Here is a 57,671-nt window from a genome sequence, read left to right as displayed (position 1 = left end):
ACCGCGCGCCGGCTCGCCGTCGCGCTGGCCCTGTCGCTGTCCGCGCTGGCCATGAGCCCCCCGGCCCACGCCGCCCAAGCAACGGCCACCCAAGCCCCGGCGACCCCGGCAACAGCAGCCCACGCAACGGCAACCCACGCGCCGCAGGCCGTCGCCCCTCAGGCCCCGCGCCGAGCGGATCTTCCCGCCGGCACGCAGTTCTACGTCAACCCCGACTCCCAGGTCGCGCAGTGGGTCGGCGCCAATCCCGGTGACTCCCGGGAGCCGGCGATCGCCTCCCGGATCGCCTCGCAGCCGCAGGCCACCTGGTTCGCCGACTACGACCCCGACACGATCACCTCGCAGGTCGGCGCGGTCACCTCGGCCGCGGCGGCGAACGGGACCACGCCGGTACTCGTGGCGTACGAGATCCCGGACCGCGACTGCGGCGGCCTGTCCTCCGGCGGGGCACCGGACGTCGCGAGCTACGACAGCTGGATGCAGGGGTTCGCGGCCGGGCTCGGCGGCGGACCGGTGGTGGTGATCCTGGAGCCGGACTCCCTGTCGTCGACCGACTGCCTGGACGCGCAGGGGCTGGCTGACCGGGACGCCGCGCTCTCCCAGGCCGGCGCCACCCTGCACTCCGCCGACCCCGACGCCCGGGTCTACTACGACGCCGGCCACTCCGACTGGCACGACCCGGCCGACCAGGCGAACCGGCTGCGCGCGGCGGGCGTGACGACGAACGGCGACGGGATCTTCTCCAACGTCTCCAACTTCGAGACCACCTCCGACGAGGTCACCTACGACACCTCCGTGCTCGCCGACCTCGGTGACGCCGCGCTGCACGCCGTCGTCGACACCAGCCGCAACGGCGCCGGGCCCTCCCCCGACCAGAACTGGTGCGACCCGCAGGGCCGTTCGCTGGGCACCGCGCCGACCACCGGCACCGGCGACCCGCTGATCGACGCCTACCTGTGGGTCAAGGCGCCCGGCGAGTCCGACGGGTGCGCCGACGGCGCCGGGGTCTTCGACCCGGATCTGGCCTACGCGCTGGCCACCGACTGAGCTCCTCCGGCGGCGCGGCCCCCCACCCGCGCCGCCGGAGGCCACGGCACCGCACCTCCCAGGGAGACGTCATGGGACTCATGAGATCCACCCACGCCAGGAGATGGCTGAGCGTCCTGGGCGCCATCTGCCTGTTCGCACTGCTGCCACCGACCGCCTCGGCCACCCCGACGGCAGCGGCCACCACCGCGACCCCGACCGCTCAAGCCGCGGCCACCCCCGCCCCCACCCCGGCCGACGACACCCCGGCCGACGACACCACCACCACCGGCAACGCCACGCACTTCGACGGGCTCGGCACCCCGTACGGCGGGTGCGGCATCCCGCAGGCCGACCTCGACTCGCAGGACTTCGTCGCGCTCAACGTGTTCAACACGCCCGACGACCCGGACTACAACACCCGTCCCGTCCCGGCCCAGGACGCCGCCAAGATGGGCAGCTGGCAGAACGGCCTCAACTGCGGGCGCTGGGTGCGGGTGAACATCGGCGACTACTGCGACGGCACCAACGACGGCGCGTGGAACGAGCCGTTCTGCCGCGACGGCGGCGGCTGGACGGCGGACGCGTACAACGGCGCGACGCTGACCATGCTGGTCGCCGACAGTTGCGCCGACCCGAACGCCTGGTGCCGCCAGGACCCCGGCCACCTCGACCTGGCGACCGGCAGCCTGAACCGGTTCACGCTGAACGGCTCGCCGGTCGGCGACCTGTACCCCGACCACTGGAACAACCGGCAGATCTCCTGGTCGTTCGTGCCGGCGCCGGACTACTCGGGGGACATCTCCGTCGCGTTCATGCAGAACGCCTCCGCCGACTGGCCGGCCGTCTCCGTCAACCACCTCCCCAACGGCATCCACGGGGTGGACTACTTCGACGGCGGCTCCTGGCACAGCGCGAGCATGAACTCCGACATGGGCCAGTCCTACGTCCTGCAACCGGACTCACCGGGCGGTACGCAGTACACGATCCGGGTGTACGACGCGGACGGCGACCTCGTGCAGGGCGGCCGGACCTACACCTTCGACCTGCCCTCCGACTGCGGTGGCGGCTGCGCCAACGCCTACAACCCGGTCAGCTACACCACGGGCTGACCGCTCCCCGGCCGGCCGGGCTCCCCGGCGTCCCCCACGCCGCCGGGTGGTCCGGCCGGCCCACCCCGTGTCCCGAGCCATCCCTCGCTGACGTGGTCGAGGGCCAGCCGTACCGCGCCGAGCACCACCCCCTCGTCGCCCAGCGTGGAGACCCGCACCTGCGGGGTGCGCACGCACCAGCGGTCGAGTTCGGCCACCAGCGGCTCGACGATCAGGTCCGCGGAACGGGAGAACCCGCCGCCGACCACGACCAGTTGGGGATCGAGCATGAGCACCAGCGCGGCCACCCCGACGCCCAGGTCACGCACGTACCTGCGCACCGCCGCCACCGCGGACCGGTCGCCGTCGCGGGCCGCCGCGAACACCGCGCCCAGGCCGGGGTCGGCGTCCGGATCGGCACCCGGACCGGCGTCCGGGTCACCGGCCACCGCCCCGGTGCCGTGTGCGGCCAGCCAGGCGTGCAGGTGCTCGGGGGCGCGGATCCAGCCGGCCTCCGGCAGGGTGCGGATCTCACCGGCCGCGTTGCCGAACCCCCGCAGCAGCCGGCCGCCGACGATCAGGCCGCTTCCGGTGCGCAGCCCGGCCAGCAGGTAGACCACGTCGTCGGCGAACCGGGCCGCGCCGCGCCAGCGCTCGGCGTAGGCCGCGAGCTTGCTGTCGTTCTCCACCAGCACCCGCCCGGGGACCAGCCGGCCCACGTGCGCGGCCAGGTCGACGCCGGTCCACTCGGGCAGCGAGTCGGAGAACATCACCCGGCCGGTGCCGTCGACCAGGCCGGTGGTCGCCACCCCGCAGGCCCACAGGTCCTCGGCGGCCACCCCGGCCCGTTCCAGGCACTCGCCGATCACCCGGTCCACCGCGGCGAGCCGCTGCCTGCGGCCCATCCCGGGCGTCACCGCCGTTCGGGCGCCGGCCTGCACCTCACCGTCCAGATCGGCCAGCACCGCCAGCACCTTGTGGCCGCCGACGTCCACCCCGAGCACCCGGCCCGCGTCCACCCGGAAGCGGAAGCGCCGCGCCGGGCGGCCGACCGTGCCGGTGGTGCGCTCCGCCTCGGCGAGCCAGCCCTGGCCGACCAGTTCGCGCACCACGTCCTCGGTGGAGGCGCGGGACAGGCCGGTGCGGCCGGCGATCTCGGTCAGGGTGAGCGGCGCCTCACCGCGCAGTACGCCGATGACCGCCCTGGCGTTGAGCTGACGCAGCCGCGACAGGTCTCCGCCTTCGGGTTCCTCGTTCACTGGAAACGCTCTCCCGCACATCGCGCCGCTGTCTTGACCAATTTCACTGGTCTCCAGGATTATAAGTCGGGTACTCGGCTCCCGCAGCACCCAGGCCGTCTCCGCGGATCGGGGTGATCAGGGAGCGACGTCCGGTGCGGCGCACTGCCGTGCCGTGCCGTCCGGCGCGCCGCACTGACGTGCCGCGCAAGGCGCCGGAGCGTTCCGACCGTCGGTCGCACCGGGACGTTACGGCAACGCCGCGATGCTCCGTAACGGGCGTCGCGAGTCCGCCGGTATCCGCAAGACCTGCCTCAGCAGTCCGTTCGTCGTCGCACTTCCCCCCTCCGACACCGAAGGACCTCTCATGAGAAGACCGATACGCACCGCTTTCGCCGGTGCGGCGCTCGCCATCGCGCTCGTCGCCGGCTTCGGCGGCTCGCCCGCCAGCGCCCTCCCCTCCGCCGGCGCCCCCTCCGCCGGCGCCGCCCCGGCCGCCGCCGGCTCCCAGCAGATCGCCGTTCCCGCGTACTTCGACCCGGGGCAGAAGTGGGACACGCTCACCCAGGGCGCCGGGACCGTCGGGCTGGCGGTCGCCAATCCCGACTCCGGGCCGGGCCAGGACTTCGACAGCGGTTACGCCGACGCCATCCGGTCGGCCCACGACGCCGGGGTCAAGGTACTCGGATACGTCGACACCGGATACTTTGGAACCAGCGGCCGCGAGACCCGGTCCGGCCAGACCTCGGTCAGCGCGTGGCAGACCCAGGTCGAGCAGGACGTCGACACCTGGTACAGCCTCTACGGAGGTGACGGCCTCGACGGGATCTTCTTCGACGACGCGCTGGCCGACTGCGGCAGCGGCAACGCCCACGTGCAGCTGTACATAGACGTCAAGGACTACGTCAAGCAGCACAGCGGTGCCTACGTCGTCGACAACCCGGGCACCGGCGCCGAGCAGTGCTACACCCAGGCCGCCGACACCCTGGTGACCTTCGAGGGCAGCTACTCCGACTACACCGCCTGGACCCCGCCGTCCTGGGAGGCGTCGGCCGCCCCGAGCCAGATCTGGCACCTGGTCTACGACGCCTCCGGCCAGTCGCAGCTGGACCAGGCGATGTCGCTGTCGAAGTCGCGCAACGCCGGCTACGTCTACGTGACCGACGACGTGCTGGACAACCCCTGGGACACCCTCGCCTCGTACTGGACCGGCGAACTGTCCGACGCCGGCTGACCGGGACGGGACACCAGGCACGTGAGAGCGGTGACAAGCCCATGAGCGACGAGAATCCGGTGAGCGACGACAGGCCCGTGAACCACGGGAAGCCCGCGAACCGCGTCAAGCCCGTGAACCGCGTCAAGCCGGTGCGACCGAGGATCGCGGGCGTCCGCCGGGCACTGCGCGGCCGCACCCTGGTCGTCATCATGGTGGCGGCGCTCGCCGTCCCCCTCGGACTGACCGCGTCGGCCGCCGCCTCGGCGGCCGGCCCGGTGTCCGTCGTCTACGACCCCGGACCCACCAACCGCTGCTGGGAACTGGTCCAGGAGGACGACCCGAACCCGCTGCCCGCCCTCTCCCCGCTCCAGGACTCCAGCGGCTGCGCCGCCGACGCCGACCCGACCCGGGACGACACCAGTTGCGCCGACTTCGCGTACCCGGACTGCCCGGCGTGGCGGCTGCACACCTACGACTGGGACTACACCGACGACTTCGGCAGAACCCCCGGGTACGACTTCCAGGTGACCGGCGGCGCACCGCTGACCATCGCGATGGACAACGACAACGCGGAGACGGCCGACCCGTGCACGCTGCGCGAGACCGCCTTCTCGTACGAGTACCCGTCCAGTTCGATCCGCCGCAAGCCGGACTGGAGCGCCTACCAGCTCACCGACGGCGACCTGACCGTCTCCTACGACGCCGACATCCAGCAGAACGGAGGCTTCACCTGCGCCAGCGAGAAGCGCGCCATCCTGACCACCGACCTGATCTACTCGGTCGGCTCGCAGACCTACGTGCTGTCGGTGGTGCACTTCGACCCGGGCCACTTCACGCCGATCCAGCAGGGCGGCTACTACTGGTGGAACAACTGCGACGGAGGCTGCCGCCTCACCGTGCCGGGACAGCAGCTCACGGCGGGCGCCGACGGCACGGTCACCGTGGACTTCACCGCCCTGCTCAAGCAGTACGCGCCCTACCTGGGCAACGCCGACGGCACCTTGCCGGCGAACGCCCAGCTCACCGCGATCCAGATCGTGGCGAGCAACAAGGGGAGTGATACCAGCACCCGGTTGACGAACGTCGCCGTCAACCTCACGCCGACGGGCTGAAGGTCACGCCCGGCGGCTGACGTCAGCCATTCCCACGGCTGACGTCAGCCGCAGCCCCGCCGGTTGACGTCAGCCCCCGGGGCCGGCGTCACCCTCACCCCCAACGGGTGACGTCAGCCGCCCGGTTGACGTCAACCTCACGCCCACAGGCTGACCGGGCGGTCCATCAGGGTCAGGCGGATCGCGGCGGCGATGTCGGCGGCGCCGACCAGGCGACGGGCGTCGGGGACCGGTGCGTAGGCCACCGGCAGGTCCTCCCAGGCCACGTGCTGCGGCGGCGCTTTGAGCGCGGGATGCACGACCTGCGCCGCCGCCATCACCACCGCGGCGAACGAGCCCGTCCGGTGGGCGTTGTCGCACACGACCAGCCGGCCGGTGCGGGCGGCCGACTCCAGCACGGTCTCCAGGTCCAGCGGGGCGACCGTCCGCGCGTCGATCACCTCCACCGAGATCCCGTCCCCCGCCAGCCGCCGGGCGACCCGCAGCGCCTCGGGCACCAGGGAGCCGACCGCCACCACCGTGACGTCGTCGCCCGGCCGGACGACCCCGGCCACTCCCAGCGCGACGGCGTACGTCCGGTCCGGCACCGGCGCCGGACCGTCAGCGGTGCCCGCGCCACCGGCGCCGTTCGCGCCCGTGACGCGGCCCGCGCCGTCCTCGTCGACCACCAGCACCGCCGGGTTCGGGTCGCGCACCGCGGACAGCAGCAGCCCCCGGGCGTCGTCCGGGGTCGACGGCACCGCGATCTTCAGCCCCGGGATGCCCAGCAGCACGGCGTGCGCGGCCCGCGACGGGGCCGGCGCCCGGTCCGCCGCCGCCACCAGGCAGACCAGCGGCACATCGACGGCGCCGCCCGACATCGAACGCAGCCGTCCGGCGTGCTCCAGCGGACCGGCGAGTTCGGCGACCGCGTCGCCGTCGAGCAGGTCGGCCACCGGACGCAGGCCCAGCGCCGCCGCTCCGGCGCAGACGCCGAGCAGCACGGCACCGGACATCCGCGCCTCACGCACCCGGTCCCCGCCGAACTCCGCCTCCAGGGCCCGGAACGCGCCGTCGGCCCGCGCTCCCCGCCCGCCCCGCGTTTCGCCGTACCGCCCGCCCTGCCGGACCACGACCACGCAGTCGTCCTCGGCCATGGCGTCCCCCAGCCCGTCCCACACCGCGGCGGTCACGGCGGCGGCGGTCCGCGCCGGGTCGTGCGGCCCGGTGGCGGCAACGGCCCGCGGCCGGTCGCGTGCCGGTGACGGGCGGGTGCGCGGCCGCGGTTCGGCGAACAGGCGGTGGAACGCCTGGTCGGGGTCGGCGGACCGGCTCGCCTCGGCGAACCGGATCGCGGCCCGCGCGGCGGCGGACTCCTCCCGCTCGATCGCCCGCAGGCTCCCGGCGTCCAGTACCCCGCGGGCCGTCAACCGCTCGGCGTACGCGGCGACGGCACCGGCCGGCGACTCACCGGCCAACCGTTCGGCGCCCGCCGTGCCCACCGCCAGCAGGCACGGTCCGCCGCCGTCCCGGGCGGTGCGCGCCGCCCGGTCCACGGCGCGGCGCACCGCCTCCACGTCGTGGCCGTCGACGAATCCGCCGTCCCCGGCAGGGGCCGCCGCGCGGACCTGGTGGAGGAGGACGACCGGCAGGCCCAGGTCGCGGGCGAACCGCAGCGACTCGTGCAGTTCCGCGGCGGCGTCCTCCCGCTCCCCGCAGAGGACCAGGGTCACGTGGCCGCGGCCGAGCCGCAGGTCGGCCCAGGCGGCACCGACGGCGGCCGGCAACGCCCGCTCCCCCGGTCCGTTGGCCCCGATGAACCCGAGTCCGGCGTCGAAGGCGAACGCCGGGCCGCCGGCGCCCCGGCAGTACCCGTCCGTCCCGCCGAGCAGTTCCGCCAGGAGCCGGTCCGGCCGCGCGCCCCGGGCGATCAGCGGCCCGTGGCCGAAGTCCACCGCCGCGATCCGGTCGCCCGGCCGCAGCGCGGCGCACGAGCCGACGGCCAGCGCCTCGCCCCCGTACGGCAACGGGCGGACCGCCGGCGCCAGGCCCCGGTCGGCCAGCAGGGCGGCGGCCTTCTCGAAGTGCCGGACGCGGATCATCGACCGCAGCATGCGCCACGTCTCCCGCGGCGGCCATGGTCCAGGTGGGGTCTCGTCCATGTCGTCCACCACTTCCTGGTCTGCGGCTCGTCCCGCGATGAGCGCGCTTGCGGAATTCGGGGCTCCGAGCGTGCCAGTCGCCGGGGAGCGGGACACCGGTGGAAGTCCCTAGGTGTGGTTGGAACGAACAGGACCGATGGGGCGAAGACCTGCCGGATCGGTCCCGCGGCCGGCGGGCGGCCGGGTCCCCGGCGGCCGGCCGGCGCTCGATTATCATCGGCGGCACCAGGACGACCGTGGGGGAACCGATGGCTGACGACGTTCGCGGCGGCGGCCTGCCCCGGCTCCGTCAGCTCAACTCCCGTTCCGTCCTGCGGGTCCTGCGCGGTGAGCCGGGCCTCACCCTGACCGAGATCTCCCGCCGCACCGGGCTGTCGCGTGCCTCGACCGAGGACGTCGTGGCCGAGTTGTGCGCCCGCGGCTGGGTCACCGAGGCGGTCCCGACCTCGGGGAAGGTGGGCCGCCCGGCCCGCCGCTACCGCTTCCGCGCCGAGGCGGGCCGCGTCCTGGGCGTCGAGGCGGGCGCCCGCCGCGTGGTGGCGGTCGTCTGCGACCTGGACGGCGTCGTGCTGGAGTCCGCGCGGGTGGCGGCCACCCCGGCGCAGGACCACGGCGCCCGGCTCGCGGCGGTCGACGAGGCCGTGGCCCTGGCGCTGGCCGGGGCCGGGCTGCGCGGCGGCGACATCTGGGCCACCGGGGTCGGCACCCCGGCCCGGGCGGAGATCCCGGACCGGGGAGAGATCCCGGGCCAGGGAGAGATCCCGGGCCAGGGGGAGGCTCCGGACCGGGAGCAGATCGCGGACCGGGCGGCCGGGGCGGTGGCGGGGCGGGCCCGCGGTGACCTGCGCGCGCACCTCGGACGCACCGTTCCCGGCACGGTCCTGGTCGAGGAGGACAGCAGGCTCGCGGTGCTCGCCGAGTGCTGGCACGGCGCCGCCCGCTACGCCGACAACGTGGTCGGCCTGTACGCCGGGGAGACGGTCGGCCTGGGCCTGATGGTGGAAGGCCGCCTGCACCACGGTTTCGGCAACGCCGCCGGCCGGCTCGGCGTCCTGCCGGCCTTCGGCTGGTCCAGGGCCGGGGAACGGCTGGCGTCGTGGCGGCCGAAAACGGTCGGCGGTCCCGGCGGGCCCGGTCCGGACGTCTTCGGCGCGGCCGGGTCCGGCGACAGCTCCGCGAAGGCGGCCGTACGGCGCTACGCCGGCGACCTCGGGGTGGGCGCCGCGGCCCTGGTCCTCACCCTCGACCCTCAACTGGTCCTGCTCGCCGGGCGGTTCGCCGAGGCCGGGGAGGTCGCCGTGGAGCCCTTCCGGCGGCAGCTCGAACGCCGGTGCCTGCGCATCCCCGAGATCCGGCTGTCCACGCTGGGGGACCGCGCGGTCGCGCTGGGAGCGGCACGGCTGGCCCTCGACCACGTGGCCGACCTCGGCGTCGGCGGCCAACTCGCCTCGCCGCCGCCGGTGTCCTCGTAACGGTGTCCTCGTAACGATGTCTTCGTAACGGATGGCGTGGGGACCGTTGGCGTGGGGGCCGACGACCTCGCGGTATGACGTGGCGACCGACGGCCTCGCGCCGGCGACCTCGCCCCGATGACGTGGTGCCCGTCGGCGCCCACCGCCGCCGCCCGCACCTCCCGCGCAATCCCACCCCGCCCCTCCCGTCCCTCCCGCACCATTGCCCCCATGGCACCACCTCGTGACCGGAGACCCCGTGACCAGGGGCGCCGTCCCGTGGTATTCGTTTTCTGTGGTCGTTTTCCGGCCAGCCGACGGTGGTGGAACAGACCCGGTGGGTCATCCGATCAGGAGGTGACCGAAGTCCAGCAGCCCGGCCCGCGTGCCCCCTCTCCCTCGCCGCAGACCGCCCAGGGCCCCGGTACACCGCCGGGTTTCTTCGGCCGGCGGGAGCAGTTGCTGCGGCTGCACGCCGCGGCCGACGGTGCCCGGCGCGGCGTGCCGTCCCTGGTGGTGCTGCACGGGCTGCCCGGGGTCGGCAAGACCGCCCTGGTCAGGCGGTTCACCGACGAGATCCCCGACTTCACCGTGCTGGCCGGCCGGGCGACGCAGGACGTGTGCGAGACGCCGTACGCGAGCGTGGAGCGGCTGACCGCCCGGTTGCCGGCGCCGGAGCGCGCCGGGTTCCCGACACTGTCCGGTGCCGGGGGCGACGCCGCCGCGCCGGCCGTTGGCGCGGAACTGCTGCGCCTGGTCGACCGGCTCCAGCGCGCCGCTCCGGTGGCCCTGGTGCTGGACAACGCGCAGTGGGCGGACGCCGCCTCGCTGGACGTGCTGGCGTTCACGCTGCAACGCCTGTGGCAGGAACGGGTGTTGGCGATCCTGACCCTGCCGCACTGGCCCCCGCCCTGGGAGGAGCGCGTCCGGCAGGCCCTGGAGGGCGTGGAGCACACCAGCCGGATCCACCTGGCCGGTCTGACGGCCGCCGAGGTGGAGGCGATGGCCGTGGCCGTACGGGGTGCGGCCGTCGGCCGGGCGACCGCGGGGCCGCTCCACGCGCGCACCGGCGGCCACCCGCTCTACCTGAGCACCCTGCTGGCCGACCGGTCCGGCGCGGCCGAGGCGGGTCCCGGCGGCGGCGCGCGCATGCCGCCCGACCTCGCCGCGGCGATCCTGCGCCAGGTCACCGGGCTGCCGCGGGAGCACGCCGAGGTGCTCGCCGTACTCGACGTGCTCGCCGTGCTCGACGGCACGGTGCCGCTGCCGCTGCTCACCTCGGTGCACGGCCGCGAACCGTGTGCCGCCGCGCTGGAGGCGGCGGTGGACACCGGGCTGATCGAGTGGGCCGCCGGCGGCGACGGGCCGCCCGCGGTCTCCTTCCACCACGCGTTGCAGCGCGAGGCGGTCTACCGCGCGATGTCACCGGCCCGCCGCCGCTCGCTGCATCTCGCGGCGGCCGACGTGCTGGACCGGCCGTCGGCGCTGGCCCACCGGGTGGCCGCCGCACAGGCCGGCGACCCGCGACTCGCCGCCGAGCTGTGCGACCTGGCCGCGCAGGAGACCGCCGAGGGACTGCTCGCGCAGGCCGCGACCCACCTGCTGTGGGCGTCGCGCCTGCTCGGCCCGGCGCCCGGCGAAGGCGGCGATCCGGCGGGCGGCAGGCTGCTGTGCGGCGCGATACGGCTGCAGTTCTGGGCCGGACTGGACGCCGAGAACCTCCGGCTGCTCGACGAGGCCGCCGCCCTGCCCCCGTCACCGCTGCGGGACGAGGCGATGGGCCTGCTGGAGATCGCCGTCGGCCGCCTCACCAGCGCGCAGACCCTGCTCGGCCGGGCCAGGGACGGCTTGCGGGCGCAGCCCCGGCAGCCCCCGGAGGCGGTGGCGGTGGCGATCGAACTGGCCGCCGTCTGCCTGGTCCTGGGCGCGATCGAGGACACGGAACGCATCGCCGGGGAAGCGATGGACCTCGCGGGGCGGGACGGGACGGCGGAGGGGGCCGCCGGCGGGACGGCGGAGGGCACCGCCAGCGGGACGGCGGAAGGCGCCGCCGGCGGGACGGCGGAAGGCGCCGCCGGTGGGACGGCGGAGGGGGCACCGGACGGGTCGGTGGATGCCGGGGCGGACACGGCGGCAGACGGAGCGGCGGGCGCGGCGGTGGAAGGGACCGCGGACGCTGCGGTGGAAGAGACCAGGGCAGGAGCCGCGGACGGGACCACCGACGGAGCACCGGACGCGGCGGCGAGCCAGGCAGCGGAGGGAGCCACAGCCCCGGCCACGGACACCGCGGAGGACGCGAAGACTGCCCCGGACGCCGCGGCGCACGCGACAACCGCCCAGAACGGCACCGCGGCGAGCACTCGCAACCGCACCACGACAACCGCCCGCAACCGCACCGCGGCGACCGCTCCGAACCCCACTGCGGCCGGCGGCGACCCGTTCGGGAGGGCCTGGGTGCCGCCCGGCATGCTGGGGTCGGCCCGCGCGTTCCATGCCTACGGGCGCGCGCTCCAGGGGGACGGGACGCGGGGGCTCGACGCCCTGGACTACCTTCCGCTGCGGCCGGACAGCGTCGCGGACGAGGACCTGCCCGGCCTGGTCTGCCGGGGCCAACTGCGGGTCGGCGCGGGCCGGTTCGCCGAGGCCGAGGCGGACCTGACCGCGGCCACCGCGCGGACCCGGCCGGGCGGGGCGCGGGTGCTGGGGCTCAGCAGCAGGATCCACCTGGGGACCTGCCGTTTCCTGTCCGGCGACTGGAACCGTGCGGCGCGCGACGCGGAGATCGGCCTGACCATGGCCGGGTCGCGCGGCCGCAGCTTCGACCGCGCCGTGCTCTACTCGCTGCTCTCCACGGTCGAGGCGGCGCGCGGCGACCACGAGGACGCCGAACGGCACATCGGCGACGCGACCGACGAAGCCAGGTCGCTCGACTACGTCGGCCCGTACTTCCACATCGCGCTGGCCCGCGCGATGGGCGCACGGGCGCGCGGCGACCACCACGGCGTGCTCGACGCGCTGAGCGGCGTCGCGGGGAACTCCGCATTTCCGGAACGCTCCCGGCTCTTCGCCGCCTGGTGGCTGCCGTTCCTCATCGAATCGCTGATCGGCTGCGAGCGGCTGCCGGAGGCCCGGATGGCGATGGCCTTCCTGGCCCCGGCGGCGGAGCAGGTCGGGCATCTCGCGGCGGCGTACGGCTGGTTGACCGGCCGGCTCGCCGAGGCGGAGGGCGACCTGCGGGCGGCGGACGAGGCGTACCGGGCGGCCGGCGCGGCCTGGCGCGGCGGCCAGGACGTGCCGCTCTACCGCGGGCTGCTCGAACACCACTCCGGGCGCTGCCTGGTCCTGCTGGGCCGGCGGGAGGAGGGTCGGCGCCAACTCGGCCTCGCCGGGGCGACGTTCACCGCTCTGGGGGCGCTGCCCTTCCTGCGGCGGTGCCAGGACGACGTCGTGGACCTCGGCCTCCCCGGCGGCGGCACCGGTTTCGGGGACTCCCCGCTGTCCGCCAGGGAACGCGAGGTCGCCTCCCTCGTCGGCCGCGGCCGCACCAACCGGGAGATCGCCGAGGCGCTCTTCCTCAGCGTGAAGACCGTCGAGTACCACCTGCGCGGCATCTTCACCAAGCTCGGCGTCCGCAACCGGAGGGAACTTCGCGACCACGTGCAGAACGGCGGCTGACCCCGCCGTGGGGGCCGCGACCGGCGAGGTCACGCCCCCACCGGTGCGGACCGCCGGCGCGGCCCCCACCGGGTAAGGCCCCCACCGGGTAAGGCCCCGACCGGGTGCGACCCCCACCGGCGCGGCCTCGCCGGTGGGGGTCGGCGGTCGGCGTCAGCTCGCGGAGCCGTTGCCCAGGGTGACGGTCCAGGTGCTGGGCGATCCCTCCTGGATGTGGCCGTCGACCGGGACGGCACCGGTCGGGCCGACGTCGTCGTAGGGGAAGGCGTAGCCGACGGTGGCCCGGTCGTGGACGATCCGGGAGTAGTGGTTGGTGACGCCGTTGCCGTAGTACGCCGAGGTGGGCACCCCGTCGGGCTGGCTGGCGCCGCCGGACGCCAGCAGGGTGCTGCGGTTGATCGCCGCTCCGAGCCGGGCGGCGACCGCGCCCCTGGCGTCGGAGCCGGTGTTGAGGAACGGCCCGGTGTTGCAGCCGAAGATGTCCGTCGCGCCGGGCTTGGTGAACGGCGTGCCGTCGTCGTCGAGACCGGCGAAGACGAGGGTGTCGCCCGAGACCTGGCCGGTGAACGAGCCGAATCCCGCACTGTCGGTGTCCACGGTCAGCGGCGTGCTCGCGTAGTGGCTCCACACCTGGTCGACGTAGGAGGTCCAGTAGTCGTCGAAGCCGCTGGCCGCGTGCTGGGGGGAGACGATCCGCAGGATGTTGCCGCCGCTGTCGGTGGCGACCAGCGTGTCCCACGGGAACCCGTCGGAGGCCGCCTGTGCCGTGAGGTCGGCGGCGATCGCGGCCAGCGCGCCGTCGGGCAGCGGGCTGACGGTCTGCGTGGTGCCGCCGGTGGACAGCGTCCGCATGGAGATCGGCGAGACCACCAGGTCGACGTAGCTGATGTTGGCGTAGATACCGGCGCTGTTGTAGGTGAACTCGCAGAAGGACCAGTCCGTCAGCCAGTTGCCCGTCGGGTCGTCCTTGTCGAAGGACGGCTGCACCAGCGCCGGCCCCGGGTTGACGTAGAACGCGATGGGCCCGTTGGTCGAGAACCACAGGCGTCCGGAAATGATGTCGCCCGAAACGGGGACGGTCGTCGCCCTGCCCGTGGCGTCCAGCGGGATGGAGTAGTCGGCCACCCGGGTCATCGGTGCCGACGGGTCCGGCATCTTCTGCGTCGTCCCGTCGGCCAGCACGAAGAACGGCGTGCCGGAGTCGTCCTGCCCGGTGATGTAGGCGACCGCGTCGGCACTGCCGGAGCTGTTGACCAGGTCTATCGAGAAGGCCGTCGAGGCTGACGCGGCGAAAGCCTTCGACACCGTTCCTTTCCGGAGTGGCGCACCAAGAGCCGCAGCGGAGGCGGCGGCCATGAACGAGCGTCTGGAGATCATCGGATCCTCCTGTCGCGTGGGGGGTTGATCACGTCGGCGTCGCCAATGATCGCGGTCGGGCCGGGTGACGACGACGATGAAAGTCCCTAGTGACCCGAGTCCCCCGTGAGCTGAGCCGCTGAGCCGCTGAGCCTGCGGGGCCCCTGAGCCTCCGGGGCCCTGAGCCTCCGGGGCCCCGCCCCCCTGAGCCCTTGCGCCCCGACCGGCCGGCTCCGTTCAGCCACCCGGCACCGTCCCCCACCGGCGAGCGTGATCGCGGGAGTTTTCCCCCTCGACAGCAGAACCCTGGAACGCCTGCCGACACAGGCCACCCCGAACGGCCGGTAAATCCACTCCACGCCGCCGAGGTCTTGACGAATTTACGCTGGAGTCCTTCATAATTCGGGGAACGTCCTGCCCTCCCCCGCCGAGTGCGGCCGGAGCCGTTCCCGCGCCCGTGCACGAGTCCGTCCCCCATGCGCGAGTCCGTCCCCGTCCGCGAACCACCCTCCGCGAGCCGTCCCCTCCCCGAATCCGAATCCGAAACCGACCCCTTCCCCCTCCGCGTCCTGTCCGGGCGCCCGTCACCCCCACGGAGTCCCCCCATGAACGAAAGATCCTCAGGCGCCGCCCGCAGGCGTTCGCTGACCCCGAACCGGATGCGTCTGCTGACGGCGGGCGCCGCCGTGGTGGCCTTCCTCGCGCAGAGCGGCCAGGCCAATGCCGCGGGGCCGGCGTTGCCGCCGGTGCACGCGGACTTCGACTACCAGATCGGCGGCGCGTACACACCGCCCTCCGGCGTCACCGTGGTCAGCCGGGACAACGGCGACGCGCCCGCCCCGGGGCTGTACAACATCTGCTACATCAACGCGTTCCAGGCCCAGGAGGGCGACGAGGACCAGTGGGGCGACCTGCTGCTGCACGACGCCAACGGTGCCGTCGTGTACGACAAGGACTGGAACGAGGCCCTGCTCGACATCTCCACCGCGGCCAAGCAGCAGCAGGTGGCCGCCAAGATCGACGCGATCATCGACACCTGCGCCGCCAAGGGCTACAACGCGATCGAGCCGGACAACTACGACTCCTACACCCGGTCGGAGAACCTGCTGACCGCGGGGAACGCCGAGGACTACATCACGCTGCTGGCGGCCCACGCCCACGCCGACGGGCTGGCGATCGCCCAGAAGAACACCGTCGAACTGGCCCCCGACCACGCCACCACCGGGCTCGACTTCGCGATCGCGGAGGAGTGCGGCTACTACAACGAGTGCGACGGCTACATCGACGCCTACGGCTCCCACGTCATCGACATCGAGTACACCGACAAGGGCCTGGCGGCGGCGTGCTCCAAGTGGGGTAGTCAGATCAGCATCGTCGAACGCGACGAGGACGTGAACACCCCCAGCTCCGGCGACTACGTACGCAAGACCTGCGCCTCGCAGTGACCCGACGGCGGCCGGGCCCGGACACCCCCCGGGCCCGGCCGCCGATCGCCGGGTGGACGCCGGGCGTCGTGCCGGGCACGTCGTCCGAGGCGCCGCCGCCTGCGGGGTCGCCGACCGGGGGCTCGGCGGGGTCATCGCCGGGTGTTCGCTTGCACACCAAAGCGTTTCCGCCGGGCGGGAGCGGACAGACGGACAGCGTGGCACCGCGGAGACGCGTTGCCGGAGCGAGGACAGCGGACGGCTCCGTTCGGCGCCCCAGGGGTGGGGGGTCCGGGCGGAGCCGTCGGCCTTCCCGGGGGCGCCGCGGATCTCGTCGCGACCCCGACCCACGCCGGCCCACGCCCCCGGCCCCCACCCCTCGGCTTCCGACCCCCAACTCACCTCACCGGCACAGCCCGTGGACCTGCCCCTCGGAAAGCAACCCTCCGCTGGCGCAGTCGTAACTTTTATGGTTACATCAAAAGCGGGAGGTCGACGTGAGTGCCAACAGCAGGCTGACGATCGCGGTCCACGCGCTGGCGTGGATGGAGCTCAACACGCGCTACGGGAACGAGGTGGCCACGTCGGAGCAGATCGCGGGGAGCGTGAACACCAACCCCGTGGTCGTCCGGCGCCTGTTGACCGATCTGCGGCGGGCGGGTCTCGTGGCCTCCCGGCGCGGCGCGGGGGCCGGCTGGACGCTGGCCCGTGAACTCGCGGCGATCACCGTGCTGGACGTCTACGAGGCCGTGGAGCCCGGAATCCTGTTCGCGACGCACCGCGCGACGCCGAGCCAGGAGTGCCCGGTCGGCTTCGGGATACGTCCCGTCATGCAGAGGGTCTACGACGGGGCCGAACAAGCCGTACGGGACGAGCTGATCCGCACCACGATGGACGACGTCCTGCGCGACATCCTCGCCGAGCGCTGAGGCGGGGCGACCGGGCGATCCGGCGGCCGCGCCACGGAGAACGGGCGACCGGGCGACCGAACCCGGCCGGTCGACGGCATCGCGGAACCCGGCCCGTTCCAGCGGCAGCGCACGCTCCCGGGGAAACCACACCCATTGACGTAACCGAAGCAGTTACATGGAGGAGATCGCGATGGCACAGCTCAGCGGCAAGGTGGCCCTGGTCACCGGCGGTACCACCGGCATCGGCCTGGCCGTGGCCCGCCGGTTCGCGGAGGAAGGGGCGGCGGCGGTGTACATCACCGGACGGCGCAAGCCCGAGCTGGACGCGGCCGTCGAGGCCGTCGGCGAGCGGGCGATCGGCGTGCGGGGCGACGTGTCGGACCTGGCCGACCTGGACCGGCTCTTCGCCACCGTCGAGGAGCGCAGCGGACGGCTCGACGTCGTCGTCGCCAACGCCGGCACCGGCGAGTTCGCCCGGCTCGGGGAGATCACCGAGGCGCATTTCGACCAGACCTTCGACATCAACGCCAAGGGACTGGTCTTCACCGTCCAGAAGGCGCTCCCCCTCGTCCCCGACGGCGGCTCGGTGATCCTGCTGTCCTCCAGCGCCGCGCTGCGGGCGGCTCCGGGGCTGAGCATGTACGCCGGGACCAAGGCGGCCATCCGCAGCTTCGCCCGCACCTGGGCCGCCGAACTCGCCGACCGGTCGATCCGCGTCAACGCCATCACCCCCGGCCCGGTCACCTCGCCCGGCGGGGACGGCCTGCGCGCCACCATGACCGGCGGGACGCCGCAGCCGCAGGGGCCGGCGATCCCGCTGGGCCGGGTCGGACGCCCCGAGGAGGTCGCCGCGACCGCCCTGTACCTGGCCTCGGACCAGAGTTCCTTCACCACCGGGGCCGAACTGTTCGTCGACGGCGGCATCACCCAGGTCTGAGCATCCGCGGGCGGGACCGGCGCCCGGAGCCGGTCCCGGAGCCGTCCGGATGGGCGGCCTGGACACCCAACGGTCCCGTGAGTCCCCCGGGTTCACCGGCCGGGTGATCGCCGCCCTCTACGCGTCGGACGAGCTGATGGCGCTGTCCGGCCGCGCGCTGATCGGCGCCGAACTGGGCGCCCACCTCGGCGTCACGGAACTCGACGGCACCGCACCGCGCTCACTGCGGTACACGCAGGGCGGACCACCGGAACTCCACCCCAGCCTGCGGTGATCGGGCGCCGCGCTCCCCGGCGTACGGCAGCGGCGTCCTCGTGGGCGACGGAACCGTCCAACATCCGTCTCCGGCGCGTGAGATGGGCGACCGACGCGCGAAGGTCCGACCGCGCGGGCGACCGTTCACCCCCAACCGCCTCCGCACACGCGGTATTTGATTCGCCGTCAGAAGTGCTCGTCCGCAGCCATCTTGCCGGCCGCGTCGGTCAACGCGTCCACCAGGCTTCGCAGCCCTTCGAGGGCCTCCGGTTCGTGGACCGCGTTGTCGCGGATGCGGGCACTCGCGCGCTGGATGAGCAACGGGGGCAGCAGGACGGCGTCCATCACCTCCAGCGTCTCGCGCACCCATGCCTGGGCGCGGTCCCCGCCGGTCATGGACGGCGACGCGGTCACCACCGCTACCGGCTTGTTCACCACACCGCCGCTGCCGACCAGCCACTCCAGCGCGTTCTTCAGCACCCCCGAGGTGCCGTGCGCGTACTCCGGGCTGGCCACCAGCACGCCGTCCGCCGCGCCGACCAGTTCGCGGAACGCCACCACCTGCGGCGGGCAGCCCGCCATCTCCACGTCGTGGTTGAAGAACGGCAGCCGTCCCAGGTCCGGGTGGACGGTCAGCACGGCCCGCGGTCCGGCCAGCCGCGCGGCGGTCGCCAGCACCGCCGCGTTCAGCGAACCGGACCGCAGGCTCCCGCACAGGCCGGCCAGCCGGAGCGGAGCGGGGGCCGAGGTCACGTGACGGGGGTCAGTTCACGGGCGGCCGGCGACCGGTGGGCGAAGTCGACGACCTGGCCGGCCATCGCGGCCAGCTGGGCGGTCACCCGGTCGTCGGTGCACGTCCCGTCGGGGCCGAAGCCGGTGCTCTCGGTGTTGACGGCCACCCCGAGCGGCGTCGGCCAGCCGCGCAACGCGTGCACCACGCCCCGCAGCGCGGTCAGCGTGTTGACGGCGCCCTGCCAGCCCATGCCGACGGCGAGGCAGCCGACGGCGCGGCCGGTGAAGTACGGGTGGTCGCCGCCGCGCAACTCCTCGACGTGGTCGAGGGCGTTCTTCACCAGGCCGGAGACGGTGCCGTGGTAGGCGGGGCTGGCCAGCACCAGGCCGTCGGCGGCGGCGACCTCGGCCAACAGGCGTTGCGCCTGCGGGGAGTTCGCGCCCTCGCGCGGGTCGTACAGCGGCATGGCGAGGTCCGCGCCGCTGATCAGGCTGACGTGCGCGCCCAGACGTTCGGCCTCGGCCAGCGTGATCCGCAGGGCCCTCTCGGCGGTCGAGCCGGGCCGCGCGGACCCGCCTATGCCGACGACCTTCACCGTGCGCGCCATGCTCTTCCCCACTTCCGTCATGAGCGGAAAACGGCCGGGGAGCGGCGCCGCGGCGGACCGGATGCGGGGCCCCTCCAACCGGGCGATTCTAACGAGCCGCACCGCCGACCGCAGGGGAACCGGACGGGTCTGCCGGTCCCCCCACACTTCGGCGGAGCACCGGTGACAGCGCGTGTCGCGGAAGTGACAGCGCGGCGGGCGGGGCGGCGGGATGATCGCCGCATGCGGATATTGGTTCTGGGCGGATCGGTCTTCGTCGGGCGTGCGTTCGCGACACAGGCCCGGCAGCGCGGTCACGAGGTGACGGTCTTCAACCGGGGGCGTTCCGGCCCCGATCCGGCGGGCGTGAAGGCGGTACGCGGCGACCGGACGGTGGCGGCGGACCTGTCCCGCCTGGTGCGCGACCGGCGCTGGGACGTCGTGGTGGACACCAGCGGGCAGCAGCCGCGGGTCGTCGGGGAGTCGGCGCGGCTGCTGTCGGCGCGCGCGGGCACCTACGTGTTCGTCTCCGCCGTCCACGCCTGCGCCGACTGGCCGGCCGCTCCGGTCGACGAGTCCTCACCCCGGCACGCCTGCCCGCCGGACGCCGCGGCCGGCACCGTCGCGCACAACGCGCTGAAGGCGGGCTGCGAACGGGCCGTCGAGGAGGAGTTCGGCGGCGACGTCCTCATCCTCAGCCCCGGCGCCGTCACCGGTCCCGGCGAGAGCACCGGGCGGCTGCTGTGGTGGCTGGAACGGTTCGCGCGCGGCGGGCGGGTACTGGCGCCCGGGGCGGCCGACCGCCCGGTGCGGCTGGTCGACGCCCGTGACCTGGCCGCCTTCGGGCTGGACCGGGTCGAGGCGGGGGACGCCGGGCGGTACCTGGTGACCGGGCCGCCGCGGCCGGACACCCTGGGCGACCTGCTCGCCGCCTGCGCCCGCGTGGCCGGTGCCGACCGTGAACCGACCTGGGTCGACGACGACTTCCTGCTGGCGGCGGGCGTCGAGCCGTGGACCGGCCTGCCGCTGTGGGTGCCCGCCGGGATGCCGGACCTGGCGGGCATCTGGCAGGCGTCGTCGGACCGGGCCCACGCCGCGGGCCTGCGCTGCCGGCCGCTGGCGGAGACCGTCGCCGACACGATGGCCTGGCTGTCCGCCCGCGGCCCGTCCCCGGAGCCGTACCGCCAGGGGGAGACGGAACTGGGCCTCCTGCCGTCCCACGAGGCCGAGTTGCTGACCGCGTGGGAGCACCTGCGTAGCTGACGCTGCGTCATATGCGCGACGGGGCGGGGCGTCCGGGCGACGGAGGCACGGAGCCGTACCGCCGCCGGTGTACGCCGCCGGGCGGGGCGTCCGGGCGACGGAGGCGCCGCAAGGGCGGGCCGCCCCTCCCCCGAGTGCGGCACGGGTGCGCACGCAACGATGCCGGGGCGCCGTCCTGGGTGGACGGCGCCCCGGCATGCGTGGTGAACGCGCCCGCGGTCAGGAGGACTTGGGCGTGGTGAGGTCGTAGACGGTGGTGGAGCCGACGGTCTTGGCGGTGTAGTGGGCGGACACCCAGGTGGAGATCTGGGTGGCGGGGTCGGTGCCGCCGATGCCCATGGCCTGGCCCATGCCGCCGCCGCCGATGAAGTAGTGGATCTTCCGGGCGGCGACCATCTTCTCGAACTGGGCCAGCGTCGGCGCGGGGTCGGAGCCGTTGAAGCCGCCGATGGCCATCACCGGGTCCTGGGTGGCGAGTTGGAAGCTGGCCTGGTTCTGCGAACCGATGGCGGCCGCCACCCAGGTGTAGGACGAGGCGTCCTTCTCCAGCAGCGCCTTCACCGGCGCGCTGACCTGCGTACCGTTCAGCAGACCGCCCATGCCGCCGCCCATGCCGCCCTCGCGGCCGCCCCGCGTCCCGGCGCCGGCGCCCCACGCGCCGGGTCCGCCGGCGGTCGTACCGCCCGGGAACCCGCCCTGCGGCGTGCCGCCCTGCGCGGTGCCGCCGGGAGCGCCGGCACCGGGGAAGCCGCCCTGCCTGCCGCCGGTCCGGCCGGCACCGGTGCCGCCGCCCGCGCCGGGGAAGCCGTGGCCGCCGCCCATGCCGCCCGGGCCGCCCATGCCGCCGGGGCCGGCGGACGGCAGGGAGCCGGTGTGGCCGGTGGAGACGGTGTCGACGGCGTAGGCCGCCGGGCCGGCGAGGCAGGCGGCGAGCGCGAGGCCCGCGACGGTGCCGGCCGCGGCGAGGGCCGAGCGGCGGGAGCGGGCGGCGAACAGCGCCGCGATCCGCGAGCCGAGGCCCAGACCGACCGCCGCGACCAGGCCGGCGACCAGCACCGTCCAGCGCAGCCACGGAAGCCACTGCGGAGTACGGCCGAGCAGCGTGTACGCCCAGTACCCGGTGACCGCGACGGTGAGGGCCAACGCCCAGGCTGCCAGCGGGTGTTGACGGCGACGCCAGAGCGCGACCGATCCCATGCCGACGACCGCGCCGATGTAGGGGGCCAGCGCGATGTTGTAGTACGGGTGGAAGATGCCGGCCATGAAGCTGAAGACCGCGGCGGTGGTGAGCAGCGCGCCGCCCCACAGCAGGAACGCCTGCCGGTCGGCGTCGGTGCGTCGGGCCCGCCAGGTCAGCACGATCCCGGCGACCAGCAGGATGAGCGCGGCCGGCAGCAGCCAGGCGATCTGGCCGCCCATCTCGGAGCCGAACAGCCGGGTGATCCCGGTCTGCCCCCACATGCCGCCGCCCTGGCCGCCACCGCCGGGCATACCGCCCCCACCGGTGAACGCCTGGTGCGCGCCGGTCGCCGCATGGGTACCGGCGCCGGTGCCGGTCCCGGTGGCCGCATGGGTACCGGTCACCGCATGCGTGCCGGTGCCGCCGGCGCCGCTGGTGCCCGTACCGCCAGCCCCCGTACCGCCAGCCCCCGAGCCGCCGGTGCCGGCGGTGCCGGTGCCGCCTCCGGCTGAGGCCCGTGCCCCCGTTCCGCCGCTGGGGGCACCCCCGCCGACGCTGCCGGTCTCGTCACCGGTGATGCGGCCGAACCCGTTGTAGCCGAAGGTGAGTTCGAGGAAGCTGTTGTTCTGCGAACCGCCGATGTACGGGCGGGAGGAAGCGGGCCACAGCTGCACGATGGCCACCCACCAGCCGCCGGTGACCACCAACGCGCCGGTGGCCAGCGCCAGTTGGCCGAGCCGCTTGAGCGGGCGCACCGGGGCGAGGAAGCCGTAGACCAGGGCGAGGGCCGGCAGGATCAAGAACGCCTGGAGGGTCTTGACCAGGAAGGCGGCGCCGATCAACGCCCCCGCGAACACCAGCCACTTGGTGCGTCCGGCCTCAAGGGCCCGCTGCACGGCGTAGACCGCGCAGACCATGAGCAGCACCAGCAGGGCGTCCGGGTTGTTGAAGCGGAACATCAGCACCGCGACCGGGGTGAGCGCCAGCACCGCGCCGGCGATCAGGCCGGCGGCCGGGCCGAAGCGGCGGCGGACGGCGAAGTACAGCACGGCGACGGTCGCGACACCCATCAGGGCCTGCGGGACCAGCACCGACCAGGAGTTGAGGCCGAACAGCCGGACCGACAGCTCCATCGGCCACAGCGACGCCGGGGGCTTGTCGACGGTGATGAAGTTGGCCGCGTCGGACGAGCCGAAGAAGAACGCCTTCCAGCTCTTGCTGCCGGCCTGGACGGCGGCCGAGTAGAAGGAGTTGGCGTAGCCGGAGGAGCTGAGGTCGACCAGGTAGAGCAGGGCGGTGGCGAGCAGCAGCCCCCACAGGGCGGGCCGGGCCCACCTCGGGTCCGGCGCTGCGGCGTCCCCCGGTGGAGTCACGGCGGTCGCGGACTCGGTCACAACGGTCATCGGGCTTGTCCCATCGGGGAGTTGGCGCTCACGGCGCTCAGGGAGTCGGTCGCTTCGGCGCTCGGGGAACCGGCGGCTTCGGCGCTCGGGGCGGAGCCGGCGGTGCTCCCGTCGCGCTGGTCGGAGAAGACCCAGGCGCGGAAGAGCAGGAAGCGGACCGCGGTGGCGGCCAGGTTGGCGGCGATCAGGACGGTGAGTTCGGCGGTGCGCGAGACGTCGTGCGAGGCGAGGTGCAGGGCGGCCAGCGAGCCGGAGGTCATCACCAGTCCGATGGCGAACACCACCAGGCCCTGGGCCTGGTGGCGCACCGCGCGGTCCCGGCCGCGCACCCGGAAGGTGAAGCGGCGGTTGGCGGCGGTGTTGAAGAACGTGCAGACCAGCAGCGACAGCGCGTTGGCGGTCTGCGGTCCGGTGCCGTGCCGCAGCAGGGTGAACAGCGCGAGGGTCGCGACGGTGCTCAGCCCGCCGATGACGGCGAACCCGGCCAACTGCCGCGCCAGGCCTGCCGGTACGCCGGCCGCGTGGTCGCGGGGGTCGTCGCCGAACGGGCGGCGCAGCCGGTCCAGCGGCAGCGCGCCGGCGGCCAGCCCGCGGCCCATCCGCCACACGCCCTTGAGGTCGTCGGCGGCGGTGCGCACGATGTGCACCCGGGAGTCGGGGTCGTCGACCCAGTCGACCGGCACCTCGTGGATGCGCAGCCCGGCGCGTTCGGCGAGCACCAGCATCTCGGTGTCGAAGAACCACCCGGTGTCCTCGACCAGCGGCAGCAGGCTGCGGGCCACGTCGGCGCGGATCGCCTTGAACCCGCACTGCGCGTCGGAGAACCGGGCGTGCAGGCTGCCGCGCAGGATGAGGTTGTAGGCGCGGGAGATGAACTCCCGCTTGCCGCCGCGCACCACCCGCGACCCGCCGGCCAGCCGAGAACCGATCGCCAGGTCGGAGTGGCCGGAGACGAGCGGGGCGACCAGCGGCAGCAGCGCGTTCAGGCCGGTGGACAGGTCGACGTCCATATAGGCCAGCACCGGCGCGTCGGAGGCCGACCACACCGCGTGCAGCGCCCGGCCGCGGCCCTTCGCCTCCAGCCGGACGGCGGTGACCTCGTCGTACTCGTTCTCCAGCGCGCGGGCGACCAGCGCGGTGCGGTCGGTGCTGGCGTTGTCGGCGATCGTGATGCGGAAGCCGTACGGGAAGGTGTCGGTCAGGTAGGTGTGCAGGCGGCGCACGCAGGGTTCGAGGCCGGCCTCCTCGTTGTGGACCGGGATGACCACGTCGAGCAGGGTTCCGGTGCGGGGGGAGCCGCCGTTGGCGGCCAGCGGGACGCGGGCCGGAAGCCCGCTCGCCCCGAGCGGCCCGGACGCGGTGGCGCCGGCCGGGGGGAAGGTCAAGGTCTTCATACCGATCACTGTGCGAGTCGGCACTGTCATCACCGTGTGCTGAACCTTGGATTGACCTGTGAGTCGCCGACGGGCCCGGTCGACGCGCAACTCGGCGTTGGGCGGGGGTGGTTGGCGGGTGCCGTGGGGACCCGGGCGGGGGCGCCGAACGGACCCGAGCGGCGGCGTCGTACGGACCCGCGCGGGGGCCTCGCGCGGGGGGGGCGCCGAACGGACCCGCGCGGGGGCGCCGCACCGACTCGCACGGGGTTCGGCGCGCGCCAACACGCATGACGGCCGCGGCCGTTCACCTTCGTCGTCAAAGGCCGCGCGGCCCGGCCGAGTCGCGGGCGCCGTCGTGGTCCCCGGCGCGGCCATCGCCGTCGCGGGCGCCGTCGCGGCCCCCGGTGCGGCGGGCAGGCCCCTGTCGCCGTCCCGGCCCCCGTCCCCGTCCCTGCGCCGCTCTGCGGGGAAGCGCTCAGGCTTCGGCGGTGGCCGGCAGGGTGAGGCGGAAGACGGTGCGGCCCGGGGCGCTGTCGGCGGTGATGGTGCCGCCGTGCGCGGTGACGACGGCGTGCGCGATGGCCAGGCCGAGGCCCGAACTGCCGCCGGGGGCAACCCCGTTGGCGCGGGCGCGGGAGGCGTCGCCGCGGGCGAAGCGTTCGAAGACGTGCGGGAGCAGGTCGCCGGGGATGCCGGGGCCGGTGTCCTCCACGTCGAGCCGTACGACGCCGTCGCCGGGCAGCACGCGGGCGGTGACGGTGGTGCCGGGCGGGGTGTGGGTGCGGGCGTTGGCCAGCAGGTTGGCCAGCACCTGGTGCAGCCGGGCGGTGTCGGCGCGCACCTGGGCGGGGTCGTCGGGCAGGTCGACCCGCCACAGGTGGCCGGGTCCGGCGGCCCGCGCGTCGCTGACGGTGTCGATGACCAGCGGCGACAGGTCGACCGTGTCGTACGACAGCGGCCGGCCGGCGTCCAGCCGGGCGAGCAGCAGCAGGTCCTCGACCAGCGTGGTCATCCGGCCGGCCTCGGACTCGATGCGGCCCAGCGCGTGCCGGGTGCCGGGCCCCTGCTCCTCCGGGCCGCGCCGGATCAGCTCGGCGTAGCCGCGGATCGAGGCCAGCGGCGTGCGCAGTTCGTGGCTGGCGTCGGCCACGAACTGCCGTACCCGCGTCTCGCTCGCCTGCCGGGACTCCAGCGCCGATTCGACGTGCCCCAGCAGGCGGTTGAGCGCCGATCCGACCTGTCCGACCTCGGTGCGCGGATCGGTGTCGGCCGACGGGACGCGTTCCGACAGCGTCACCTCGCCCTGGGACAGCGGCAGTTCACTGACCCGGCCGGCGATCACCGCGACCCGGCGCAGCGGCACCAGGGCGTAGCGGATCATCGCCGCGCCGGCCATTCCCGCGGCGGCCAGGCCGGCGGCGGTGACGCAGATGATGACCAGGATCACCCGGTCGACGGTGTCGCTGACCGGCAGGGTGGGCAGTCCGACGGCGAGCCGGGTGCCGGCGCCCGGGACGACGAAGTACTTCATGCGGTAGTCGCCGAGGCCGGGCACCGTGACGGTGTGGTCGTCGCCGTCGCGCGGCAGCCCGGACAGCGCGGACAGCTGCGCGGCGGTCAGCGGGGTCGAGCCGAACTGGCCGGTCGTGGCCTGGTCGCGGCTGAACGCGCCCTGGAACGCGCGTCCGTCGGGCCCGAAGACGACGCTGAGGGTGCCGGCCGTCTGGCCGCCCTGGGTGACGAACTTCCGCGGGTCGAAGGCGGTCCGGCCACCACCGGGGAACCCGCCGGGCCGCCCGGCCGCGGGCCCGCCGCCGGGCGCGTGCATCACGTGGCCGACGACGTCGTCGACGCTGCTGTCCAGCCTCGTGTACAGGTAGGCCTGGAGCGACACCGTCGTGACCACCCCGACGATGGCGCAGACCACCGCGATCAGCGTGACCGACGAGACGAGCAGCCGGCTGCGCAACGACCAACCGCGGTGCAGGGAGGGGCGTTTCACCGGTCAGCCGACTTCCGCCGGCTTGATGAGGTAACCGGCGCCGCGCCGGGTGTGGATCATCGGGGCGCGGCCGGCGTCGATCTTCTTGCGCAGGTAACTGACGTACAGCTCCACGACGTTGGCCTGGCCCCCGAAGTCGTAGCTCCACACCCGGTCCAGGATCTGCGCCTTGGACAGCACCCGGCGCGGGTTGCGCATCAGGTACCGCAGCAGTTCGAACTCGGTCGCCGTCAGGTGGATCGGCGTGCCGGTGCGGGTGACCTCGTGGCTGTCCTCGTCCAGCGTGAGGTCGCCGACGACCAGCATCGACTCCGCGCGGGCCGCTGCCGCGCCGGACCGGCGCATCAGGCCGCGCAGCCGCGCGACGACCTCCTCCAGCGAGAACGGCTTCGTCACGTAGTCGTCGCCGCCGGCCGTCAGCCCCGCGATCCGGTCCTCCACGGCGTCCTTCGCCGTCAGGAACAGCACCGGCACGTCGGTCCCGTCGGCCCGCAGCCGCGACAGCACGGTCAGCCCGTCGAGGTCCGGCAGCATGATGTCCAGCAGCACCGCGTCCGGCCGGAACTCCCGCGCCGTCCGCAGCGCGCCCGCCCCGTCCGCGGCGGTCCGCACGTCCCACCCCTCGTACCGCAGCGCCATCGACAGCAGCTCCGCCAGCGGCGCCTCGTCGTCCACGACCAGCACGCGCACCGGGCTGCCGTCCGGCCGCGTCAGCTCCGTGCGGCCGCCGGGAGAGGGGGAAGGTATGACAGACATGGCCGCCATCCTGCCCGCGGGGGGTGAGAGCGAGCTGGCGTCCTGCTGTGAGTTTCCTGAGAAACGCGGCCGTGCGCGACGGTCACCGGCTGTCACCGCCGCCCGGTCGCCGGACGCTGGTCGCGCGCGCCGCGCGGCCGGTCGGCGCGGGCCACGCGTTGCCGCTCCGCCGGCCGGGTCGCGGCTACGGCTGGGGCAGCAGGTCGCGCCGGAACCAGGTGCCGGGCTTGCCGCCGAGGTGGGCCGGGTCGGCGGGACCGACCGGGACGAAGCCGGCCTTGGTCAGCACCCGCTGGGACGCGGGATTGGCGTGGGCGGCGGCGGCCCGCAGTACGGACAGCCCGTGCCGCGCCGCCGCCAGCCCGCACAGCTCCACGACGGCCGCCGTCGCCACGCCGCGCCCGGCGACGTGCCGCGCGACCCGGTAGCCGAGTACGGCGGTACCGTCCGCGACGTCGTACAGGTTGAACCGGCCCAGCACCGAGCCGTCGTCGCTGTCGACCAGCACGTAGAAGGCGCAGACGCCGGCGTCCTGCTCGGCCAGCGAGGCGCTGTGCCGGTCGGCGAACCGGTGGAAGAACTCGTCGCCGCGGTCGGAGACCGCAGCGGCGAAGTAGGCGCGGTTCGCCAGCTCGAAAGCCAGGACCGCCGGGGCATGGCCGGCCTGTAGCCGCTTCAGCTCGGGCACCGCCCGACTCTATCCGGGCGGCGTGCCGGGGTCACCGCGGTTTTCACCGGCGCAGGACCGGAGCCGGGCAGCACGCGGGACGCCCGCCGCCGCGACGCGCACCCGCCGGCCGCGCCGTTCAGCATCACCGGACCGCCAGGACGTCAACCATGATCCACCGGACAGTTCCCACCAGAAGCCGCCCGCGCGGGAGTTGAACGCACTAAGCTGAAATGAAGCGCGAACCCCTCAATGCCGAGGCAAGTTCACGCCAGCTCAACGCCGAGGCAAGGACACCCGTCGATCCGGGACGGCGGCCACCCCACCGGCCACCGCCGCACGGCACCACACCGCACCGCGAACCCACCGCACCGGACGCCGCACACCCCCGGCGCGAGCCCGACCCGGCGCAGCACACCGCAAGCCACCGCACCGGACCCGGGCCACGCGCGTAAGACGCCGGCCACCGCCCCGCGAGCCACGCGGCGCGGACGTCAACCACCGCACCGCAGGCGCAGCCAGGCACCGCAGACGTCAGCCACCGCACCGCACGAGCCACCGCACCGCATGAACCCGCACCGCGGACGTCAACCACCGCACCGCACACCGCCCGCACCCCACGAACCCGCACCGCGGACGCCATCCACCGCCCCGCGAGCCCCGTGCAACCGCCGCCGGCGCCGGTTGCCGGGCCAGCCCGGAACGCGCTAGGTTGTACAGCCCATGAATGCGCTTACAGAGTGGACGTCCGGGTGAGTGCTCCGACGGTGTACGACGTGGCCGAGCAGGCCGACGTCTCGATCGCCACCGTGTCCCGGGTCTTCCGCAAACCGGACGCCGTGCGGGAGGCGACCCGCGAGCGGGTGATGGCCGTCGCGCGCAAGCTCGGCTACGTGCCCAGCGGCAGCGCCCGCGGTCTGGCCAGCCGGAGCACCGGCGTGCTGGGGCTGTGCTTCCCCGACTACGACGACAGCACGGCGGGCGTCGACGACGGCGAGATCACGCTGTACTCCGACGAGATCATCCGCGGCATGGAACGCGCCGCGCGCCGCCACGGGTACGCGCTGCTGATCGCGGCCTCGCTGGCCGGCGGCACGGAGAGCCTGGTGGCGAAGGTGGCCGGCCGGGTGGACGGGTTCGCGGTGCTGGCCAGGACCGTGCCGACCGAGGAGTTGGAGATCGTCTCGCGGCGGCTGCCGGTGGTGATGCTGGCCGGGCCCCGGGAGATGGACCACCTGGACCACATCGAGGTCGCCAACACCGACGGCCAGCGCCAGCTGACCCGGCACCTGATCGAGGACCACGGCCGCACCCGGCTGGCGTTCGTCGGCGGCGCCGAGGACTCACCGGACGCCCAGGCGCGGTTCCACGGCTTCCAACTCGCCTGCCAGGACGCCGGGTTGCCGGTGCCGGACGCACCCGACGCGCGGGGCGACCTGACGCAGGCCGACGGACGCGCCGCCACGGAGGCGCTGCTGGCGCGGCCGGGCCCGGCACCGGAGGCGATCCTGTTCGCCAACGACCAGATGGCGGTGGGCGCGCTGCGGGTACTGGAGCACCGCGGCCTGCGCGTGCCGGACGACATCGCGGTCACCGGGTTCGACGGCATCCCGCTGACCCGGCTGACCCGGCCGCCGGTCACCACGGTGCGGCAGCCGGCCGGCCGGCTCGGCGAGAACGCCGTCGACCTGCTGGTCCAGCGCCTCGCCGACCCCACCCGCGCCCCCGAGTCCGTCATGCTCCCCGTCACCGTCGTACGCCGCGAGAGCTGCGGCTGCGGGGACTGACGGGGCGGGACCGGACCAGGAACGGGGCCGGGGCGGGTGTCCGCCGGTGTCCGTCGGCGCACGGGTCTGGTCGCCGGTACCGGCCGCCTCCTAGGGTCGGTGGTATGACGACGACGCACAGCTACGAGGTCACCGTCGAGTGGACCGGCGACCGCGGGAGCGGCACCAGCGACTACCGGGCCTACGGCCGCGACCACGAGGTGCTGGCCGACGGCAAGCCGCCGATCGCGGCGTCGTCCGACCCGGCGTTCCTCGGCGACCCGGCGCGCTGGAACCCCGAGGAACTGCTCCTCGCCTCCGTCGCCCAGTGCCACATGCTGTGGTACCTCCACCTGTGCGCGGCCGCCGGTGTCGTCGTCACCGGCTACGAGGACCGGGCCCGCGCGGTACTGGCCGTGGACGCCACCGGGGGCGGCGGCCGGATCACCGGTGTCGTCCTCAGCCCGGAGGTCACCGTCGCCGACCCGGCCGACCTGGAACGCGCCCACGCCCTGCACGACGACGTCAACGCCCTGTGTTTCGTGGCCCGTTCGGTCAGCTTCCCCATCACCCACCTGCCGCACGTCGCCGGCCCGTGACGCCGCCCCGGCCGGCCGCCACCCCGGCGCCCGCCCGGACCTCCGCCCGAACGCCCGTACGAACGCCCGTCCGAACGCGGCCGGTTGACCGGGACCTTCCGGTCGTCCCGTCGGCCAACGGGGACGGCAGTTGGGTTCACGGAGCGCGCGCGGGCCCGCTGGCACGGCACAGTGGAACGAGCGATGTACACGCTTTCAGTGCGTTGTACGTGAGGGAGCCGGTGCGCGGCCGGGGATGCGGGGGCGCGGCATGAACGCGTATGTACCGTCGAGGGAGTTCGTCAACTCACTGGGTTCGTGGAGCTGGTTGGAGCAGACCGGGATCGGACCGCTGGCGTTCGTCCTGCTGGCGCTGCACGATTCGCCGGTCGCGACACCGGCGTTGAACGGCCTGGCGGACCTGCTGACGCTGGGGACGTCCCGGCACGACGTGCCGGACTGCGGGCGGCGGGTGGGCCTGCTGGGCGAACGGCGGGCCGCGCTGCGGGTGGACCGGTGCCGGCACGTGATCCAGGTCGCCGTCGGAGCGCGGTGGAGCGAGTTCGTGCGCGGCGGCGGCCGGGTCGCGGTGCTGGTCGGCCTCGCCCCGCTGCGCACCGGCGCCGGCCGGCCCGAGGTCGGCTCCTACCTGGCGAACAGCGTGCTGGCGGACGAACTGCGCATGGGCACGGCCGGCCTGCTGAGCCGGGCGTCCCGGTGACGGTCGCGGTGGCACCGTTCGACCACCGCCCGAAGGGGCCTTTCCGGCGCACGAGTTGACGGAACGTCAGACCTGAACCGGCGTCATGTCAGGTCGTACGAGCCGCCGTCCAGGTCCAGGACGTGCGGCGGTCACGGCCGGGCAGTTCGCCGCGGCCGGTGAGCCAGAGCAGGACGGGGACGGGATCGCCGGGCGGCGCGTCGGGGAAGAGCCGTTGCAGGACGGCGGCGCACAGCGGCGCGGGCGGCTGCCACCGGATGCCGAGGCCGGCGGTGATGTCGTGGGTGTGCAGCAGGATCTCGGCGACCCCCATCGCCGCGAACCCGGCCGCGTCGCACGCTCCCCAGTGCCACGCCCGCATCCCGGGCCCGGCGGCGTCCAGCGCGGCGATCAGCAGTCCGGCGGCGGCCGTCACGATCCGCAGCACGTCGCGCGGCGCCGCGGCCGGCCGCACGGTGAGGTCCATCGGCAGATACGCGTCGGACGGCATCGCCGTGACCTGGCCCGCGTACGCCAGCAGATCGTGGGCGATGTGCGCCGCCGTCGCCCGGCAGTCCCACTCCAGCGTCCCGGCGGGCACCGACCAGTCCCGGTCGGCGTGCTCCGCCAGCGTCCGCGTCGCCTCGGCGAGCGCGGCGGCGACGTCACGGCTGTCCATGTCACGACCGTCCACGGGGGGCATCAGCCGATGCTACGGGCGCCGGGCGCCGACGGCACGGGGGTTCGGTGCCGCGCGCCGGGGGACGGGGGTCACCGTTGCGCGTAATCCGGACGGACGTCCCCGTCCCGCCTCCCCGCCGGACGTGGCCGGCGCCGAGCCGCCCCTCCCCCACCGGACATGACCGCCGCCGAGCCGCCCCCCTGACCCGCTCGACGCCCGGTGCTCATCCCCGTCCGACGCCCAGCGTCGACAGCGCGTCGTCGAGGGCGACTTCGAGGTACGTGATGCGGTTCGTGGCCTGGAGCATGGTCGCGCCGCCGCAGATCGCGGTGAGGATCGCGGTGGCGGACCGGTCGGGGTCGGCGCCGGGCGGGATCGCGCCGGCGGCGGTCAACGCCCTGACGCCGTCGGCGAGATGGGACTGCCAGCGGTCGTACATCCGCGTGATGATCGTGCGGGTGGCGGGGTCGGCCAGGCCGAGCTGCGCGGTCAGCGCGGTCAGCGGGCAGCGGTCGCCCTGTGCGGCGTAGCGCTCGACGACCCGGTCGCGCCAGGCGTGCCACGTGGCCAGGTCGACGAGGTCGCCGAGCATCGGCTGCTGGTCGGCGATGACCTCCGCGGCCTCGTACTCCGCGACCGCGAGCAGCAGGTCGGACTTGCCGTCGGGGAAGTAGTGGAACAGCTGGCTCTTGCTGGTGGCGGTCGCCGCGCGGATGTCGTCGAGGCCGACGTTGGGCACGCCGCGTTCGCGCAGCAGCCGTGCCGCGCCCTCCACGATCCGGTCCCTGGTCGCCCGGCCGCGCTCGGTCAGCACTCGCTCCATGCCTTTCACCTTAGGCGACGCTCCCGGTGACCGGTGGGGCGCTGCGGGGAAAGCGTGCCGCCGGAGGTGAAGCGTCCCCGTACCTCAACCGCCGACCGTCCCGGAACGTCGACCGTCCCGGGACGTCGACCGCCGCGGAACGTCGACCGCCGCCCCTTCCCGAACATCGACCGCTCAGCGCGTCTCCCGTTCCAGCAGGGCGCGGAAGGTGCCCGCGGGGCGGCCGGTCAGGCGCGGGACGGTGTCGGTGACGCGGTCCTCGGACCCGTGCGCGATGGCCCGGTCCAGGTCGGCCAGCAGGGCGGCGAACTCCGGCGGCATCAGCGCCGCGAGGCGATCGCGCAGCTGCGCGGGGGACAGCCGGCGGTGGACCACCGGCCGGCCGGTGACCTCGGTGGTGATCGCGGCGATGTCGTCGTGGTCGAGCGTCTGCGGTCCGGTGAGGACGAGGTCGGTGCCGGGGGCGTGCTCGCCGGTCAGGACATGGGCGGCGACGGCCGCGATGTCCTCGGCGTCGACGAAGCCGACCCGGCCGCTCCCGGTGGCGGTCCAGATCGCGCCGTCCTGCCGGATGCTCACGGCGTGCGCGTGGCCGCCGGTGAAGTTCTGCATGAACCACGAGGGCCGCAGCACCGCCCACTGGTCGAACAGGCCGGGCAGCGCCCGGTGCACCATCCCCACCGCCGGGCCGCCCTCGGGGATGGCCGAGGAGCTGAGGAGTACCGCGCGGTGCACGCCGGCGGCGCGGGCACGCCGGAGGAACGGCAGCATGACCGCCGCCGGATCGGGGTCGCCGGGGGGCGGTACGAGGTAGACGCGGTCGACCCCGCCGAGGGCGGCGGCGTGGGTGGCGGGGTCGTACCAGTCGAAGGCGACCGGCTCGGCGCCGGGGACCGCGGTGGCGTGGCGGCTGGCGGCCCTGACGCGGTGGCCGGCGGCCGTCAGCCGGGCGGCGGTGCGGCTGCCGGTGGTGCCGGTGGCGCCGATGACCAGCGTGGTGCCGGCGGTGCTCATCGGCCGCTCCCTGCGAAGTCGGCGCCGGGTTCGAGGACGGCGAGCGGGTTCCAGTAGTCGCGGTAGGAGGTGATGCGGCCGTCCTGAGCGGTCACGACGGCGATGTAGGTCATGTCGAACGGGCGGCCGGTCTTCACCAGGCGGCCGACGCCGCGCATCTCGGCCACGATGGTCGCCGGATCGGTGGTCCGGTGGATCCGCAGGGCGGGGAAGCCGTGCAGGTCGATGTGGTCGGGGTAGTCGCGCATGTAGTCGGCGACGGCCTTCCGGCCCTCCAGACGCCCGGGCCGGCCGTCGGGGGCGAAGGGGAACTCCATGACGCCGTCCTCGGCCCACAGGCCGACCCAGCCGGCGATGTCCTTGTCCAGCAGCAGCCGCAGACCGCGGCGGTACAGATCGGCCGGGGAAGTCGGTGCGGACACGGGTGTCCTCCATCTCGTAGAATCCGGACCCAGGGTCCGCTTTGACGATACGGACCCGGGGTCCGCTTTGCAAGCAGAGGACGAACGAAGGAGCCGCATGCCCGAGCGCAAGCCCCGCAAGGACGCCGCCCGCAACCGGGAGGCCGTCCTCGTGGCCGCCGACGCCCTCTTCGCCCGCCACGCGAGCCCCGAGGACGTCACCATGGCCGACATCGCCGCGGCGGCCGGCGTCGGCAAGGGCACGCTCTTCCGGGCCTTCGGCGACCGCCCCGGACTGCTCCGCGCGCTGTACGAGGCGCGGCTCGAACCGGTCAGGGCGGCCGCCGAGGCGGGCCCGCCGCCGCTGGGGCCCACCACCGCGCCGCGCCAGCGGGTACCCGCCCTGCTCGACGCGGTCCTGTGCTTCAAGCTCGACAACCGCCGCCTCGCGCTGGCCCTGGAGGAGAGCGGGAGCGGCAGCCCGTACCAGGCGGAGCACTACGAGCGCTGGCACACCCTGCTGCGGGCGGCACTGGAGCAGATCCCCGGCCTGGCCGACACCGGCTTCACCGCCCACGCCCTGCTCGCCGCCACCCGGGCCGACCTCGTCGAGCACCTGGCCGGCCAGGAGCGCGTACCGCGCGAGAGACTGCGCGCGCAGCTGGCGCACTTCACCGCCGGAGTCCTGGGCCTCGACCCCCCGCAGGAAGCGACCGCCCAGGACTGACCGACGACCGACCGACCGAGGACCGGGCGGGGCCACCGCGCGGGCGCGCACACCGGCGCCACCCAACGCGTCCACGTGCCCACCGGGACCCTGAGCGCGCAACAGGCCCCGGGGCACCGACGATCCCAGCGCCATCCCCCGACTCCGGGCACACGAGAACCAGCACAGTGGACCGTTCGGTCCATCATGAGTTAGCGTTGGACCGATCGGTCCAACGAACGTCTCGCGCGACCGCTCCCCGCAGCGTCCCGCGATGGGGGTCCGTGGCGTCCCGCGACGTGAGTCCGCCGCGCCCTGCGGCGGGATCCCCCGCCGCGTCCCGCGACCGGCGCCCGCGGCGTCCACCTCAGAAGGAGCAACCCCATGCCCGCACGTCTGGCCGGCAAGACCGCCCTCGTCACCGGGGCGACCAGCAACATCGGGCGGGCGATCGCCGTGGCGTTCGCGGCCGAGGGCGCGCACGTCGTCGTCTCCGGGCGGGACGCGGAACGCGGCGCCGCCGTGCTGGACGAGATCCGCTCGGCCGGCGGACGCGCCGACTTCGCCCCGGCCGACCTCGACGGGTCGGCCCGGGCCGGGCGGGAACTCGCCGCCGCGGCCGGCGGTCTGCTCGGCGGCCGGATCGACATCCTGGTCAACAACGCCGGGATCTACCCCGCCGCCAGCACCCTCGACACCGACGAGGAGACGTTCGACCGGGTGTACGCGGTCAACGTCAAGGCGCCGTTCTTCCTCACCGCGGCCGTCGTGCCGGGCATGATCGCGGCGGGTGGCGGCGCGATCGTCAACCTCGGCTCGTGGATCGCCCGGCTCGGCGTCCCGACGGGCGGGCTCTACAGCTCCTCCAAGGGCGCGGTCGAGACGCTGACCCGGGCCTGGGCCGCCGAGTTCGGGCCGCGCGGCATCCGCGTCAACGCCATCTCCCCCGGCGTCGTCCACACCCCGGCCCCGGCCGGCCAGGTCCTCCCCGGCGCCTTCATGATGAACGGCACCCCGGCCGGCACCGTCGGCCCGCCCGGCGCCGTCGCCCACGCCGCCGTCTACCTGGCCTGCGACGAGGCGGCGTTCGTCCACGGCACGGTGCTGGACGTGGACGGCGGCCGGGTCGGCGTCGCGGTCATCGCGGGGTGAGGCGGGGGACGTCGCGGGGGGACGGCCCGCGGCGCGAGGGAGCACCCGGGCGGCGCGGGTGCGGGCCCGGGCGGTGCGAGGGGGGCGCCTTGCGGCACGGGAGGCGTGGAGACCCGGCGGCGGTACCGGGGCGACCCCGGCGGCGTGGCCGGCGGCGCGAGCCGGCCGCTCCCGCCGGAACGCCCAGCCGTGACGCCGGGTCAGCCGTACAGCAGGCCCAGGATCACGGGGATCGCGTAGGCGCCGGCGCCCATCAGCACGAACGTCAGCAGGACGCCGAGGCAGGAGCGGCCGCCGGCGACGGAGGCGGGGCTGCCGCGGCGGGAGGGAAGGCGCAGCAGGGGCGCCGGTTCCATCCACAGGTAGGTGAAGAAGCCGGCGCCGGTCAGCAGGGTCAGCGCGGGCCAGGCGGGCCGGAACGACGAACGGCGGCCGGGGAGGCAGAAGGCGGCGACGGTGAGCAGCAGGCCGATGGTGACGGTGCCGGCGGCCGTCCAGACCGGGCTGAGGAAGAACGGGTAGTCGGCCGGCAGGATCGCGCTGAGGGCGCCGGGGCCGTCGACCGCGCTGTCGCCGCCGGTGAAGCGGACGCTGCGGCCGCTGTCCCGCAGCAGGAAGCGGATGTGGTCCTCGAACCCGGCGGGCTGGGCCGACAGGTCGTCACCCAGGGGCTGCGACAGCGTCTTGGAGAGTAACGGGCCGTCGCGCCAGTGCACGTACAGCCGGGAGGAGTCGGTGTGGACCCGGACCACCGACGTGTTGCCGGCCTGGACATCATCGGCCAGGCCGTTCGGGTCACTGTGGATCGGGCTCTGTTCGACGGTGAACAGCACGAACGAGGCGACGAGCCACGCCAGTACCGCCCAACGCACCGCCTTGCCGCGGCGCCGGACGGCGAATGCCTGGATCCGCGACTCCCACGCCGGGGATTCCCCGGCGGGTCCCGCTCGGTGCTCGGCCCCACGTGGGCCGGTGCTGTCCTCCATGAGTTCCCCCCTCTGGTGGGGAAAACGCTAGACCTGGCCGGAGAACAGGGCGTTGGCGGGTGGTGTGCCGACCGGTTCCGGCCAGCGGGTGGGACCGGTCAGCTCTTCGGTCCGGACAGCCGGTGCTGGCCGACGAGGAGCGCCGTGTCGACGTCCCGGGTGCCGGTGGCCAGGCACAGCGTGTAGGCCGCCTCGTTCATGACACTGCGTGCCTGCGGGTCCCCTGCGGTGACGTACGCGGCACGCAGGGTCTCGTACCGAGTGATCAGCTTCCGCAGGGCAGGAGGGTGCGGGGTCTGCATTCGGAACTCTCCGTTCACTTGTCCACGTCATCGTCGCGTGGCGCTCCATTGTGCCCATACCCAGCAATGACGCGTCGATGCGGGGTTCGTGCGGAAGCGGCTGGATTCCGGTGGTCGGCAACGGCTTCCGCGTGTACGCGGCCCGGCCGGGGTAGACGAGCGGAGGTGCCCGCCGATCTGGCACCGAGTGACCGGACGGTCTGAGGAGATCACCGTGCTGATGGCACACCCGCTGGTGCTGAGCAACCTGATGACGGAGTACCGCACGCTGCTCGCGCTGCACGGCGAGCAGAGCACCCCTGAGGTGCGGCAGCGGATGGACGACCTGGCCTACACGCTGTGCGTCTCCACCGGGACCCGGGACGTGGAGACCGCGATGATCATCGCCCGGCACCGGCTGCCGGGCGCCCGCCCGGAGGACGACTCGGTGCTCACCGGCGGGGACGACCTGCTGCCGGCCGTCGGCTGACGACGCCCGCGGGGGCCGGACCGCGCTCGGCCGACCGGCCCCAGGACTGGCTGAAAATCGCCGGTTGCTCACCGGCGGGTCCCGCCCGGCAGGTTTATCGGTTCGGACGACGGGTTTACCGGTTCGGACGACGGGTTTACCGGTTCGTACGGCGTGTGCAGCGGGACGGACGACGCGTTCGCCGGTTCGGACAGCGGTCCTGTTGGTTCGGACGGCGGGCCCACCGGTTCGGTCGGCGGGTTCGCCGGTGCGGCCCGGCGGGGTCCAACGGTCAGACGACGGCGTCGCCGTGGTCGCCGACCACGGCCGCCCGGGGCGTCCGGCCGGCCGCCGTCCAGCTGAGCAGCAGCACCGCCAGGTCGTCGGTGTGCCGCCCGTCGTCCATGCCGCGGGTGGTGGCGGCCAGGTGGTCGACCAGAGCGTTCCCGGCCAAGTGCGGTGCGGCGTCGATGAGTTCGACCAGTCCGGCCACCCCGAGCCGGGCCCGCCCGGGGCCGCGGTGCCCCTCGACCAGGCCGTCGGTGAACATCATCAGCGCGCCGTGGTCGGGCAGGCCGACCCGGCTGGTGGTCCAGTTGTGGGCGCCGGGCAGCAGGCCCAGCGCGAGGCCGGCCCGGCACTCCAGCGACCGGGCGCCGTCGCTGATCAGTAGCGGCGCGTCGTGCCCGGCGAGCGTGATGTCGGCGAACGCGCCGGCCGGGTCCATCGACAGCGTCACGCAGGTGGCGAACTTCTCCGCGTACGGGCGCTCGGCGACCATGATGCGTTCCATCAACGCCAGCAGTTCGGCGCCCCGGTGGCCGCCGAGGACCAGCGAGCGCCAGGCGATGCGCAGCAGCACGCCGAGCGCCGCCTCGTCCGGCCCGTGACCGCTGACGTCGCCGACGACCGCGTGCACCGCGCCGTCGTCGGTCTGCACGATGTCGAGGAAGTCACCGCCCAGCAGGGCGTGTTCGCGGCTGGGCAGGTAACGGGTGACCGGGGTGACGGTGCCCGGGGCGAGCAACGGCGCCGGCAGCAGGCCGCGTTCCAGCCGGATGTTCTCCTGGGCGCGCAACCGGTTCTCGCGCAACTGCGTCGCGGTGCGCTCGGCCTGCTTGCGGTGCACCGCGTAGCGCAGGGAGCGGTCCAGCAGCTCCGGGGTGACCTGGCCCTTGACCAGGTAGTCCTGCGCGCCGATGGCCAGGGCCTCGGCGCCGATGCCGGTGTCGGTCATACCGGTCAGCACGATGACGGCGGCACCGGGCCCGGCGCGGTGCACGTCGTTGACGGTGCCGATCCCGGAGGCGTCGGGCAGGTGCAGGTCGAGCAGGACGCAGTCGGGGGTCTCGTCGCGCCGCAGCACGACGAGGGTCTCGGCGAAGGTCTGCACCCACTGGAGGACCACGGACAGGCCGGTGTCGGCCAGGAGTTCCTCCACCAGCAGGGCGTCGCCGGCGTCGTCCTCGACCAGCAGCACGCGGTAGACGTGCGAGTCGGAGTCCGGGGCGCCGGGCCGCGGGACGATGTGGCGGGTCGCCGCGGGACCGGGGGCGTCGGTCATGCCCGCTCCCCCGCGGCCTCGGCGCCGGCCGGTGCGAGCGGCTCGTCGTCCGCGGCCGGCGGGGCGTCGTCCATCACCGGCAGGGTGAGGACGAGCCGGGCGCCGGGACCGTGGTCGGGGTCCAGCGTGATGGTGCCGCCGTGGTACTCCACGATCTTCTTGCAGAGCGCGAGCCCGATCCCGTTGCCCGGATACGTCTCACGGGTGTGCAGGCGCTGGAAGATGACGAAGACCTTCTCCGCGTACGCCTGCTCGATGCCGATGCCGTTGTCGGCCACCGCGATCTCCCAGACCGGGCCGCGGCGCACCACGGTGACGTCCAGCCGCGGCGGCCGGTCCGGGGAGCGGAACTTGATCGCGTTGCTCAGCAGGTTCTGCATCAGCATGCTCAGCTGGGTGCGGTCGCCGGTGACGGTGGGCAGCGGATCGTGCCGGACGTCGGCGCCGGACTCGTCGATCGCGATGCTCAGCGAGTCCTCGACGCGGGTGAGGACCTCCTCCAGGTCCACCGGTCCGTGCTCGGCGTGCAGGCGGCCGACGCGGGAGAACTCCAGCAGGTCGTTGATCAGCCCCTGCATGCGGTTCGCGCCGTCGACCGCGAAGCCGATGTAGGTGCGGGCACGGTCGTCGAGCTGGGCGGCGTACCGGCGTTCCAGCAGCTGGCAGAAGCTGGCGACCTTGCGCAGCGGCTCCTGGAGGTCGTGCGAGGCGACGTAGGCGAACTGCTCCAGCTCGGCGTTGGAGCGGCGCAGGTCGGCGGCCTGCTCGTCCAGCTGGTCGCGGGCACGGTTGGTGAAGACCAGTTCGGCGGCGAGGCGTTCGCGCATCGTGTTGACGTCGGAGGCCAGCCGCCGCAGGTCGGCCGGGCCGGCCCCTTCGACCGGGTGGTTGAAGTCGCCGCGCGAGACCCGCCGCACGTCCTGCGACAACCGGTCCAGCGGCCCGGTGACGACGCGGCGCAGGCCGACGAAGATCAGGACGGCCAGCAGCAGCACGACGCCGGCGATGACGACGAAGACCACGTCGCGTTCGGTGTCGATGTGGTTCAGTTCGGCGCGGGTGCTCACCTGCTGGGCGCGCAGCCGGGTCTGCTGGACGGTCAGGGCGGCGCGGACGGCATCGAAGTCCTTGCGCCCCTCGTCGGCGCGCTGGGTGGCCAGCGGGGCGGGCGCCCCGGCCGGCTCGGCGGCGATCGGCCGGGCGATGCGGTCCTGCCAGTGGTCGGCCACCTTCAGCACGGCCGTCAGGTCGCGGGAGGCCGGCGAACCGGCCGGCAGCAGCCGGTGCAGCTGGGCGACGGCCTGCCGCTCCTGGGTGGCGCCCTCGGTGTACGGCTGGAGGAAGTCCCGCTGTCCGCTGAGGCCGTAGCCGCGGATGCCGGTCTCCTGGTTGATCAGCGCGCTCTCCAGGTTCGCGGAGTTCACCAGCGCGGGCGTGGTGCGGTCCAGCAGGTCGTCGCTGACCGACGTGGCCCGTGCGAAGAACACCATGCCGACCACCGACAGCACCGCCAGCACCGCCAGCGCGGCGCAGACCCCGCGGGTGAGGAGCTGCTGGGTGGTCCGGCGGGAACGGCGGGAGCCGGACGACGGCGGAGTGCTCGACGGTGCGGTGGCGGTGGCTGGGGCGGAGGCCGCGGGTGCCGTGTTCGACGGTGCCGTGCTCGACGGTGCCGGTTGCGTGGCCGGCGTCGGGGCCGGTGCCGGGGCCGGCGTTCCCGTCGAGCGGGCCGGTGCCGTGTCGTGGCCGGCGGGCGGTCTCGCGCCCGGCGGTGCCGCGCCCGGCGTCGCCGAGATGTCCGGGCCGGGCCCGTCAACGTGGCTCGCCATGTCGAGCCCCTCCCCACAGCACGTCGATTCAGCACGTCGATGACGCCCGACCGGCCGGGCGCCGATCGGGGCAGAGCATACAGTCGATGACAACTCCTGTTGTCGGGTGTTCGACCGGGCGCGTACCCTACGGAAGTGCGCCGTACGGATCACACTCCTACCCCCGCTACCCCCAGGCTCGAACCGAACGATCTCGTCGCCTTCGCCGACCGTGCCGTCGAGGACCTGGCCCATTACCTGGCCGGCCTCGACTTCGGACCCGGCGCCAGGGCGGCGGGCGGTACCGCACCGGCGGAGCCGGCCGGGCCGGGGCAGTCCCCGGGCCAGGTGGCCGCGCCGGAACCGGCCGGCGCACTCGCTCGCCTGCACGCGCTGGCCCAGCTGCGGCAGGCCGTCGAGCGGCGTGCCGACCTGGAGGCCCAGGCGGCCGCGCACGCCGGCGCCGGCTATCCCCAACTGGGGACCGCCTGGGGTATGAGCCGACAAGGTGCCCGACGCAGGTGGCCAGGGCTGGCCCCCGGCGCCCGCACAACGACACCCGTCCCCGCCACCCCCACGATCCGGAGAACCGCCGTGCACGCTCTCGTTCCCGCCCGCCCCTACAACGTGCTGCTGATCGAGGACGACCCCGCCGACGCCCTGCTGGTCGAGGAGGCGCTCATCGAGCGCCAGATGACCCGCACCGTGCACCGCGTCGAGGACGGCGTGGCCGCGCTGGAATACCTGCGCGACACGGCCAACGCCCGCCCGGACCTCATCGTCCTGGACCTCAACATGCCGCGGATGAGCGGCCGCGAGCTGCTGACCATCCTCAAGGACGACGCGGACCTCAGCGTCATCCCGGTGGTCGTCCTCACCACCTCCGGCGCGCCCGACGACATCCACAACGCCTACGCGCAGCACGCCAACGCGTACGTGACCAAGCCGGTCAACCTGGACGACTTCATCCAGTCGGTGCACAGCATCGACACGTTCTTCCTCGACACCGCGCAGCCGCTGCCGGCCGACGAGTGACCGGCGGGCCGGCGGCGGGCTGCGGCCCGGCGGCGGCCCACCCGCCGCACCGCGCACCGGACCGGCCGAACCGCCGTGCCGGGACGCGGTGTTGACGTTTCCCGTCCCGCTGCCGCCTGTCCTTATATATGTGATCGCTGTGCCGCCCTCCCGCCGGCGCCGGCGGGCAGCCCGGGCCAGCCGATCGGCACCGCGGCGACGGCCACCGCCGCGGGCGGGGACACCGGTGGACATGGCGGGCCCGGGCGGCGGCCCGTCGTGCGCGCGCCGGTCCCGTGACGTCACCGGGACCGCGGGAGCCGCCGGGATCGCGAGACCCGCCGAGGTCCGCGAGAGCCCCGAGGTCCGCGAGAGCCGCCGGCCGCCGCGCGTGCGTGCGTGCGTGACATGGCTGTCTTCGGCGCGGTACTCGGCCTCGTCCGCCGGCCGCCGCGCGTGCGTGACGTCGTTCACAACGGTGCCGGAACCGGCCGCGGCGGGTCCGAGCCCGACTGCGGCGGCTCGAAACAGGTCTGGGAATGATTTGGCAACGGTTTTAATCTCGCCAAGTCAGGCGCATTTGACCGTAAATCATGCGACTTGTCCAAATCCCGGCTCGTGGATCATATGCAGAATTGCTTGTTACGTTGTGGGCCGCACCCGACCGCTGACGCCTTCGTCAGCCCCTCCTCACAGATCCAGGAAGCCCCTCCCGGGCTCGATGTCCACAGGAAGTGGCCGTGACAGAGACACCGAGTGTTCCGCCAGGCCGTGCGTCGTCACGCCGGCGCGCCCCTGCGCAGGACACCTCCGCCGCCTCGGGGGGGCGGGCCGCGGCGCGCAAGAACCGCAGGCGCAAGCACAAGGGCCTGAAGATCACCGCGATGGTGGTCGGGTTCGTGGTGGTCATCGGCGGCGTCGGCGTTGCGTACGCGTACAACAAGCTCAACGGCAACATCCACTCGGACGACCTGTACTCGGGCACCGGCGCCGGAGCCGGCCACGAGAAGGCGGACGCGTTCGGCCGCACGCCGATCAACATCCTGATGATCGGATCGGACTCGCGGACCAACGCCGCCGACTGCAAGCTCGGCGGCGCCTGCACCCCCGGCGGCGGCGCGCGGGCCGACGTGGAGATGGTGGTCCACATCTCCGCCGACCGGTCCAACGCCACCGTGATGAGCATCCCGCGCGACCTGGAGACCGCCCTCCCGGCCTGCACGGACAACGACAACCACACCAGCACCCCGGCGCGCACCGACATGATCAACTCGGCGCTCAACTGGGGCCCGGGATGCAGCGTCGCGGCCGTCCACCAGCTGACCGGGATACCCATCGACCACTTCATGATGGTCGACTTCTCCGGCGTGGTGAACATGGCCGACGCGGTCGGCGGCGTGCAGGTCTGCGTCAGCGACAACGTCTACGACCCGTACTCGCACCTGAAGCTGTCGAAGGGCAGCCACACCCTCACCGGTGACGCCGCCCTGGAGTTCCTGCGCACCCGGCACGGCTTCGGCGACGGCACCGACACCGGCCGTACCGTGGCGCAGCACCTGTACCTGTCCAGCCTGATCAGCAAGCTGAAGAGCGCCGGCACCCTGACCAACCCCAGCGCGATCTGGAGCCTGGCCAACGCCGCCACCAAGTCGCTGACGGTCGACACCGGTCTGAACAGCATCTCGAAGATGATCAGCCTGGCGGGCGACGTCAACAAGGTCCCCGCCAACCGCATCACGTTCGCCACCATGCAGACCGGCCAGGACCCGGCCCCCGGCATGGGCGGCCGGCTGGTCGTCGGCCCCGGCGCGCAGACGCTGTTCCAGACCGTCTCCGACGACCAGTCGCTGACCACCGCCAGCGGCAAGAAGTCGACGGCCGCCTCGTCCGCCACCGCGATCCCCACCGGCAACATCGCCGTGCAGGTGCAGAACGGCACGACGATCCCGGGCCGGGCCGGCGCGATCGCCCAGGCGCTGATCGCCAAGGGCTACAGCCAGCAGACCGCCGGCGGCAACGGCGGCAGCGCCGCGACGACCCTGCTGACCTACCCGGCCAGCCAGAAGGCGCAGGCCAAGGCGGTCGCCGGCACGCTGGGCCTGCCGTCCTCGGCGCTCAAGCAGGGCACCGGCAGCCAGATCACGCTGCTGATCGGCAACGACTGGCCCACCGGCAACACCTTCCCCGGCGGCAAGGGCAAGCCGGCGCCGGCCGACACCGCCCAGGCCCTCGGCGGCGCCAGCGTGCAGAACGGCGGCGACAACAAGGGCTGCGCCCAGGTCAGCCACTTCAGCACCATCGGCGCGACCGGGGCCGGCCAGGTCACCACCGCCACGACCCCGTACGGCATGACGCCGGTCCACGCGTACGAGATCAGCCCCAACGTGAAGAACTCCGCGCCGTGAGCACCCTGAGCCGTCCGGCGGCCTGACCGCGGTACACGGAACCTGATGGCGGCACGGCAAAGGCGCGGCACCCTCACCGGGTGCCGCGCCTTCCGCGTCGCCGGGCCTCCGTACGGGCGGCGGGTCCCGTACGGCCCCCGGGCGGGGCGCCGCCGTGGGACGACCGCCCGGGGCGAACGTGCCGGGGCCGTCAGCCGTTCAGGACGCCGTCGCGCAGCGTGCCCCAGTGCAGCGAGTCGCGGATGCCGTCGGCGACGGTGAACCTCGGCCGCCAGTCCAGCAGTTCGCGGGCCCGGTCGCCGCTGGTGAACGCGCCGGCCACGTCGCCGGGGCGGGGGCCGGTGTCGACGGAGGTGATCGGGACGTCGGCGACCGAGTTGAACGCCGCGACCAGTTCGCGCACGGTGGTGCCGGTGCCGGTGCCGAGGTTGATGACGGTGGAGGACGGCGCGTCGGGGCTGTCGGGCAGCACCGCGTCGAACCGGGTGAGGGCGGCGACGTGCGCCGCGGCCAGGTCCCACACGTGGACGTAGTCGCGGATGCCGGAGCCGTCCCGGGTCGGGTAGTCGGTGCCGGTGACCCGGAACGGCACGCCTTCCTCCTGGGCGCTCATCATCATGCCCAGCGCGTGGCTGGGGCGGCGCAGCTGCAGGCCGGTGCGCATCTTCGGGTCGGCGCCGATCGGGTTGAAGTACCGCAGCGACAGGATGCGGATGGGCCGGCCGGCCGCGATGTCGGCGAACATGCCCTCGCAGACCGCCTTGGTGCGCGCGTACGGGCTCTGCGGCGCCAGCGGGGAGTCCTCGGTGACGGTGAAGTCCTCGGGCGTGGAGTAGATCGAGGCCGACGAGCTGAAGATCATCCGGCCGCAGCCGTTGCGCAGCAGGTGCTCGGTGAACTCCAGGCTCGCCGCCACGTTGGCCCGGTAGTACCCGACCGGGTCGGCCACCGAGTCCGGTACGACGATCAGCGCGGCGCAGTGCACCACGGCGTCGATGTCGGGGTGGTCGGCGAAGACCCGGTCGACCAGCGCGCCGTCGGCGATGTCGCCCTCGTAGAAGTCCCGGCCGGCGGTGAACTCGCGCCGCCCGGTGACGAGGTTGTCCAGGATGACCGGATGGATGCCCTCGTCCAGACAGGCCGAAGCGACCGTGCTGCCGATGTAGCCGGCGCCCCCGGCGATCAGAACCTTCATGGTGCGTACCCCTCAGCCTGCCGGCGTGTCGTGCGTCCGCCGGTCGTCGGCATCGGACCCTACCAGCGTGAATACCGCGCCCCTGGGAGGGTGTACGCCGCGGGGGCGGCCCGCCGCGCGGACCGCCCCCGGGGTTCACGCGGGGTTCAGCAGGTGGGCACCCCGGGCAGCCACGCCTGCGGGACGTTGATGAAGATGTTGGAGATGTAGCCGCCGTAGGCCGGCAGGTAGGACCAGCCGTCGTTGGTGATGCCGTCGTAGGTGATGCTCTGGCCGTGCACCTGGCACTGGACGGCCACCGTGGTCGGACCGGCCAGCACGGCGACCACGCCGGAGGTGGAGTTCGCCTGGCCGTGGATGTTCACGCCGGTGCCCCAGGTCGGGAAGTTCTTGGTGCCCGCGCCGCCGCCGGAGGTCCAGTTGTACGTCACGGTGACCCAGCCGTTGTCGTTCAGGCCGACGTTGTAGAACGTGCCGTCGGCCAGGTCGATGCCGGCCGGGTTGGACACGCTGCGGCCGAACTGGTCCTGGCCGCCGTTGTACCCGCTCTGGTAGGCCGCCTCCGCCTCGGGCATGCCCTGGGCGAGGCCGGTCCACGACTGGCGGGTGCCGGCCGGGTTCCAGTAGTCGTCGGTGGTGTTCCACGGGCCGACGTCCCACACCGGCGCGGTCTCGCAGCGGGCCGGGCCGCAGACGGTCACCGAGTACGCCGAGCTGCCGTTGGGCGACAGCGCGCGGTCCGAGGGCAGCGCCACGAAGTGGTCGTTGGTCTGGATGACGTGGCCGTTGGCGGTGGTGCCGCCGACCAGGCCCTCGCGGGTGGCGTACACCTGGTAGCTCTCGGCGGCGGCCGGCCGGACGGCGCCGGCGGCGGCCGCGACCGGGGTGGTGTCGGCGGTCAGCCGCAGGCCGCGGACCCGGACGGCCGCGGCGTGCGACCACAGGTCGACGCGGGCCTGCACCGCGTCGACGACCCGCGGCAGGACCGCGCTGCCGGCGGCGTTCACCGCGCGCCACTCGGTCCACGCGCCGCTGCCGTCCCGGCCGCGCACGTCGACGGTGACCCGGGTGGACGCCGGGGTGGTGGCCGTCAGCGCGACCCGCACCCGGTTGACCGGGTGGCCGACGGCGTGGGCCGGGTAGACCTGGGAGCCGTAGCCCTGGTCGGGCCGCTCACCGGCCGGCGAGAAGCCGGCGGACCGCACCTGGAGGGCACCGGCCGCGTAGCGCACGTTGACGGCGCTGCTGCCGCCGTGCCCCAGCGCGACGGTCCAGCTGACCGGGGCGGAGGTGGAGGCGCCGGGGGCGGCCTTCGCGGGGGCGGTTGTCGCCGGGGCGGCCTGCGCGGGGGCGATCGTCGCCGGGGCCGGGCGTGCGGTGGCCTGCTCCGCGGTCGCCTGGGAGGCTCCGGCGGTCGTCAGCGCGGCCACCGCCAGCGCGGCGACCGCGCCGACCCGCTTGCGAAGACCCGTCCGTCTGGTACGCATGGCTGCTGGCCCTTCTCGCCCCGCCGGCGGGGGGCGCGACGGCACGATGTCGTAGGTTCGGAAACGCGCTCGTCACCCTAGCCACGCTGTCGCGTACACGACAGGCAATCCGGGGAGGGCGGTCCGGCAGCTCCGGACGGGGGCGAGGGGGGAACCGGTGTGCGGTCAACAGGGTTTGCACCGGGGGTGGTTGACAAAAGTGATACGGCGTCAGTGATGTGAGCGGCCGGCGTCAGCGCGGATTGACCTCGGCGGCGCGACCCGTTGACATCAGCGATGCGGCCGGTCAACGACGCGCCCCCTCAACGACGCGGCCGGTCAACGCCGTTCCGCAGCTGGACGCCTACGGTCCGACGTCCACACCTCCCCGTCGGCGGCCCCCCGGCATCCGTACGACAACCGCACCTACGACAACCGCACCGGCAGCGACTCCACGCCGTAGACGATCGAGGACTTGCGGAAGATCAGCTCCTGCGGGGGCACGGCCAGCCGCATGCCGGGGAAGCGGTGGACCAGGGCCGGGTAGGCCGCGCGCAGTTCCATCCGGGCCAGCTGGGCGCCGATGCAGCGGTGCAGTCCGTGGCCGAAGGCGAGGTGCGAGGTGGCGGCGCGGTGGGAGTCGATGACGTCCATCCCGGGGCCGAGCACGCTGTCGCGGTCGGCGGCGCTCAGGGAGGTGACGACCACGTCGCCCTTGCCGATCGGCACGCCGCCGATCACCACGTCCTGGCGGGCGAACCGGGGGAAGGCGACCTGGACGACGGTCAGGTGCCGCAGCAGTTCCTCGACGAAGTCGGAGACCGCCGCCTCGCCGCCGTCCGCGACGCGGCCGAACGCGACCGGGTCCTGGAGCAGGACCAGCCCGCCCAGCGCGATCATGCTGGCGGTGGTCTCGAAACCGCCGGTCAGCACGCCGTCGGCGAGACCGGCCAGCTCCTCGTCCTCGATCTCGTCGCCGTGCTCCTTGATGATCTGGCCGATCAGGCCGTCACCGGGGTCGGTCCGCTGGCGGCGGACCACCTCCAGCAGGTACTCCAGCGACTTCGATATGGAGCCGAACGACGCGCCCGCCCCGCCGAACAGGTCGAAACGGGCCATGCTCAGGTGCTGGAACTCCTCGCGGTCCCCGTAGGGCACGCCGAGCAGTTCGCATATGACGAGCGAGGGTATGGGGAGCGCGAACTCCGCGACCAGGTCGACCGGCCGGCCGCCCGCCGCGGCCGCCTCCATGGCGTCCAGCCGCTCGCGCACGATCGACTCGATGCCGGGCGTCAGCCGCGCCAGGCGCCGCATGGTGAACTCGGGCGTCAGCAGCTTGCGCAGCCGGGTGTGCACCGGCGGGTCGGCGAACCCCAGGCCGCCGGGGTTGCGGCTGTCCTCGGTGCCGGCCCGCCCCATGATGTTGGAGAAGTCGTTGCTGAACGCCTTGGCGTCGCCCAGCACCTGCTTGACCGGTTCGTACCCGGTCACCAGCCACACGTTGACGCCGAACGGCAGCACGAGTTTGCTGACCGGCGCCTCCTCGCGCAGCTTGCCCAGTTCCGGCACGGGGTCCAGCCCGTCGCGCCGCAGCGGCATCAGAGCCGCCGACGGGAACAACGCCAGTTCGGACAGGTCAAGGCCCTTGGCCTTCGCCAGATACCGGCGGCCCATCCACGACGCGACCCGCGAACCAAGACTCCGCATCACCACGACAACACCCCCTCGTTCGGGCTGCATGCTAGTCAACGGACCAGTGCCGCCAGGCGGTGGGTCGGTTTCGGCTGCGTCAACACACCTCGTCGCGCCGCACCCGTTCGGGGCGCTGCACCCATGCCCTTGACCGAACGGTACGTCGCCGGACGGCCTCAGCGCACAGTACGGCGACGGCGGTCGCGGGGCCGGGCGGCGAACCGGCCGCGCCAGGCGTCCCGCCCCCGCGCGCCGCGGGTCAGCGGCCGGCAGCACAGGCCGATCGCCAGTGCGACCAGATGCCCTATGTCGGTGAAGGTGTGGAACAGCACCACCCGCCCGCCCAGGTAGCCCAGCGCCACGACCAGGTAGACCTCGCGCCACGGCGGCCGGAACCGGTACGCCAGCACCCCGGCCACGCCCGCCAGCCCGTAGCTGACGCCGATGTCGAGGGTGTACTGCATGCGCCGCCCGTCCACCCCGGACAGGATCGCCAGCCACACCACCGCCTCGCTCAGCAGCGTGGCCCCCACGTGCGCCAGCACCACCACCGCCAGCCACCGCCCGGTACCCAGCCAGCGCTCCACCGGCGCGTGGATCAGCGTGAACAGCACCACGAACACCCCCAGCGCCGACGCCTGCGTCCACAGCGCGCTCAGCACCAGCACGTGCAGGGGGTGGTGGGCCAGCTGGAACAGGTTCGTGCTGTCCACGTGCAGCACGACCCGGCGCAGCCGCGGCGGCAGTTGCTGGAACTGCAACGCGGTGACCGCGAGCAGCAGCAGCCAGATGTACGTGCCCGGCGCCGACGCCACCCAGCGGCGCACCCACCGTCCGGCCCGCACCGCGCTCTCCCAGCAGGGCGATCTCACCTGCGCAGTCCACCACACGGCCCGCGGCCCCGCGCGGTCCAGCGCGACACCTGGCCGACACACGGCACCGGCGGCGTGAACCGCTTCCTACGGGGGTCGGGAGAGCTGGGCCGACCGGCGGTACGAACCGGTCATATCTCCTCCGCCACGGCCCGAATGTCACCGTTCCGCCGGTTCTCCGTCACAGGAGATCAACAAACGCGTTCCCGTGACGCGGAGTGTCGTTCCCAGGGCACAGGGTGACCAGGTGACACCCGCTGTTCACTTGGGAGGTGCGAAGATGGCTGACCGGACACTCTGGTCCTACGCGGACATCGCGGCCCACATCGGAGTGCGGACGGAGACGGTCCGCTCCTACCGCAAACACGGACTGCTGCCACCTCCGGACGCCGTCGAAGGAGGCAGACCCTTCTGGTACGCCGACACCGTTCGCCGATGGAGCGCGCAGCGACCGGGCAACCGGCCCCGCGACCCGCGGCGCTGACCCCCCGTGGCCGCGCTCGGCGAAGGCCCTCGGTGCGGTGGGCGACGAGGCGTTCGAGGTCGGCGGAGCGCCAGCACCTTCGTGGCAGGCCGCTCCCGCACCGGCGCCCGCGCGGCGGACCGCCGACCCGGCTACCGACGACACCGATCCGATGATCGTTCCGCCGCACAGGGCACACCCCGCCGACGCGCCGCACCGGCCGGCCGTCCGGCCCGCCCGTGCTCCCACCGGTCCGACGCAGCCCCGCACTCCCGCGGCGACGGCGTCGGGTCGGCCGACGACTCGACCGGCTCCCGGATCGCCCCGGTAGGACTGCGGGCCCGCTGAACGGCCGGCACGTGCGACAACGGCACCCGTATCGCCAGCACGGCCACCACCGCCGACAGGACGGCGCTGCGCGGCTCGGGAGCGATGGGTGGCGGGGGCGGGGGTTCCGGGGGTGGGGGTGAGGTGGCTGGCGGTGAGGTGGCTGGCGGTGGGGGTGAGGTGGCTGGCGGTGTGGCCGGGTGCGGGGCCGCGGGGGTGCGCGGGGCCGCGGGGAATCGCGAGGCCGCGGGGGTGCGCGACAGCGCGGTGGCTCCGGAGGGTGCGGTGGGTCGCGGTGCCCCGGCCGCACGCAGCGGTGCTGTGGCGGGCGCCAGCGGGCCTGCGGCGCCGGCGCCGGTCCGCGCGGCGCGTTCGGCGCGGCGGCGGGCGACGTACTGCGCGAGGCCACCGAGCGCTCCGACGGCGAAGGAGACGCCCAGGCCGACCGCGATGGCGGAGAAGGCGTTGCCGGTGGCCCGGCCGCCGAGGTAGCCGAGGCCGACGGAGTAGGTGGCCCAGAACGCCTCGGCGATGCCCGCGCCGATCAGGTAGCGCCGCGCGGGGTAGCCGGTGACGCCGGCCGCGACCCCGCCGAGCAGGCGCCCGCTGGGCAGGAAACGGCAGGCGATGACGAACGGGACCCCGTGGCGTTCTATGCGCGTCGCGGCCCACTCCAGCAGCCGGCGGCGCCGCTCGCTGCGGTAGAACCGGCCGATCACCGGACCGCGCAGCGCCCGGCCGCCGCGGTGGATGACCATGTCGCCGACGAGCGCCGAACCGGCCACCACCAGCAGCACCAGCCCCAGGTCCAGCTGCCCGTGCGCCGCCAGCACTCCCCCGGTGACCAGCAGCGCCGAGTTCGGGATGAGCGGGGGCATCGTGGTCAGGGCCAGCAGTCCGTAGGCCCACAGCGTGTTGCCCGCCATGTGCCGTGCCAGCTCTGAGGTGAAGTCCAGCGAGTCCAGTACGCCCACAATGACCTGAACGCCGGACTCGTCACCGCCATTCCCCCGCGACCGCGCTCCGGCCGGGCCGCGCCACCGCTCCCGCCACCCGGGCGGCAGGACGGCCGGGCGCCCGCGGGCCGGACCGCCCACCTCTCGCCACGCCCTCCCGGAGCACATACCCCCAGGGGGTACGGTGGACCCGTAACGACACCGCGTGAGGAGCACACCATGACCGCCCAGGACACCGCCACCACCGCCGTCTACACCGTCACCGGCATGACCTGCGGCCACTGCGAGAAGGCCGTCGGCGAGGAGATCTCGGCGCTGCCCGGCGTCACCTCGGTGACCGCCGACGCCAAGGCCGGGCAGGTCAGCGTCGTCTCGGCGGCACCGCTGTCCGACGACGCGGTGCGCGCCGCGGTCGACGAGGCCGGCTACGAACTGACCGGCCGCGCCTGACCCGCCCGGCACCCGTTCCACAGCCGTCCGGCGCCCGCCTTGCACCCGTTCAGCACCCGTCCGACACCTGGGCGGGGCCCGTGCGGGCGGCGCTCAGCGCCCGAGCAGTTCGCCACCGTTGCACTGAAGGATCTCGCCCGTGATGAACCCGGCGTCCGGGGAGGCCAGGAAGACCACGGCCGCGGCCACGTCCGACGGCCGGCCCACCCGGCCGACCAGCGTGCGCCCCGCCCGCCGGGTCAGCTCCGCCTCGTCCAGCCGCGCGCCGAAGAACCCGGTGCCGGCCACCGTGCCCGGCGCCACGATGTTGCAGGTCACGCCCTGCGGCCCGAGCTGCGCGGCCAGCGAGTGGTTCCACGCGTGCAGCGCCGCCTTCGCCGCGCCGTACGACCCGCCGCCGCGCAACGCCGCCAGCGACGTCACCGTCACCACCCGCCCGCCGTCCGGCGCGAGCCGGTCCCGCACCGACTCGGTCAGCAGCACGGCGGTCAGCACGTTGCGTTCGAAATCGCCCCGCCAGCGGGCCAGCACGCCGTGCGGCCCGGCTGCGGGGGCCAGCTCGCGGCTGCCCGCGCTGTTGACCAGCACGTCGATCCGGGCCGGCAGCCGTTCCAGCGCCGCCTGGACCTGGTCGGGGTCGGCCAGGTCGCAGGCGAGCGCGCTGACCCGGCCGCCGTTGCGCGCGCCCAGCTCGGCCGCCGCGCCCCGCAGGACCTCCTCGCGCCGGCCGACGATCACCACCTCGTCCCCGGCGGCCGCGAACCGTTCCGCGACCGACCGCCCTATCCCCGTTCCGCCCCCGGTGACCACGACGGTCCGCACCGCCGCCCCGTCCCACGGCCGCGCGATGGCGGCCTCCAGGACCGCGGCACGCGCTCCGGGGCCGGCGTCGCGCCCCGCACCGGGTTGCACCGCGACAGCCTCGGGTGCGGTGGGTGCGATGGGTTCCGGGGGCGCGGTGGGTGCTGGGGGCGCGGTGGTCCGCGCCGGGGGTGCGGCGGGTTCCGGGGGTGCCGTGGATTCCGGGGGTGCGGTGGCGGTCCGCGCCGGGGGTGCTGGGGGTGCGGTCCGCGCCAGGGGTGCGGTGGCGGTCCCGGCGGCCGGGCCCGGCACCGCGGCGCGCGCGCCCGCCGCTCCGGCCACGGCCGTGCCGCTCGCCACGTCGTCCGTATCGATCTGCGCCATGTACTCCGACCGCCCCAACACCCGCTCCCGGACTGAGCGTTCAACGCTACGCGATGGGTCCGGCACGCCCCGCGCAGGGGGCAGACGAGCGGGCGGCCGCGGTCACCTCGGGCATCCGGCGGGTTCCGTACCGCTTTCGCCGCATTCGCCCCCTGGAAGATGTGACCCAGATCACAGTCTTCACAACGTAACCATATGAGGGGGTCGTTGGTCTAACCCTGCGATCACCAGCTTCCCGGCGGATCTGGTGACGACGATGGACAGCCCGTCTTGGGGGCGGGGTGTCCGCGTAGCCGGGGCGAAGTATCGGAGAGCTTTGAGCGGCCCTCCCGGTAGATTTCGTCCCGGCATGGCGCGACCGACGGTAACCCGTCGTTGCGCTCTGAGACGCCCGGTACGGACCCGTGGGGGGATCCGCTTCCGGGACCAGGGCGCCCCGTGCCGGACCCGTGGGGGGATCCGGCCCGGGGCGCTCGTTTGACCACCGACTTCCCGGTCGGACCCGTGGGGGGATCCGTTTTCGGGACCAGGGCGCCCTGCGCCGGACCCGTGGGGGGATCCGGCTCAGGGCGCTCGCTCAACCACTGACATCCCGGTCGGACCCGTGGGGGGATCCGTATTCGGGACCAGGGCGCCCTGCGCCGGACCCGTGGGGGGATCCGGTCCAGGGCGCTCGCTCTTTCACCGCAGTACTGCTCAAGCCGCTCATGCCCCCGACTCCGCGATTCACACCCGGCAATTTCGCGCCGTCCTCCGGCGGGCAGGCCGGCGCCGAGGACTTGGTCGCCTACCGCCCGGACGCCGGCCCCGGGCATCGTGTCGTCATCCCCGGCAGACACGCCGACGACACGCCCGAGGCTGCCGCCGCCCGGCTGCGCACCGGTTTTCCACGGCTCCCGGACGCACGAACGGCCGCCTCCTCGCGGGGGCGGCCGTCACACGTTCACACTGCTCACCGGGTACGCCGCACGCGCGCCCGGTCCGCACCCGGTGGTGGCCGCCGCGAACGGCACGGCACGCCACCCGGGCGGGCGGTGGGTCAGCGGCTCTCGACCGGCACGTAGTCGCGCAGGTCGACACCGGTGTAGATCTGCCGCGGACGGCCGATGCGCGAACCCGGCTCCTTGATCATCTCGTGCCACTGCGCGATCCAGCCGGGGAGCCGGCCGAGCGCGAACAGCACGGTGAACATCTCCGTCGGGAAGCCCATCGCCCGGTAGATCAGACCGGTGTAGAAGTCCACGTTCGGGTAGAGCTTGCGGCTCACGAAGTAGTCGTCGCTGAGCGCGTGCTCCTCGAGCTTCAGGGCGATGTCCAGCAGCTCGTCGGACTTGCCCAGCGCGGACAGCACGTCGTGCGCGGCGGCCTTGATGATCTTGGCGCGCGGATCGAAGTTCTTGTAGACCCGGTGGCCGAAGCCCATCAGCTTGACGCCGTCCTCCTTGTCCTTCACCTTGCGGATGAAGGAGTCGACGTCGCCACCGTCCGCCTTGATGCCTTCCAGCATCTCCAGCACGGCCTGGTTCGCACCGCCGTGCAGGGGACCCCACAGGGCGTTGATGCCGGCCGAGATCGAGGCGAACATGTTCGCCTGCGACGAGCCCACCAGGCGGACCGTGGAGGTCGAACAGTTCTGCTCGTGGTCGGCGTGCAGGATCAGCAGCTTGTCCAGCGCGCTGACCACGACGGGGTCCAGGTCGTAGTCCTGGGCCGGCACGGAGAAGGTCATCCGCAGGAAGTTCTCGACGTACCCGAGGTCGTTGCGCGGGTAGACGAACGGGTGGCCGACCGACTTCTTGTAGGCGTACGCCGCGATCGTCGGCAGCTTGGCCAGCAGCCGGATCGTCGACAGGTCGCGCTGTTCCGCGTCGAACGGGTTGTGGCTGTCCTGGTAGAACGTCGACAGCGCGCTGACCACCGACGACAGCATCGCCATCGGGTGGGCGTCACGGGGGAAGCCGTCGTAGAACCGCTTGACGTCCTCGTGCAGCAGCGTGTGCCGCGTGATCTCGCTCTTGAACGTACTCAGCTCGTCAACGGTGGGCAGTTCCCCGTTGATGAGCAGGTACGCCGTCTCAATGAACGACCCTCGTTCGGCGAGCTGCTCGATGGGGTAGCCGCGGTAGCGGAGAATCCCCTCCTCGCCGTCGAGGTACGTGACCGCAGACTTGTAAGCCGCGGTGTTCCCGTATCCGCTGTCCAGGGTGACGAGCCCGGTCTGGGCCCTCAGCTTCCCGATGTCGAAGCCCTTGTCACCGACAGTGCTGTCGACCACCGGGTAGCTGAATTCGCTGTCCCCGAACCGCAGTACTACAGAGTTGTCGCTCACGTCATCCCTCACCGACGTTGTGCCTCTTCTTCGAGGTGCCCTGACTGCTTCTACCATCCCCCATTTGCCACACGTACGTGCACCCGGGGTCATTACTGCGGCCCATTAATGGCACGCAGTGCCTATCTTCCCCCTACGAGCCCCTCTTGCACACCTCGGCCGCCACCACTCAGTCGGTGGTCGAGTGCGGTGAACCTCCGCCCGGCCGACACCGTCCGCACTGCCTGCCCCAGAGCGCGACGTGACCCGACCAGCACCACGAGCCGTTTCGCGCGTGTTACAGCGGTGTAGAGCAGGTTCCGCTGGAGCATCATCCAGGCGCCGGTGGTGACGGGTATCACTACCGCCGGGTACTCACTGCCCTGCGATCGGTGGATCGTGACGGCGTAGGCGTGGGTCAGCTCGTCCAGCTCGTCGAAGTCGTACCCCACCTCCTCGTCCTCATCGGTGCGCACCGTCAGCCGCTGCTCCTCCACGCTCAGCTCGGTCACCACGCCGACCGTGCCGTTGAAAACCCCGTTGGCCCCCTTCTCGTAGTTGTTCCGGATCTGGGTGACCTTGTCGCCGACCCGGAAGACCCGACCGCCGAACCGGCGCTCCGGCACGTCGGGGCGTGCCGGGGTGACCGCCTGTTGCAGCAGGCCGTTCAGCGCACCGGCGCCGGCCGGGCCGCGGTGCATCGGGGTGAGCACCTGGACGTCCCGGCGCGGGTCCAGCCCGAACCTGGCCGGAATCCGCCGGGCCACCACGTCCACCGTCAGCCGCCCGGCCTCCTCGGTGTCCTCCTCCGCGAAGAGGAAGAAGTCCGGCAGCCCCTGCGTGACCGGCGGCAGTCCGGAGTTGATCCGGTGCGCGTTGGTCACCACGCCCGACTGCTGGGCCTGCCGGAAGATCCGGGTCAGCCGCACCGACGGCACCGGGCTGCCCTCCGCCAGCAGGTCCCGCAGCACCTCCCCCGCGCCCACGCTCGGCAGCTGGTCCACGTCGCCCACGAACAGCAGGTGGGCTCCCGGCGCCACCGCCTTGACCAGCTTGTTGGCGAGTATGAGGTCCAGCATGGACGCCTCGTCGACCACCACGAGGTCGGCGTCCAGCGGCCGGTCCCGGTCGTAGGCCGCGTCGCCGCCCGGCCGCAGCTCCAGCAGCCGGTGGACCGTCGAGGCCTCGGCACCGGTCAGCTCCGCCAGCCGCTTGGCCGCCCGGCCGGTCGGCGCCGCCAGCACCACCTTGGCGCCCTTGGCCCGCGCCAGCGTCACCACCGACTTCACGGTGAACGACTTGCCGCACCCCGGTCCACCGGTCAGCACCGCCACCTTCTCGGTGAGCGCCAGCCGGACGGCGTCGCGCTGCTCCGGGGCCAGATCCGCGCCGGTGCGGCCCGCCAGCCACCGCAGCGCCCGGTCCCAGTCGACGTCGCGGAAGGCCGGCATCCGGTCCTCCTGGCCGCGCAGCAACCGCAGCACCTGCCCCGACAGCGAGATCTCCGCCCGGTGGAACGGCACCAGGTAGACCGCGGTCAGCGGGTCGCCGCCCTGCGGGTCCGGCACCGCCTCGCGGACCACGCCCTCCTCCCCCACCAGGTCCGCCAGGCAGTCGATGACCAGTCCGGTGTCGACCTGGAGGAGCTTGACGGCGTCGGCGATCAGCCGCTCCTGGGGCAGGAAGCAGTTCCCGCTGTCGGTGGCCTGGGACAGCGCGTACTGGAGGCCGGCCTTGGCACGGTCCGGGCTGTCGTGCGGTATGCCGACGGCCTGGGCGATCCGGTCGGCGGTGAGGAAGCCGATACCCCACACGTCGGCGGCCAGCCGGTAGGGCTCGTTGCGGACGACGGAGATCGACGCGTCGCCGTACTCCTTGTAGATGCGCACCGCGATGGAGGTGGACACCCCCACGCCCTGGAGGAAGACCATCACCTCCTTGATCGCCTTCTGCTCCTCCCACGCCGCGATGATCTTCTTCGTGCGCTTCGGCCCGAGCCCGGGGACGTCGATCAGCCGCTCGGGTCTGTGCTCGATGACGTCCAGGGTGTCCGTACCGAAGTGCTCCACGATGCGGTCGGCGATCCGCGGTCCGACCCCCTTGATCAGGCCGGAGCCGAGATAGCGCCGGATGCCCTGGATGGTGGCCGGCAGGATCGTCCGGTAGTTCTCCACGGTGAACTGCTTGCCGTACTGCGGATGCGAGCCCCAGCGCCCCTCCATCCGCAGCGACTCCCCCGGCTGCGCGCCCAGCAGCGCGCCGACCACGGTGAGCAGGTCCCCGGCGCCCCGGCCGGTGTCGACCCGGGCCACGGTGTAGCCGTTGTCCTCGTTGGCGTAGGTGATCCGCTCCAGCACGCCCTCCAGCACGGCGAACCTCGGCGCTTCCCCCGGGGCACGTGTCCCCACCTGCGCGGCACTCATGGCGTGCCCCCTTTCCCGCTCCCACGACCTTTTACGGCTTCGCGACTTCCGCGACTTCCTGCGACTTCCGCGACGCCTTCGGCACAACGCTCCCCGGACCGTGTGGATCACGGCTTCGAGGTGATCCGACGTTACCTCTGCGGACCGACAGCCGTGCAGGCCTGTGGATAACTCTCCGGGCGGGGG

At 73.8% G+C, this 57,671-nt stretch carries 47 protein-coding genes (1 of these 47 running past the window's edge); 21 read left to right on the top strand and 26 right to left on the bottom strand.

The window, feature by feature from the left end:
• Both POF43_RS19620 and POF43_RS19615 read left to right on the top strand, forming a co-directional pair.
• A protein-coding gene (locus POF43_RS19620) for a glycoside hydrolase family 6 protein (RefSeq protein ID WP_282704673.1) crosses the window boundary here: on the top strand, window positions 1-1,047 show its 3' portion. Its footprint begins 60 nt before the window's first position; the window shows 1,047 of its 1,107 coding nt (coding positions 61-1,107); its start codon lies beyond the left edge, outside the window; the stop codon is at window positions 1,045-1,047.
• Window positions 1,048-1,118: 71 nt separating this feature from the next.
• Complete coding sequence (locus tag POF43_RS19615; RefSeq protein WP_282704672.1) at window positions 1,119-2,138, top strand: RlpA-like double-psi beta-barrel domain-containing protein; 1,020 nt, start codon at window positions 1,119-1,121, stop codon at window positions 2,136-2,138.
• Here the strand turns inward: POF43_RS19615 and POF43_RS19610 are convergent.
• Window positions 2,123-3,376 (bottom strand): ROK family protein, encoded by a 1,254-nt coding sequence (locus tag POF43_RS19610; RefSeq protein ID WP_271324980.1) that lies wholly within the window; start codon window positions 3,374-3,376, stop codon window positions 2,123-2,125. The two genes, POF43_RS19615 and POF43_RS19610, sit on opposite strands and share 16 nt — an antisense overlap.
• Window positions 3,377-3,722: 346 nt before the next feature.
• Here POF43_RS19610 and POF43_RS19605 point away from each other — a divergent pair, with 346 nt between their 5' ends.
• Window positions 3,723-4,589, top strand: a complete 867-nt coding sequence (locus tag POF43_RS19605) for a spherulation-specific family 4 protein (protein ID WP_271324979.1) — start codon at window positions 3,723-3,725, stop codon at window positions 4,587-4,589.
• A 77-nt stretch (window positions 4,590-4,666) separates the two neighbouring features.
• Window positions 4,667-5,683 (top strand): hypothetical protein, encoded by a 1,017-nt coding sequence (locus POF43_RS19600; protein WP_282704671.1) that lies wholly within the window; start codon window positions 4,667-4,669, stop codon window positions 5,681-5,683.
• A 137-nt stretch (window positions 5,684-5,820) separates the two neighbouring features.
• Here POF43_RS19600 and POF43_RS19595 read toward each other — a convergent pair whose 3' ends face one another.
• A complete protein-coding gene (locus POF43_RS19595; protein ID WP_282704670.1) occupies window positions 5,821-7,824 on the bottom strand; it encodes a transketolase C-terminal domain-containing protein in 2,004 nt (667 codons plus the stop codon).
• Window positions 7,825-8,072: 248 nt separating this feature from the next.
• On the opposite strand from POF43_RS19595, the gene POF43_RS19590 reads away from it, so the two are divergent.
• A complete protein-coding gene (locus tag POF43_RS19590) occupies window positions 8,073-9,296 on the top strand; it encodes an ROK family transcriptional regulator (protein ID WP_271325616.1) in 1,224 nt (407 codons plus the stop codon).
• A 336-nt stretch (window positions 9,297-9,632) separates the two neighbouring features.
• Complete coding sequence (locus tag POF43_RS19585) at window positions 9,633-12,950, top strand: AAA family ATPase (RefSeq protein WP_282704669.1); 3,318 nt, start codon at window positions 9,633-9,635, stop codon at window positions 12,948-12,950.
• 153 nt (window positions 12,951-13,103) lie between these two features.
• On the opposite strand, the gene POF43_RS19580 is transcribed toward POF43_RS19585, so the two are convergent.
• Window positions 13,104-14,255, bottom strand: coding sequence for a beta-1,3-glucanase family protein (locus POF43_RS19580; protein WP_271325145.1), 1,152 nt, complete (start codon window positions 14,253-14,255; stop codon window positions 13,104-13,106).
• Window positions 14,256-14,911: 656 nt separating this feature from the next.
• Between POF43_RS19580 and POF43_RS19575 the strand changes: the two genes are divergently transcribed.
• The 4 genes from POF43_RS19575 (at window position 14,912) to POF43_RS19560 (ending at window position 17,852) form a co-directional block, all read left to right on the top strand.
• Window positions 14,912-15,751, top strand: a complete 840-nt coding sequence (locus tag POF43_RS19575) for an endo alpha-1,4 polygalactosaminidase (protein ID WP_271318762.1) — start codon at window positions 14,912-14,914, stop codon at window positions 15,749-15,751.
• 476 nt (window positions 15,752-16,227) lie between these two features.
• Window positions 16,228-16,659 (top strand): Rrf2 family transcriptional regulator, encoded by a 432-nt coding sequence (locus POF43_RS19570; protein ID WP_271324375.1) that lies wholly within the window; start codon window positions 16,228-16,230, stop codon window positions 16,657-16,659.
• Between the two features lie 172 nt (window positions 16,660-16,831).
• The gene (locus POF43_RS19565; protein ID WP_271324374.1) at window positions 16,832-17,578 is read left to right on the top strand and encodes an SDR family NAD(P)-dependent oxidoreductase; all 747 of its coding nucleotides are present in this window, start codon (window positions 16,832-16,834) and stop codon (window positions 17,576-17,578) included.
• A gap of 49 nt (window positions 17,579-17,627) precedes the next feature.
• The gene (locus POF43_RS19560; protein WP_271324373.1) at window positions 17,628-17,852 is read left to right on the top strand and encodes a hypothetical protein; all 225 of its coding nucleotides are present in this window, start codon (window positions 17,628-17,630) and stop codon (window positions 17,850-17,852) included.
• Between the two features lie 167 nt (window positions 17,853-18,019).
• On the opposite strand, the gene POF43_RS19555 is transcribed toward POF43_RS19560, so the two are convergent.
• Both POF43_RS19555 and POF43_RS19550 read right to left on the bottom strand, forming a co-directional pair.
• Window positions 18,020-18,586, bottom strand: a complete 567-nt coding sequence (locus tag POF43_RS19555; RefSeq protein WP_271324372.1) for an NADPH-dependent FMN reductase — start codon at window positions 18,584-18,586, stop codon at window positions 18,020-18,022.
• The gene (locus POF43_RS19550; RefSeq protein ID WP_271315872.1) at window positions 18,583-19,173 is read right to left on the bottom strand and encodes an NADPH-dependent FMN reductase; all 591 of its coding nucleotides are present in this window, start codon (window positions 19,171-19,173) and stop codon (window positions 18,583-18,585) included. Before POF43_RS19550 ends, POF43_RS19555 begins: the two co-directional genes overlap by 4 nt.
• 222 nt (window positions 19,174-19,395) lie before the next feature.
• On the opposite strand from POF43_RS19550, the gene POF43_RS19545 reads away from it, so the two are divergent.
• On the top strand, window positions 19,396-20,415 hold the full coding sequence (locus POF43_RS19545; protein WP_271324371.1) for an NAD-dependent epimerase/dehydratase family protein: 1,020 nt from the start codon (window positions 19,396-19,398) through the stop codon (window positions 20,413-20,415).
• 219 nt (window positions 20,416-20,634) lie between these two features.
• Here the strand turns inward: POF43_RS19545 and POF43_RS19540 are convergent, their stop codons facing one another.
• The 5 genes from POF43_RS19540 to POF43_RS19520 form a co-directional block, all read right to left on the bottom strand.
• A complete protein-coding gene (locus POF43_RS19540) occupies window positions 20,635-22,998 on the bottom strand; it encodes a glycosyltransferase family 39 protein (RefSeq protein ID WP_271324370.1) in 2,364 nt (787 codons plus the stop codon).
• The gene (locus POF43_RS19535) at window positions 22,995-24,392 is read right to left on the bottom strand and encodes a bifunctional glycosyltransferase family 2/GtrA family protein (protein ID WP_282704668.1); all 1,398 of its coding nucleotides are present in this window, start codon (window positions 24,390-24,392) and stop codon (window positions 22,995-22,997) included. Before POF43_RS19535 ends, POF43_RS19540 begins: the two co-directional genes overlap by 4 nt.
• Before the next feature lie 457 nt (window positions 24,393-24,849).
• A complete protein-coding gene (locus POF43_RS19530) occupies window positions 24,850-26,376 on the bottom strand; it encodes a sensor histidine kinase (protein ID WP_271324618.1) in 1,527 nt (508 codons plus the stop codon).
• 3 nt (window positions 26,377-26,379) lie between these two features.
• Complete coding sequence (locus POF43_RS19525; protein ID WP_271317305.1) at window positions 26,380-27,132, bottom strand: response regulator transcription factor; 753 nt, start codon at window positions 27,130-27,132, stop codon at window positions 26,380-26,382.
• Between the two features lie 184 nt (window positions 27,133-27,316).
• Window positions 27,317-27,820, bottom strand: a complete 504-nt coding sequence (locus POF43_RS19520; protein ID WP_271324617.1) for a GNAT family N-acetyltransferase — start codon at window positions 27,818-27,820, stop codon at window positions 27,317-27,319.
• A 731-nt stretch (window positions 27,821-28,551) separates the two neighbouring features.
• Here POF43_RS19520 and POF43_RS19515 point away from each other — a divergent pair.
• The 3 genes from POF43_RS19515 (at window position 28,552) to POF43_RS19505 (ending at window position 30,864) form a co-directional block, all read left to right on the top strand.
• Window positions 28,552-29,586 carry a LacI family DNA-binding transcriptional regulator gene (locus tag POF43_RS19515; protein ID WP_271317303.1) on the top strand — a complete coding sequence of 345 codons (1,035 nt, stop codon included), beginning with the start codon at window positions 28,552-28,554 and terminating at the stop codon, window positions 29,584-29,586.
• Window positions 29,587-29,690: 104 nt separating this feature from the next.
• Entirely contained in the window at window positions 29,691-30,164 is a 474-nt protein-coding gene (locus tag POF43_RS19510; protein WP_271318487.1) for an OsmC family protein, read from the top strand.
• 250 nt (window positions 30,165-30,414) lie between these two features.
• Window positions 30,415-30,864 carry a hypothetical protein gene (locus tag POF43_RS19505; protein ID WP_271324616.1) on the top strand — a complete coding sequence of 150 codons (450 nt, stop codon included), beginning with the start codon at window positions 30,415-30,417 and terminating at the stop codon, window positions 30,862-30,864.
• Between the two features lie 88 nt (window positions 30,865-30,952).
• Here the strand turns inward: POF43_RS19505 and POF43_RS19500 are convergent, their stop codons facing one another.
• From POF43_RS19500 to POF43_RS19485, 4 genes are all read right to left on the bottom strand, one after another.
• A complete protein-coding gene (locus POF43_RS19500) occupies window positions 30,953-31,522 on the bottom strand; it encodes a maleylpyruvate isomerase N-terminal domain-containing protein (RefSeq protein WP_271324615.1) in 570 nt (189 codons plus the stop codon).
• A gap of 226 nt (window positions 31,523-31,748) precedes the next feature.
• The gene (locus tag POF43_RS19495; protein ID WP_271324019.1) at window positions 31,749-32,348 is read right to left on the bottom strand and encodes a TetR/AcrR family transcriptional regulator; all 600 of its coding nucleotides are present in this window, start codon (window positions 32,346-32,348) and stop codon (window positions 31,749-31,751) included.
• A gap of 174 nt (window positions 32,349-32,522) precedes the next feature.
• The gene (locus POF43_RS19490) at window positions 32,523-33,362 is read right to left on the bottom strand and encodes an NAD(P)H-binding protein (RefSeq protein WP_271324018.1); all 840 of its coding nucleotides are present in this window, start codon (window positions 33,360-33,362) and stop codon (window positions 32,523-32,525) included.
• Window positions 33,359-33,784: a nuclear transport factor 2 family protein gene (locus POF43_RS19485; RefSeq protein WP_271324017.1), complete on the bottom strand. Its 426-nt coding sequence runs from the start codon at window positions 33,782-33,784 to the stop codon at window positions 33,359-33,361. The genes POF43_RS19490 and POF43_RS19485 overlap by 4 nt, the downstream gene beginning before the upstream one ends.
• Before the next feature lie 97 nt (window positions 33,785-33,881).
• On the opposite strand from POF43_RS19485, the gene POF43_RS19480 reads away from it, so the two are divergent.
• Together POF43_RS19480 and POF43_RS19475 are read left to right on the top strand one after the other, a co-directional pair.
• The gene (locus tag POF43_RS19480; protein WP_271324016.1) at window positions 33,882-34,490 is read left to right on the top strand and encodes a TetR/AcrR family transcriptional regulator; all 609 of its coding nucleotides are present in this window, start codon (window positions 33,882-33,884) and stop codon (window positions 34,488-34,490) included.
• Window positions 34,491-34,853: 363 nt separating this feature from the next.
• Window positions 34,854-35,621, top strand: a complete 768-nt coding sequence (locus tag POF43_RS19475) for an SDR family NAD(P)-dependent oxidoreductase (RefSeq protein ID WP_271324015.1) — start codon at window positions 34,854-34,856, stop codon at window positions 35,619-35,621.
• A 200-nt stretch (window positions 35,622-35,821) separates the two neighbouring features.
• Here the strand turns inward: POF43_RS19475 and POF43_RS19470 are convergent, their stop codons facing one another.
• Window positions 35,822-36,607, bottom strand: a complete 786-nt coding sequence (locus POF43_RS19470; RefSeq protein ID WP_271324014.1) for a hypothetical protein — start codon at window positions 36,605-36,607, stop codon at window positions 35,822-35,824.
• A gap of 98 nt (window positions 36,608-36,705) precedes the next feature.
• On the bottom strand, window positions 36,706-36,909 hold the full coding sequence (locus tag POF43_RS19465; RefSeq protein ID WP_271313394.1) for a DUF5133 domain-containing protein: 204 nt from the start codon (window positions 36,907-36,909) through the stop codon (window positions 36,706-36,708).
• A 214-nt stretch (window positions 36,910-37,123) separates the two neighbouring features.
• Here POF43_RS19465 and POF43_RS19460 point away from each other — a divergent pair, with 214 nt between their 5' ends.
• A complete protein-coding gene (locus POF43_RS19460; protein ID WP_271313395.1) occupies window positions 37,124-37,378 on the top strand; it encodes a DUF5133 domain-containing protein in 255 nt (84 codons plus the stop codon).
• Window positions 37,379-37,649: 271 nt separating this feature from the next.
• On the opposite strand, the gene POF43_RS19455 is transcribed toward POF43_RS19460, so the two are convergent.
• Window positions 37,650-38,921: a PP2C family protein-serine/threonine phosphatase gene (locus POF43_RS19455; protein WP_271324013.1), complete on the bottom strand. Its 1,272-nt coding sequence runs from the start codon at window positions 38,919-38,921 to the stop codon at window positions 37,650-37,652.
• The gene (locus POF43_RS19450) at window positions 38,918-40,750 is read right to left on the bottom strand and encodes a sensor histidine kinase (RefSeq protein WP_271324012.1); all 1,833 of its coding nucleotides are present in this window, start codon (window positions 40,748-40,750) and stop codon (window positions 38,918-38,920) included. Before POF43_RS19450 ends, POF43_RS19455 begins: the two co-directional genes overlap by 4 nt.
• A gap of 135 nt (window positions 40,751-40,885) precedes the next feature.
• Between POF43_RS19450 and POF43_RS19445 the strand changes: the two genes are divergently transcribed.
• Both POF43_RS19445 and POF43_RS19440 read left to right on the top strand, forming a co-directional pair.
• A complete protein-coding gene (locus tag POF43_RS19445; protein ID WP_271313398.1) occupies window positions 40,886-41,764 on the top strand; it encodes a response regulator in 879 nt (292 codons plus the stop codon).
• Between the two features lie 719 nt (window positions 41,765-42,483).
• Window positions 42,484-44,148, top strand: a complete 1,665-nt coding sequence (locus POF43_RS19440) for an LCP family protein (protein ID WP_271313399.1) — start codon at window positions 42,484-42,486, stop codon at window positions 44,146-44,148.
• Between the two features lie 190 nt (window positions 44,149-44,338).
• Here POF43_RS19440 and galE read toward each other — a convergent pair whose 3' ends face one another.
• The 4 genes from galE to POF43_RS19420 form a co-directional block, all read right to left on the bottom strand.
• Window positions 44,339-45,343 carry a UDP-glucose 4-epimerase GalE gene (gene galE / locus POF43_RS19435; protein ID WP_271325006.1) on the bottom strand — a complete coding sequence of 335 codons (1,005 nt, stop codon included), beginning with the start codon at window positions 45,341-45,343 and terminating at the stop codon, window positions 44,339-44,341.
• A 146-nt stretch (window positions 45,344-45,489) separates the two neighbouring features.
• The gene (locus POF43_RS19430) at window positions 45,490-46,830 is read right to left on the bottom strand and encodes a DUF8814 domain-containing protein (protein WP_282704667.1); all 1,341 of its coding nucleotides are present in this window, start codon (window positions 46,828-46,830) and stop codon (window positions 45,490-45,492) included.
• Between the two features lie 405 nt (window positions 46,831-47,235).
• A complete protein-coding gene (locus tag POF43_RS19425) occupies window positions 47,236-48,549 on the bottom strand; it encodes a cytochrome P450 (RefSeq protein WP_271318039.1) in 1,314 nt (437 codons plus the stop codon).
• A gap of 128 nt (window positions 48,550-48,677) precedes the next feature.
• Window positions 48,678-49,373 (bottom strand): rhomboid-like protein, encoded by a 696-nt coding sequence (locus tag POF43_RS19420; RefSeq protein WP_271325474.1) that lies wholly within the window; start codon window positions 49,371-49,373, stop codon window positions 48,678-48,680.
• A gap of 280 nt (window positions 49,374-49,653) precedes the next feature.
• Between POF43_RS19420 and POF43_RS19415 the strand changes: the two genes are divergently transcribed.
• Window positions 49,654-49,857 carry a MerR family transcriptional regulator gene (locus POF43_RS19415; RefSeq protein ID WP_271325475.1) on the top strand — a complete coding sequence of 68 codons (204 nt, stop codon included), beginning with the start codon at window positions 49,654-49,656 and terminating at the stop codon, window positions 49,855-49,857.
• 131 nt (window positions 49,858-49,988) lie between these two features.
• On the opposite strand, the gene POF43_RS19410 is transcribed toward POF43_RS19415, so the two are convergent.
• Window positions 49,989-51,137 (bottom strand): DedA family protein, encoded by a 1,149-nt coding sequence (locus POF43_RS19410; RefSeq protein WP_282704666.1) that lies wholly within the window; start codon window positions 51,135-51,137, stop codon window positions 49,989-49,991.
• A gap of 201 nt (window positions 51,138-51,338) precedes the next feature.
• Here POF43_RS19410 and POF43_RS19405 point away from each other — a divergent pair, with 201 nt between their 5' ends.
• Window positions 51,339-51,569 (top strand): heavy-metal-associated domain-containing protein, encoded by a 231-nt coding sequence (locus POF43_RS19405; RefSeq protein ID WP_271318443.1) that lies wholly within the window; start codon window positions 51,339-51,341, stop codon window positions 51,567-51,569.
• 93 nt (window positions 51,570-51,662) lie between these two features.
• On the opposite strand, the gene POF43_RS19400 is transcribed toward POF43_RS19405, so the two are convergent.
• The 3 genes from POF43_RS19400 to recD2 all read right to left on the bottom strand — a co-directional run bounded on the left by POF43_RS19400 (window position 51,663) and on the right by recD2 (window position 57,485).
• Window positions 51,663-52,418, bottom strand: coding sequence for an SDR family NAD(P)-dependent oxidoreductase (locus POF43_RS19400; protein WP_282704679.1), 756 nt, complete (start codon window positions 52,416-52,418; stop codon window positions 51,663-51,665).
• Between the two features lie 1,375 nt (window positions 52,419-53,793).
• A complete protein-coding gene (locus tag POF43_RS19395) occupies window positions 53,794-55,083 on the bottom strand; it encodes a citrate synthase (protein WP_271317276.1) in 1,290 nt (429 codons plus the stop codon).
• A 122-nt stretch (window positions 55,084-55,205) separates the two neighbouring features.
• Window positions 55,206-57,485 (bottom strand): SF1B family DNA helicase RecD2, encoded by a 2,280-nt coding sequence (gene recD2, locus POF43_RS19390; RefSeq protein ID WP_271317277.1) that lies wholly within the window; start codon window positions 57,483-57,485, stop codon window positions 55,206-55,208.
• Between the last annotated feature and the right edge of the window lie 186 nt (window positions 57,486-57,671).

Source organism: Streptantibioticus silvisoli (assembly GCF_027947535.2).
Lineage (GTDB): Bacteria > Actinomycetota > Actinomycetes > Streptomycetales > Streptomycetaceae > Streptantibioticus_C > Streptantibioticus_C silvisoli.
This window is presented reverse-complemented; position numbering and strand designations above follow the sequence as displayed.

Coding starts and splice junctions, on each gene's coding strand:
- galE (WP_271325006.1), bottom strand. CDS start 45,343: ATGAAGGTTCTGATCGCCGGGGGCGCCGGCTACATCGGCAGCACGGTC.
- POF43_RS19535 (WP_282704668.1), bottom strand. CDS start 24,392: ATGAAGACCTTGACCTTCCCCCCGGCCGGCGCCACCGCGTCCGGGCCG.
- POF43_RS19475 (WP_271324015.1), top strand. CDS start 34,854: ATGCCCGCACGTCTGGCCGGCAAGACCGCCCTCGTCACCGGGGCGACC.
- POF43_RS19495 (WP_271324019.1), bottom strand. CDS start 32,348: ATGGAGCGAGTGCTGACCGAGCGCGGCCGGGCGACCAGGGACCGGATC.
- POF43_RS19455 (WP_271324013.1), bottom strand. CDS start 38,921: ATGACCGACGCCCCCGGTCCCGCGGCGACCCGCCACATCGTCCCGCGG.
- POF43_RS19545 (WP_271324371.1), top strand. CDS start 19,396: ATGCGGATATTGGTTCTGGGCGGATCGGTCTTCGTCGGGCGTGCGTTC.
- POF43_RS19560 (WP_271324373.1), top strand. CDS start 17,628: ATGGGCGGCCTGGACACCCAACGGTCCCGTGAGTCCCCCGGGTTCACC.
- POF43_RS19590 (WP_271325616.1), top strand. CDS start 8,073: ATGGCTGACGACGTTCGCGGCGGCGGCCTGCCCCGGCTCCGTCAGCTC.
- POF43_RS19430 (WP_282704667.1), bottom strand. CDS start 46,830: ATGCGTACCAGACGGACGGGTCTTCGCAAGCGGGTCGGCGCGGTCGCC.
- POF43_RS19480 (WP_271324016.1), top strand. CDS start 33,882: ATGCCCGAGCGCAAGCCCCGCAAGGACGCCGCCCGCAACCGGGAGGCC.
- POF43_RS19550 (WP_271315872.1), bottom strand. CDS start 19,173: ATGGCGCGCACGGTGAAGGTCGTCGGCATAGGCGGGTCCGCGCGGCCC.
- POF43_RS19615 (WP_282704672.1), top strand. CDS start 1,119: ATGGGACTCATGAGATCCACCCACGCCAGGAGATGGCTGAGCGTCCTG.
- POF43_RS19565 (WP_271324374.1), top strand. CDS start 16,832: ATGGCACAGCTCAGCGGCAAGGTGGCCCTGGTCACCGGCGGTACCACC.
- POF43_RS19450 (WP_271324012.1), bottom strand. CDS start 40,750: ATGGCGAGCCACGTTGACGGGCCCGGCCCGGACATCTCGGCGACGCCG.
- POF43_RS19465 (WP_271313394.1), bottom strand. CDS start 36,909: ATGCAGACCCCGCACCCTCCTGCCCTGCGGAAGCTGATCACTCGGTAC.
- recD2 (WP_271317277.1), bottom strand. CDS start 57,485: ATGAGTGCCGCGCAGGTGGGGACACGTGCCCCGGGGGAAGCGCCGAGG.
- POF43_RS19490 (WP_271324018.1), bottom strand. CDS start 33,362: ATGAGCACCGCCGGCACCACGCTGGTCATCGGCGCCACCGGCACCACC.
- POF43_RS19510 (WP_271318487.1), top strand. CDS start 29,691: ATGACGACGACGCACAGCTACGAGGTCACCGTCGAGTGGACCGGCGAC.
- POF43_RS19405 (WP_271318443.1), top strand. CDS start 51,339: ATGACCGCCCAGGACACCGCCACCACCGCCGTCTACACCGTCACCGGC.
- POF43_RS19470 (WP_271324014.1), bottom strand. CDS start 36,607: ATGGAGGACAGCACCGGCCCACGTGGGGCCGAGCACCGAGCGGGACCC.
- POF43_RS19500 (WP_271324615.1), bottom strand. CDS start 31,522: ATGGACAGCCGTGACGTCGCCGCCGCGCTCGCCGAGGCGACGCGGACG.
- POF43_RS19415 (WP_271325475.1), top strand. CDS start 49,654: ATGGCTGACCGGACACTCTGGTCCTACGCGGACATCGCGGCCCACATC.
- POF43_RS19525 (WP_271317305.1), bottom strand. CDS start 27,132: ATGTCTGTCATACCTTCCCCCTCTCCCGGCGGCCGCACGGAGCTGACG.
- POF43_RS19425 (WP_271318039.1), bottom strand. CDS start 48,549: ATGCAGCCCGAACGAGGGGGTGTTGTCGTGGTGATGCGGAGTCTTGGT.
- POF43_RS19605 (WP_271324979.1), top strand. CDS start 3,723: ATGAGAAGACCGATACGCACCGCTTTCGCCGGTGCGGCGCTCGCCATC.
- POF43_RS19595 (WP_282704670.1), bottom strand. CDS start 7,824: ATGGACGAGACCCCACCTGGACCATGGCCGCCGCGGGAGACGTGGCGC.
- POF43_RS19505 (WP_271324616.1), top strand. CDS start 30,415: ATGAACGCGTATGTACCGTCGAGGGAGTTCGTCAACTCACTGGGTTCG.
- POF43_RS19540 (WP_271324370.1), bottom strand. CDS start 22,998: ATGACCGTTGTGACCGAGTCCGCGACCGCCGTGACTCCACCGGGGGAC.
- POF43_RS19575 (WP_271318762.1), top strand. CDS start 14,912: ATGAACGAAAGATCCTCAGGCGCCGCCCGCAGGCGTTCGCTGACCCCG.